This window comes from Escherichia sp. MOD1-EC6842 (assembly GCF_002965705.1).
Taxonomy (GTDB): Bacteria; Pseudomonadota; Gammaproteobacteria; order Enterobacterales; family Enterobacteriaceae; genus Escherichia; species Escherichia ruysiae.
In genome coordinates this window covers 229,562-287,232 of the sequence record NZ_PTRF01000004.1, presented here as the reverse complement: position 1 = coordinate 287,232, position 57,671 = coordinate 229,562, and the positions used below count along the sequence as shown (strand labels likewise).

Annotated in this window: 60 protein-coding genes and 1 other annotated feature (2 of these 61 running past the window's edge); of the genes, 27 read left to right on the top strand and 33 right to left on the bottom strand. The window is 47.3% G+C overall.

The features are described 5' to 3' along the window. The 17 genes in view from pduC to pduV are tightly spaced (at most 23 nt apart) and all read left to right on the top strand, a layout consistent with a single transcriptional unit that may run on beyond the window. A protein-coding gene (pduC, locus tag A7Z29_RS07210; RefSeq protein WP_001256909.1) for a propanediol dehydratase large subunit PduC crosses the window boundary here: on the top strand, positions 1-1,028 show its 3' portion. It extends 637 nt beyond the left edge of the window; 1,028 of the gene's 1,665 nt are visible here — the last part of the coding sequence; its start codon lies beyond the left edge, outside the window; the stop codon is at positions 1,026-1,028. Between the two features lie 9 nt (positions 1,029-1,037). Continuing rightward, positions 1,038-1,694 (top strand): propanediol/glycerol family dehydratase medium subunit, encoded by a 657-nt coding sequence (locus A7Z29_RS07205; RefSeq protein ID WP_000405044.1) that lies wholly within the window; start codon positions 1,038-1,040, stop codon positions 1,692-1,694. Positions 1,695-1,708: 14 nt separating this feature from the next. Beyond that, positions 1,709-2,227: a propanediol dehydratase small subunit PduE gene (gene pduE / locus A7Z29_RS07200; RefSeq protein WP_001090588.1), complete on the top strand. Its 519-nt coding sequence runs from the start codon at positions 1,709-1,711 to the stop codon at positions 2,225-2,227. Between the two features lie 9 nt (positions 2,228-2,236). After that, positions 2,237-4,069, top strand: a complete 1,833-nt coding sequence (locus A7Z29_RS07195) for a diol dehydratase reactivase subunit alpha (protein ID WP_105290015.1) — start codon at positions 2,237-2,239, stop codon at positions 4,067-4,069. Beyond that, entirely contained in the window at positions 4,059-4,409 is a 351-nt protein-coding gene (locus A7Z29_RS07190) for a glycerol dehydratase reactivase beta/small subunit family protein (RefSeq protein WP_105290014.1), read from the top strand. The genes A7Z29_RS07195 and A7Z29_RS07190 overlap by 11 nt, the downstream gene beginning before the upstream one ends. 19 nt (positions 4,410-4,428) lie before the next feature. Continuing rightward, positions 4,429-4,704, top strand: coding sequence for a propanediol utilization microcompartment protein PduJ (pduJ, locus tag A7Z29_RS07185; protein ID WP_001057752.1), 276 nt, complete (start codon positions 4,429-4,431; stop codon positions 4,702-4,704). Positions 4,705-4,727: 23 nt separating this feature from the next. After that, positions 4,728-5,150, top strand: a complete 423-nt coding sequence (locus A7Z29_RS07180) for a BMC domain-containing protein (protein WP_105290013.1) — start codon at positions 4,728-4,730, stop codon at positions 5,148-5,150. A 2-nt stretch (positions 5,151-5,152) separates the two neighbouring features. After that, the gene (locus A7Z29_RS07175) at positions 5,153-5,785 is read left to right on the top strand and encodes a phosphate propanoyltransferase (protein ID WP_000361049.1); all 633 of its coding nucleotides are present in this window, start codon (positions 5,153-5,155) and stop codon (positions 5,783-5,785) included. Next, complete coding sequence (pduM, locus tag A7Z29_RS07170; protein WP_001017044.1) at positions 5,782-6,273, top strand: microcompartment protein PduM; 492 nt, start codon at positions 5,782-5,784, stop codon at positions 6,271-6,273. The genes A7Z29_RS07175 and pduM overlap by 4 nt, the downstream gene beginning before the upstream one ends. Positions 6,274-6,276: 3 nt before the next feature. Beyond that, the gene (locus A7Z29_RS07165; RefSeq protein ID WP_105290012.1) at positions 6,277-6,552 is read left to right on the top strand and encodes a EutN/CcmL family microcompartment protein; all 276 of its coding nucleotides are present in this window, start codon (positions 6,277-6,279) and stop codon (positions 6,550-6,552) included. Positions 6,553-6,563: 11 nt separating this feature from the next. Next, on the top strand, positions 6,564-7,571 hold the full coding sequence (gene pduO, locus A7Z29_RS07160) for a two-domain cob(I)yrinic acid a,c-diamide adenosyltransferase PduO (RefSeq protein ID WP_001029520.1): 1,008 nt from the start codon (positions 6,564-6,566) through the stop codon (positions 7,569-7,571). Continuing rightward, positions 7,568-8,953 (top strand): CoA-acylating propionaldehyde dehydrogenase PduP, encoded by a 1,386-nt coding sequence (gene pduP / locus A7Z29_RS07155; protein ID WP_105290011.1) that lies wholly within the window; start codon positions 7,568-7,570, stop codon positions 8,951-8,953. Before pduO ends, pduP begins: the two co-directional genes overlap by 4 nt. 10 nt (positions 8,954-8,963) lie before the next feature. Further along, positions 8,964-10,076: a 1-propanol dehydrogenase PduQ gene (locus A7Z29_RS07150; RefSeq protein ID WP_105290010.1), complete on the top strand. Its 1,113-nt coding sequence runs from the start codon at positions 8,964-8,966 to the stop codon at positions 10,074-10,076. Continuing rightward, the gene (locus A7Z29_RS07145) at positions 10,073-11,416 is read left to right on the top strand and encodes a 4Fe-4S dicluster domain-containing protein (protein WP_105290009.1); all 1,344 of its coding nucleotides are present in this window, start codon (positions 10,073-10,075) and stop codon (positions 11,414-11,416) included. The genes A7Z29_RS07150 and A7Z29_RS07145 overlap by 4 nt, the downstream gene beginning before the upstream one ends. A 2-nt stretch (positions 11,417-11,418) precedes the next feature. After that, positions 11,419-11,973: a propanediol utilization microcompartment protein PduT gene (gene pduT / locus A7Z29_RS07140; RefSeq protein WP_000030732.1), complete on the top strand. Its 555-nt coding sequence runs from the start codon at positions 11,419-11,421 to the stop codon at positions 11,971-11,973. After that, complete coding sequence (gene pduU / locus A7Z29_RS07135; RefSeq protein WP_123058400.1) at positions 11,973-12,323, top strand: propanediol utilization microcompartment protein PduU; 351 nt, start codon at positions 11,973-11,975, stop codon at positions 12,321-12,323. Before pduT ends, pduU begins: the two co-directional genes overlap by 1 nt. Before the next feature lie 4 nt (positions 12,324-12,327). Further along, the gene (pduV, locus tag A7Z29_RS07130; RefSeq protein WP_001189427.1) at positions 12,328-12,771 is read left to right on the top strand and encodes a EutP/PduV family microcompartment system protein; all 444 of its coding nucleotides are present in this window, start codon (positions 12,328-12,330) and stop codon (positions 12,769-12,771) included. Between the two features lie 101 nt (positions 12,772-12,872). Here the strand turns inward: pduV and A7Z29_RS07125 are convergent, their stop codons facing one another. The 4 genes from A7Z29_RS07125 to dacD form a co-directional block, all read right to left on the bottom strand. Then, positions 12,873-13,202, bottom strand: coding sequence for a DUF496 family protein (locus A7Z29_RS07125; RefSeq protein ID WP_000450409.1), 330 nt, complete (start codon positions 13,200-13,202; stop codon positions 12,873-12,875). 171 nt (positions 13,203-13,373) lie between these two features. Next, positions 13,374-14,432, bottom strand: a complete 1,059-nt coding sequence (locus A7Z29_RS07120) for an FUSC family protein (protein ID WP_001200875.1) — start codon at positions 14,430-14,432, stop codon at positions 13,374-13,376. 207 nt (positions 14,433-14,639) lie between these two features. After that, on the bottom strand, positions 14,640-15,113 hold the full coding sequence (gene sbmC / locus A7Z29_RS07115; protein ID WP_001105402.1) for a DNA gyrase inhibitor SbmC: 474 nt from the start codon (positions 15,111-15,113) through the stop codon (positions 14,640-14,642). A gap of 119 nt (positions 15,114-15,232) precedes the next feature. Then, positions 15,233-16,399 (bottom strand): serine-type D-Ala-D-Ala carboxypeptidase DacD, encoded by a 1,167-nt coding sequence (gene dacD, locus A7Z29_RS07110; protein ID WP_010347049.1) that lies wholly within the window; start codon positions 16,397-16,399, stop codon positions 15,233-15,235. 209 nt (positions 16,400-16,608) lie between these two features. On the opposite strand from dacD, the gene sbcB reads away from it, so the two are divergent. Then, positions 16,609-18,036, top strand: coding sequence for an exodeoxyribonuclease I (gene sbcB / locus A7Z29_RS07105; RefSeq protein ID WP_000980575.1), 1,428 nt, complete (start codon positions 16,609-16,611; stop codon positions 18,034-18,036). Between the two features lie 73 nt (positions 18,037-18,109). Here the strand turns inward: sbcB and plaP are convergent, their stop codons facing one another. The 4 genes from plaP to A7Z29_RS07085 all read right to left on the bottom strand — a co-directional run bounded on the left by plaP (position 18,110) and on the right by A7Z29_RS07085 (position 21,534). After that, positions 18,110-19,468 carry a putrescine/proton symporter PlaP gene (plaP, locus tag A7Z29_RS07100; protein WP_000019197.1) on the bottom strand — a complete coding sequence of 453 codons (1,359 nt, stop codon included), beginning with the start codon at positions 19,466-19,468 and terminating at the stop codon, positions 18,110-18,112. Next, the gene (gene yoeI, locus A7Z29_RS07095) at positions 19,458-19,520 is read right to left on the bottom strand and encodes a membrane protein YoeI (protein ID WP_105279388.1); all 63 of its coding nucleotides are present in this window, start codon (positions 19,518-19,520) and stop codon (positions 19,458-19,460) included. Before yoeI ends, plaP begins: the two co-directional genes overlap by 11 nt. Positions 19,521-19,734: 214 nt before the next feature. After that, complete coding sequence (locus A7Z29_RS07090; protein WP_000803376.1) at positions 19,735-20,664, bottom strand: LysR substrate-binding domain-containing protein; 930 nt, start codon at positions 20,662-20,664, stop codon at positions 19,735-19,737. 45 nt (positions 20,665-20,709) lie between these two features. Further along, positions 20,710-21,534: an SDR family oxidoreductase gene (locus tag A7Z29_RS07085; RefSeq protein ID WP_000754742.1), complete on the bottom strand. Its 825-nt coding sequence runs from the start codon at positions 21,532-21,534 to the stop codon at positions 20,710-20,712. A 426-nt stretch (positions 21,535-21,960) separates the two neighbouring features. On the opposite strand from A7Z29_RS07085, the gene hisL reads away from it, so the two are divergent. From hisL to hisIE, 9 genes are all read left to right on the top strand, one after another. Further along, positions 21,961-22,011, top strand: a complete 51-nt coding sequence (hisL, locus tag A7Z29_RS07080; protein WP_001364200.1) for a his operon leader peptide — start codon at positions 21,961-21,963, stop codon at positions 22,009-22,011. Further along, positions 21,987-22,110: a sequence feature (His leader region), on the top strand. It overlaps the preceding gene by 25 nt. 46 nt (positions 22,111-22,156) lie before the next feature. Further along, positions 22,157-23,056: an ATP phosphoribosyltransferase gene (gene hisG / locus A7Z29_RS07070; protein WP_000131781.1), complete on the top strand. Its 900-nt coding sequence runs from the start codon at positions 22,157-22,159 to the stop codon at positions 23,054-23,056. Positions 23,057-23,061: 5 nt separating this feature from the next. Beyond that, positions 23,062-24,366 carry a histidinol dehydrogenase gene (gene hisD, locus A7Z29_RS07065; protein ID WP_000009583.1) on the top strand — a complete coding sequence of 435 codons (1,305 nt, stop codon included), beginning with the start codon at positions 23,062-23,064 and terminating at the stop codon, positions 24,364-24,366. After that, positions 24,363-25,433, top strand: coding sequence for a histidinol-phosphate transaminase (gene hisC / locus A7Z29_RS07060; RefSeq protein WP_000108974.1), 1,071 nt, complete (start codon positions 24,363-24,365; stop codon positions 25,431-25,433). The genes hisD and hisC overlap by 4 nt, the downstream gene beginning before the upstream one ends. Continuing rightward, positions 25,433-26,500 carry a bifunctional histidinol-phosphatase/imidazoleglycerol-phosphate dehydratase HisB gene (gene hisB, locus A7Z29_RS07055; protein WP_000080099.1) on the top strand — a complete coding sequence of 356 codons (1,068 nt, stop codon included), beginning with the start codon at positions 25,433-25,435 and terminating at the stop codon, positions 26,498-26,500. The genes hisC and hisB overlap by 1 nt, the downstream gene beginning before the upstream one ends. Then, the gene (gene hisH / locus A7Z29_RS07050) at positions 26,500-27,090 is read left to right on the top strand and encodes an imidazole glycerol phosphate synthase subunit HisH (RefSeq protein ID WP_001103560.1); all 591 of its coding nucleotides are present in this window, start codon (positions 26,500-26,502) and stop codon (positions 27,088-27,090) included. Before hisB ends, hisH begins: the two co-directional genes overlap by 1 nt. Beyond that, the gene (hisA, locus tag A7Z29_RS07045) at positions 27,090-27,827 is read left to right on the top strand and encodes a 1-(5-phosphoribosyl)-5-[(5-phosphoribosylamino)methylideneamino]imidazole-4-carboxamide isomerase (RefSeq protein WP_105290007.1); all 738 of its coding nucleotides are present in this window, start codon (positions 27,090-27,092) and stop codon (positions 27,825-27,827) included. The genes hisH and hisA overlap by 1 nt, the downstream gene beginning before the upstream one ends. Beyond that, positions 27,809-28,585, top strand: coding sequence for an imidazole glycerol phosphate synthase subunit HisF (gene hisF / locus A7Z29_RS07040; RefSeq protein ID WP_000880156.1), 777 nt, complete (start codon positions 27,809-27,811; stop codon positions 28,583-28,585). Before hisA ends, hisF begins: the two co-directional genes overlap by 19 nt. Next, positions 28,579-29,190 (top strand): bifunctional phosphoribosyl-AMP cyclohydrolase/phosphoribosyl-ATP diphosphatase HisIE, encoded by a 612-nt coding sequence (gene hisIE / locus A7Z29_RS07035; protein WP_105290006.1) that lies wholly within the window; start codon positions 28,579-28,581, stop codon positions 29,188-29,190. The genes hisF and hisIE overlap by 7 nt, the downstream gene beginning before the upstream one ends. Positions 29,191-29,286: 96 nt before the next feature. On the opposite strand, the gene wzzB is transcribed toward hisIE, so the two are convergent. The 25 genes from wzzB to cpsG all read right to left on the bottom strand — a co-directional run. Further along, entirely contained in the window at positions 29,287-30,264 is a 978-nt protein-coding gene (wzzB, locus tag A7Z29_RS07025; RefSeq protein ID WP_001261963.1) for an LPS O-antigen chain length determinant protein WzzB, read from the bottom strand. A 145-nt stretch (positions 30,265-30,409) separates the two neighbouring features. Next, positions 30,410-31,576: a UDP-glucose 6-dehydrogenase gene (gene ugd, locus A7Z29_RS07020; protein ID WP_105290005.1), complete on the bottom strand. Its 1,167-nt coding sequence runs from the start codon at positions 31,574-31,576 to the stop codon at positions 30,410-30,412. A 245-nt stretch (positions 31,577-31,821) separates the two neighbouring features. After that, positions 31,822-33,228: an NADP-dependent phosphogluconate dehydrogenase gene (gene gndA / locus A7Z29_RS07015; protein ID WP_085460843.1), complete on the bottom strand. Its 1,407-nt coding sequence runs from the start codon at positions 33,226-33,228 to the stop codon at positions 31,822-31,824. 187 nt (positions 33,229-33,415) lie between these two features. Further along, a complete protein-coding gene (locus tag A7Z29_RS07010) occupies positions 33,416-34,840 on the bottom strand; it encodes a phosphomannomutase (RefSeq protein ID WP_000930628.1) in 1,425 nt (474 codons plus the stop codon). 5 nt (positions 34,841-34,845) lie between these two features. Continuing rightward, positions 34,846-35,592 carry a glycosyltransferase family 2 protein gene (locus A7Z29_RS07005; protein ID WP_001222850.1) on the bottom strand — a complete coding sequence of 249 codons (747 nt, stop codon included), beginning with the start codon at positions 35,590-35,592 and terminating at the stop codon, positions 34,846-34,848. Beyond that, a complete protein-coding gene (locus tag A7Z29_RS07000; RefSeq protein WP_105290004.1) occupies positions 35,592-36,998 on the bottom strand; it encodes a mannose-1-phosphate guanylyltransferase/mannose-6-phosphate isomerase in 1,407 nt (468 codons plus the stop codon). Before A7Z29_RS07000 ends, A7Z29_RS07005 begins: the two co-directional genes overlap by 1 nt. A 5-nt stretch (positions 36,999-37,003) precedes the next feature. Continuing rightward, positions 37,004-37,465 (bottom strand): GDP-mannose mannosyl hydrolase, encoded by a 462-nt coding sequence (locus tag A7Z29_RS06995; RefSeq protein WP_105290003.1) that lies wholly within the window; start codon positions 37,463-37,465, stop codon positions 37,004-37,006. A gap of 2 nt (positions 37,466-37,467) precedes the next feature. Next, the gene (fcl, locus tag A7Z29_RS06990) at positions 37,468-38,433 is read right to left on the bottom strand and encodes a GDP-L-fucose synthase (protein WP_105290002.1); all 966 of its coding nucleotides are present in this window, start codon (positions 38,431-38,433) and stop codon (positions 37,468-37,470) included. A gap of 3 nt (positions 38,434-38,436) precedes the next feature. Next, positions 38,437-39,561: a GDP-mannose 4,6-dehydratase gene (gene gmd / locus A7Z29_RS06985; RefSeq protein ID WP_024165189.1), complete on the bottom strand. Its 1,125-nt coding sequence runs from the start codon at positions 39,559-39,561 to the stop codon at positions 38,437-38,439. Between the two features lie 18 nt (positions 39,562-39,579). Beyond that, complete coding sequence (locus A7Z29_RS06980; RefSeq protein ID WP_105290001.1) at positions 39,580-40,605, bottom strand: glycosyltransferase family 4 protein; 1,026 nt, start codon at positions 40,603-40,605, stop codon at positions 39,580-39,582. Beyond that, positions 40,605-41,861, bottom strand: coding sequence for an O-antigen polymerase (locus A7Z29_RS06975; protein ID WP_000234807.1), 1,257 nt, complete (start codon positions 41,859-41,861; stop codon positions 40,605-40,607). Before A7Z29_RS06975 ends, A7Z29_RS06980 begins: the two co-directional genes overlap by 1 nt. Positions 41,862-41,869: 8 nt before the next feature. Further along, positions 41,870-42,679: a glycosyltransferase family 2 protein gene (locus A7Z29_RS06970; protein WP_105290029.1), complete on the bottom strand. Its 810-nt coding sequence runs from the start codon at positions 42,677-42,679 to the stop codon at positions 41,870-41,872. A gap of 6 nt (positions 42,680-42,685) precedes the next feature. Beyond that, positions 42,686-43,396: a hypothetical protein gene (locus tag A7Z29_RS06965; RefSeq protein WP_105290000.1), complete on the bottom strand. Its 711-nt coding sequence runs from the start codon at positions 43,394-43,396 to the stop codon at positions 42,686-42,688. Beyond that, a complete protein-coding gene (locus tag A7Z29_RS06960; protein ID WP_000023341.1) occupies positions 43,393-44,637 on the bottom strand; it encodes a flippase in 1,245 nt (414 codons plus the stop codon). The genes A7Z29_RS06965 and A7Z29_RS06960 overlap by 4 nt, the downstream gene beginning before the upstream one ends. 15 nt (positions 44,638-44,652) lie before the next feature. Then, the gene (rfbC, locus tag A7Z29_RS06955) at positions 44,653-45,195 is read right to left on the bottom strand and encodes a dTDP-4-dehydrorhamnose 3,5-epimerase (RefSeq protein ID WP_105289999.1); all 543 of its coding nucleotides are present in this window, start codon (positions 45,193-45,195) and stop codon (positions 44,653-44,655) included. 4 nt (positions 45,196-45,199) lie between these two features. Then, entirely contained in the window at positions 45,200-46,078 is an 879-nt protein-coding gene (gene rfbA, locus A7Z29_RS06950) for a glucose-1-phosphate thymidylyltransferase RfbA (RefSeq protein WP_105289998.1), read from the bottom strand. Between the two features lie 59 nt (positions 46,079-46,137). Then, positions 46,138-47,037 carry a dTDP-4-dehydrorhamnose reductase gene (gene rfbD, locus A7Z29_RS06945; protein ID WP_085460855.1) on the bottom strand — a complete coding sequence of 300 codons (900 nt, stop codon included), beginning with the start codon at positions 47,035-47,037 and terminating at the stop codon, positions 46,138-46,140. Continuing rightward, entirely contained in the window at positions 47,037-48,122 is a 1,086-nt protein-coding gene (gene rfbB, locus A7Z29_RS06940) for a dTDP-glucose 4,6-dehydratase (protein ID WP_105289997.1), read from the bottom strand. The genes rfbD and rfbB overlap by 1 nt, the downstream gene beginning before the upstream one ends. Positions 48,123-48,494: 372 nt before the next feature. Further along, on the bottom strand, positions 48,495-49,388 hold the full coding sequence (galF, locus tag A7Z29_RS06935) for a UTP--glucose-1-phosphate uridylyltransferase GalF (protein ID WP_105289996.1): 894 nt from the start codon (positions 49,386-49,388) through the stop codon (positions 48,495-48,497). Positions 49,389-49,562: 174 nt separating this feature from the next. After that, a complete protein-coding gene (gene wcaM / locus A7Z29_RS06930) occupies positions 49,563-50,957 on the bottom strand; it encodes a colanic acid biosynthesis protein WcaM (protein WP_000008753.1) in 1,395 nt (464 codons plus the stop codon). Between the two features lie 10 nt (positions 50,958-50,967). Next, the gene (gene wcaL / locus A7Z29_RS06925) at positions 50,968-52,188 is read right to left on the bottom strand and encodes a colanic acid biosynthesis glycosyltransferase WcaL (protein WP_105289995.1); all 1,221 of its coding nucleotides are present in this window, start codon (positions 52,186-52,188) and stop codon (positions 50,968-50,970) included. Further along, entirely contained in the window at positions 52,185-53,465 is a 1,281-nt protein-coding gene (gene wcaK, locus A7Z29_RS06920; RefSeq protein WP_105289994.1) for a colanic acid biosynthesis pyruvyl transferase WcaK, read from the bottom strand. The genes wcaL and wcaK overlap by 4 nt, the downstream gene beginning before the upstream one ends. A 178-nt stretch (positions 53,466-53,643) precedes the next feature. Further along, on the bottom strand, positions 53,644-55,122 hold the full coding sequence (gene wzxC / locus A7Z29_RS06915; protein ID WP_105289993.1) for a colanic acid undecaprenyl disphosphate flippase WzxC: 1,479 nt from the start codon (positions 55,120-55,122) through the stop codon (positions 53,644-53,646). A 1-nt stretch (position 55,123) separates the two neighbouring features. Continuing rightward, positions 55,124-56,518 (bottom strand): undecaprenyl-phosphate glucose phosphotransferase, encoded by a 1,395-nt coding sequence (gene wcaJ / locus A7Z29_RS06910; protein ID WP_032225619.1) that lies wholly within the window; start codon positions 56,516-56,518, stop codon positions 55,124-55,126. 127 nt (positions 56,519-56,645) lie between these two features. Continuing rightward, positions 56,646-57,671 carry the 3' portion of a colanic acid biosynthesis phosphomannomutase CpsG gene (gene cpsG, locus A7Z29_RS06905; RefSeq protein WP_105289992.1) on the bottom strand. Its footprint extends 345 nt past the window's final position, so the window shows 1,026 of its 1,371 coding nt (coding positions 346-1,371); its start codon lies off the right edge, out of view; its stop codon occupies positions 56,646-56,648.

Sequence of the window (57,671 nt, the reverse complement as noted above, 5' to 3'; positions counted from 1 at the left end):
TGTTAGGCCATACCTGCTACGCCGAAACGATTTCTGTCTACGGCACGGAACCTGTTTTCACCGACGGCGACGATACACCGTGGTCAAAAGGATTTCTCGCGTCATCTTATGCTTCTCGCGGCTTAAAAATGCGCTTTACTTCCGGCTCCGGCTCTGAAGTGCAGATGGGCTATGCGGAAGGTAAATCAATGCTTTACCTTGAGGCTCGTTGCATTTACATCACCAAAGCCGCAGGTGTTCAGGGTCTACAGAATGGTTCCGTAAGCTGCATCGGCGTTCCATCGGCAGTGCCGTCAGGCATCCGCGCAGTGCTGGCGGAAAACTTAATTTGTTCATCACTGGATCTGGAATGCGCCTCCAGTAATGACCAGACCTTTACCCACTCAGATATGCGCCGTACCGCACGTTTTCTGATGCAGTTTCTGCCAGGCACCGACTTTATCTCTTCCGGTTTTTCCGCTGTGCCGAACTACGACAACATGTTTGCTGGTTCAAACGAAGATGCCGAAGACTTCGATGATTACAACGTCATTCAACGTGACCTCAAGGTTGATGGTGGCCTGCGACCAGTGCGCGAAGAAGATGTTATCGCTATCCGCAATAAAGCCGCACGCGCTTTACAGGCTGTTTTTGCCGGTATGGGATTACCCCCTATCACCGATGAAGAGGTCGAAGCGGCAACCTATGCCCACGGTTCGAAAGATATGCCAGAGCGCAACATCGTGGAAGACATCAAGTTCGCCCAGGAAATTATCAATAAAAACCGTAACAGCCTGGAAGTGGTGAAAGCCCTAGCGCAAGCCGGTTTTACCGATGTCGCCCAGGACATGCTCAACATGCAAAAAGCAAAACTGACCGGCGACTATCTCCATACCTCCGCCATTATCGTCGATGACGGACAAGTGCGCTCTGCGGTCAATGACGTCAATGATTACGCCGGACCGGCTACAGGTTATCGCCTGCAAGGGGAACGCTGGGAAGAGATCAAAAATATTCCCGGTGCACTTGATCCCAACGATATTGACTAAGGGTGAGAAATGGAAATTAACGAAAAATTACTACGTCAGATAATCGAAGACGTGCTGGCAGAAATGCAAACCAGCGATAAGTCCGTTTCATTTCGCGCACCGGTCTCTTCCGCACCGGATAGCGAAAGTTTTCTGACCGAAATTGGCGAAGCCCAACAAGGCACTCAGCAAGATGAAGTTATTATCGCTGTAGGCCCGGCGTTTGGCCTGGCGCAAACCGTCAATATCATCGGTATTCCGCATAAAAACATATTGCGCGAAGTGATTGCCGGTATCGAAGAAGAAGGTGTTAAAGCCCGTGTGATTCGCTGCTTTAAATCGTCTGATGTTGCCTTCGTGGCGGTTGAAGGCGATCGTCTCAGCGGTTCCGGCATTGCTATTGGTATTCAGTCAAAAGGCACCACAGTTATCCACCAGCAGGGGCTTCCCCCTTTGTCTAACCTGGAACTTTTCCCGCAAGCACCTTTGCTGACGCTGGAAACTTATCGCCAGATTGGCAAAAACGCCGCGCGTTATGCGAAGCGCGAGTCTCCACAACCTGTTCCGACCCTCAACGATCAAATGGCGCGGCCGAAATACCAGGCCAAGTCCGCCATCTTACATATCAAAGAGACTAAGTACGTGGTCACTGGCAAAAAACCGCAAGAACTGCGCGTGACGTTTTAACAAAGGAAACCTTCATGAATACCGATGCAATTGAGTCGATGGTCAGGGACGTGTTGAACCGAATGAACAGTCTCCAGGATACAGCTCCTGTCTCTGCGCCATCCCACTCATCAACACTGAACGCCAAAGTGAGTGATTACCCGCTGGCAAATAAACATCCAGAATGGGTCAAAACGGCGACGAATAAAACGCTCGACGATTTCACTCTGGAAAATGTACTCAGCGATAAAGTCACCGCCCAGGACATGCGCATAACCCCGGAAACGTTGCGCATTCAGGCCGCGATTGCCAGAGATGCTGGACGCGATCGCCTGGCGATGAATTTTGAACGCGCCGCCGAGCTTACCTCAGTGCCGGATGATCGCATCCTCGAAATCTACAATGCGTTACGCCCTTATCGTTCGACTAAGCAAGAACTCATTGCCATTGCCGACGATCTTGAGCGTTGTTATCAGGCCAGAATTTGTGCCGCTTTTGTCCGTGAAGCTGCGGAACTCTATGTCGAGCGTAAAAAACTGAAAGGCGACGATTAAGGGCGAACTATGCGATATATAGCAGGCATTGATATCGGCAACTCATCCACAGAGGTTGCGCTGGCAACGCTCAGTGCGTCTGGCGAATTGTCGTTCGTGAGCAGCGCCCTGGCAGAAACCACCGGAATCAAAGGTACGTTGCGTAACGTACATGGCATTCAGGAGGCACTCGCGCAGGCAACGAAAAAAGCCGGCATCAATGTCAGTGATATTTCGCTTATTCGTATCAACGAAGCAACCCCGGTCATTGGCGATGTGGCGATGGAAACCATTACGGAAACCATTATCACTGAATCAACCATGATCGGTCACAACCCGAAAACTCCAGGCGGAGTGGGGCTGGGTGTAGGACTCACCATCACTCCGCAAGAGTTGTTAACACGCCCGGCGGACACACCGTACATTCTGGTCGTGTCATCGGCTTTTGATTTTGCCGATATCGCAACCATGATAAATGCCTCCGTGCGTGCCGGATATCAGCTGACAGGCGTTATTCTGCAACGCGACGATGGCGTGCTGGTCAGTAACCGACTGGAAACCCCTTTACCCATTGTTGATGAAGTCCTCTACATCGATCGTATTCCGCTCGGCATGTTAGCTGCTATTGAAGTCGCTGTTCCCGGGAAAGTTATCGAAACCCTTTCTAACCCATATGGGATTGCCACCGTTTTCGCCCTCAATGCTGAAGAGACTAAAAATATCGTTCCTGTCGCACGGGCGCTAATCGGCAACCGTTCAGCTGTGGTCGTGAAAACGCCTTCTGGCGACGTTAAAGCCCGTTCGATACCCGCCGGAAATATCGAGTTTCTTTCTGCCGGGCGCACAACTCGGGTTGATGTTGCCGCTGGTGCCGATGCAATAATGAAAGCAGTCGGTGAATGCCCAAAACTGGAAAATGTGACGGGCGAACCGGGCACCAACATCGGCGGGATGCTGGAAAATGTTCGCCAGACCATGGCGGAGCTGACCAATAAACCCAGCAACGAAATTTTTATTCAGGATTTATTGGCGATAGATACCTCAGTTCCCGTCAGCGTTACCGGTGGTCTGGCAGGCGAATTTTCACTGGAACAGGCTGTTGGTATAGCGTCAATGGTGAAATCCGACCGTCTGCAAATGGCGATGATCGCCAGTGAAATTAAGCAAAAACTGCATGTTGATGTTCAGGTCGGAGGCGCAGAAGCAGAGGCAGCCATTCAGGGAGCGTTAACTACCCCAGGAACTACACATCCCCTGGCAATTCTGGACTTAGGCGCAGGTTCTACCGATGCCTCCATCATCAATCAAAAAGGGGAAATGATTGCCACTCACCTTGCGGGAGCGGGCGACATGGTGACGATGATTATTGCCAGAGAACTGGGCTTAAATGATCGCTATCTGGCAGAAGAGATCAAAAAACACCCACTGGCAAAAGTAGAAAGCCTGTTCCACTTACGCCATGAAGACGGCAGCGTTCAGTTCTTCCCTACCCCACTATCCCCTCAGGTATTTGCCCGCGTTTGTGTGGTGAAACCCGACGAACTGGTGCCCATTCCCGGTGATATAACGCTGGAAAAAGTGCGAACCATTCGTCGCAGTGCAAAAGAGCGGGTCTTCGTAACGAACGCCCTGCGCGCACTACGTCAGGTGAGTCCTGGTGGAAATATTCGCAATATTCCGTTCGTCGTTCTGGTGGGCGGCTCTTCACTGGATTTCGAAGTCCCGCAGTTAGTCACCGATGCGTTGGCACATTATCGACTGGTCGCAGGGCGCGGGAATATCCGTGGTAGAGAAGGCCCGCGCAATGCGGTGGCTACCGGGCTACTCATCTCCTGGCACAAGGCGTCGGTTCATGGAAAGTAAAGAGCGAGCACCAACCATTGTCGTCACTGAAATCGGTGACTGTATCAATAAATGGAATGAGGTTCTTCTTGGCATTGAAGAGGAAGGTATTCCCTTTCGCATTCAACACATTCCATCAGGTGAAATCATCGATAGCGCCTGGCAGGCTGCTCGTCAGTCTCCCCTGTTGGTTGGCATAGCCTGTGACCAGGAAAAACTGATTGTGCATTACAAAAACTTACCGGCATCAGCGCCACTGTTTACGCTGATGCATCAACAAGATAACCATGCCCGGCGCAGCACCGGCAATAACGCAGCCCGGCTGGTCAAAGGGATTCCCTTCAAGGAATACCACTCATAATCCACAGGAGAAACACCGTATGAATAACGCACTGGGACTGGTTGAAACAAAAGGGTTAGTCGGCGCGATTGAAGCCGCAGACGCCATGGTTAAATCCGCCAACGTACAACTGGTCGGCTATGAAAAGATTGGTTCAGGTCTGATCACAGTGATGGTGCGCGGCGATGTTGGCGCAGTAAAAGCCGCCGTTGACGCGGGGAGCGCCGCCGCAAGCGCCGTTGGCGAAGTGAAATCCTGCCATGTCATCCCACGGCCGCACAGCGATGTTGAGGCCATTTTACCAAAATCTGCATAACCCAATTCGCTAAGGAGCACAGCGTGAAGCAATCACTGGGATTACTTGAAGTCAGTGGTCTGGCACTCGCCATCAGTTGCGCGGATGTTATGGCAAAAGCCGCGTCCATCACGCTGGTTGGTCTTGAGAAGACCAATGGCTCAGGCTGGACGCTCATTAAAATCACCGGTGACGTCGCCTCGGTTAATGCAGCGATCGAGACGGGTGCCAGCTTCGCCGGGCAGCGAAATGGCCTTGTCGCGCACAAAGCAATTGCCCGTCCAGGAGAGGGAATACTGTCCCGCACAACAGAAGCATTGAATGTAAGGGTTGAAGCAAGCGAAATACCAGCAGCCACAGTCACCCCGGAGAGTATCAGTTGTAATTTGTGTCTTGATCCGGCGTGTCAACGGCAAAAAGGTGAGCCACGTTCACTTTGCCTCCACTCCGATAAGCGAGAGGAGTAACAATGGACAAACAAACCTTGCAAGAAACAGTGAGCCAGGTTCTGGATGAGATGCGCGAGCGCCCTATCCCTCTGGGCGTCTCCAGTCGTCATATTCACCTTTCGACTGCGGATTATGTGCGCCTTTTTCCTGAACAACCGATCAGCGAGAAAAAACCGTTATTGCAACCAGGTCAATTCGCTGCTGAACAAGTTGTTACGCTGGTGGGACCAAAAGGCAAATTGCACAACGTTCGCTTGTTGGGACCGCTACGCAACGCAAGCCAGGTGGAAATTTCCCGGACAGATGCCAGAACGTTGGGGATCACCGCTCCGCTACGCATGTCAGGCGATCTCAGCGGCACACCTGGGATTCGGCTGATAAGTCCGTTTGCCGAACTGGAAATCGCTTCTGGCGTAATTGTCGCGCAACGGCATATCCATATGTCTCCGCTTGATGCCCTGATTTATGGCGTTACGCATGGCGATAAAGTGGCGGTCGCCATTGAAGGTGATGAGCGACGACTGATATTCGATAACGTGGCTGTTCGCGTCTCACCGGATATGCGTCTTGAAATGCATATTGATACCGACGAAGCCAACGCTGCAGGCGCTGATAATCCTGACGTTTTTGCCATGCTGGTGGCGCTGCCATGAATCATGTGCTGATGCAACGCATTGTTGACGAAGTGATTTTTCGCCTGAAACAACGTGCGGAAAAAACACTCACGCTGACCGTTTCGCAACTGCGAGAAGCCAGCGTTCACAAGATAGTTCATCAGTATGCATCGTTACAAATTCGATACGTCGATCTGCCGTTGTTGCGACAGCTTGCAGAGAACGATACGTCAGGCGGAGCAGTAACCCACCTTCACGAGGCGTTAGCATGGGGAATGCACCTTCAATTATCGTTGCAGCGTCATTTACTGAACGCCATTGAATTGAAGACTCTCGCCCGTCTACCGCTAAGCTGGTGCGACGAACAAGGACAACCAATCCACCTTCATCGTGGTCGACTTTTAAGTTATGCCGACGTAGCACCGTTATGCGCGGGGATACTGGTACTACAGCGGAAATGTTGTGTGACCGCACTTGCGCGTGAAGCGGCAATTACCCGAAACATTCAGTTAATCAGGCAGGAGTAACCCATGCATCTGGCTCGAGTCACCGGCGCGGTGGTATCCACGCAAAAATCACCTTCTCTGATCGGGAAAAAACTGCTGTTGGTTCGCCGGGTCAGTGCCGACGGCGAATTGCCTCTCACACCGTTAACCGGCGACGAAGTTGCCGTTGATTCAGTCGGCGCAGGCGTTGGTGAACTGGTACTCCTCAGCAGCGGCTCCAGCGCCAGACATGTTTTTTCCGGCTCCAACGAAGCCATTGATCTGGCAGTGGTCGGCATTGTCGATACGCTTTCACGCTAAGGACTTTAACGATGGCGATTTATACCCGAACAGGTGATTCAGGAAGTACGTCTCTATTTACCGGACAGCGTGTCAGTAAAACTCATCGACGTGTCGAAGCCTATGGCACGCTGGATGAGCTAAACGCAACACTCAGTCTGTGTTATTGCGCCACCTCCATCGAAAGCCATCGCATCTTACTGGAAGCTATTCAGCAACAAATATTTTGGTTTAGCGCCGAGCTCGCCAGTGAAAGCGAACAGCCGTCAGCGCAGCAGCGTTACATCGGAACAGAAGAAATTGCCGCGCTGGAAAAAGCGATCGACAGCGCAATGAACGCTGTCCCTCCAGTTCACAGCTTCATACTGCCTGGTCGTTGTGAAGCCGCGAGCCGTATGCATGTCGCCCGCACGGTAGCCCGGCGGGCTGAAAGACGTCTGGTTGAACTGACAACGGAAGCCACCGTCCGCCATGTTTTGTTGCACTATATCAACCGACTTTCCGATTGCTTGTATGCCCTCGCCCGCGTGGAAGACAACGTTGTTCATCAAAACCTGATGATTCGGGAAATCACAAAACGTTATCACGAAGCCAATCACACTCCAGCATTGAAGGAACGCACGATGCCGCTCACTTTTCAGGATCTTCACCAGCTCATTCGTAGTGCGGCAATACGCGCGGATGAACTACATATTCCCGTTGTCATCAGCATTGTTGATGCCAACGGGACAGAAAGTGTTACCTGGCGGATGCCCGATGCACTACTGGTCAGCAGTGAGCTGGCACCGAAAAAAGCCTGGACCGCCGTGGCGATGAAAACGGCAACACACAAACTTGCTGACGCCGTACAACCCGGAGCGCCACTTTACGGGCTCGAAAGCCATATGCAAGGCAAAGTCGTCACTTTTGGTGGTGGTTTTCCTCTCTGGCGAGACGGGATATTGCTTGGGGGACTTGGCATCAGCGGTGGTAGCGTTGAACAAGATATGGATATTGCACAAGCCGCAATGGCAGCAATTAATGCAGGAGCAAACCAATGAATCCGACTGAATTAGAAATGATTATCCGCAATATCCTGCGCGAAAAACTGATGCCCAGTGCCTTACAAATACAAAGAAATGGTATTTTCCAGACTGTCGAGGAGGCCGTCTGCGCTGCACACCAGGCCTTTTTGCGCTTTCAACAGTGTTCGCTTAAAACCCGCAGCGCCATTATCAGCGCCATTCGCGAAGAATTAACGCCCCGCCTTACCGAACTGGCAGAAGAAAGCGCCAGCGAAACGGGGATGGGAAATAAAGAAGATAAGTATCTAAAAAACAAAGCGGCACTTGATAACACACCAGGAATTGAAGATTTAACCACCACGGCACTAACCGGTGATGGTGGCATGGTTTTATTTGAATACTCTCCGTTTGGTGTTATTGGCTCGGTCACGCCGAGTACCAATCCTACGGAAACCGTCATTAATAACAGCATCAGCATGTTGGCAGCAGGCAATAGCATCTACTTCAGTCCTCATCCGGGAGCCAAAAACGTATCGCTGAAACTCATTGCCATAATCGAAGACATCGCGTTTCGCTGTAGTGGCATTCATAACCTGATCGTTACCGTAACTGAACCGACCTTTACAGCCACCGAACAGATGATGGCGCACCCTAAAATCAGCGTTCTGGCGATTACCGGCGGTCCGGGTATCGTCGCGATGGGAATGAAAAGTGGTAAGAAAGTGATTGGTGCCGGTGCGGGTAACCCGCCGTGTATCGTCGATGAAACGGCGGATATTGTGAAAGCCGCCGAAGACATCATCAACGGCGCTTCTTTCGATTACAACCTGCCATGTATCGCTGAAAAAAGCCTGATTGTCGTAGCGTCAGTGGTAGAGTATTTAATTCAACAGATGCAAAGTTTTGGCGCATTTCTTCTTAACCATCAGCAAACTGAAAAATTGCGCGCCGTTTGTCTGCCCGACGGCGTCGCCAACAAAAAACTGGTCGGAAAAAGCCCATGCCATCTTCTGGAAGCGGCTGGAATTCCTCTACCGCAGAAAACGCCACGATTACTGATTGCCGTTGTTGACGCCGATGATAACTGGGTTACCTGTGAACAACTGATGCCGATGCTACCCATTGTAAAAGTCAACGATTTTGACAGCGCCCTCACCCTGGCGCTGAAAGTCGAAGACGGTTTGCACCACACGGCAATTATGCACTCGCAGAACGTCTCACGACTCAACCTTGCTGCGCGCGTTATGCAAACCTCAATCTTTGTCAAAAACGGCCCCTCCTGGGCGGGTATTGGCGTCGGCGGCGAAGGCTTTACGACCTTCACCATTGCTACACCGACTGGCGAAGGGACAACGTCAGCACGGACTTTTGCCCGCTCACGACGCTGCGTGTTAACCAGTGGCTTTTCCATTCGCTAGAGAAACGGAAATGAATACTTTTTCATTGCAGACGCGTTTATACAGCGGTTTGGGAAGTCTCAAAGTCCTTAGCCGTTTCACCAATAAGCACATCTGGATTATTTGCGACGCCTTCCTGGCTGGTTCGCCATTGATTGACACGTTGTGTCAGTCGTTGCCTGATAGCAACCGCATCAGTATTTTTAGCGAAATAACGCCCGATCCAACGATCCAGACTGTGGTAAAAGGCATTGCACAAATGCAGACTTTACGCCCGGATGTGGTTATCGGTTTTGGCGGAGGCTCTGCACTGGACGCCGCAAAAGCGATTGTCTGGTTTAGTCGCCAGTGTGCTATTGAGATTGAAACCTGCGTTGCTATTCCCACCACCAGCGGCACCGGTTCGGAAGTGACCAGCGCCTGTGTCATCAGCGATCCCGATAAAGGGATTAAATATCCTCTTTTCGATAATGCGCTTTATCCGGATATAGCGGTTCTCGATCCCTCGCTGGTCGTCAGTGTGCCAGCCGCGATAACTGCCAATACCGGAATGGATGTTTTAACCCATGCCCTTGAATCTTATGTTTCTCCCCATGCCAGTGACTTCACGGATGCACTGGCCGAAAAAGCCGTGCAAATTGTTTTTCACTACCTGCCCACAGCAGTGAATAAAGGCGATTGTCTTGCTACTCGCGGTAAAATGCATAATGCCTCTACGCTGGCAGGAATGGCCTTTAGTCAGGCTGGGCTTGGGTTAAATCATGCAATTGCCCATCAACTCGGCGGGCAGTTTCATCTGCCACACGGCCTGGCGAATGCGCTCCTGCTTACGACGGTTATTCGTTTTAATGCTGGCGATCCGCGTGCTGCCAAACGCTATGCCCGGCTGGCGAAAACGTGCCATTTATGCCCTGACGATGCCAATGACACCGCAAGCCTGAATGCACTCATTCAACATATTGAACAGCTAAAAAAAACCTGTTCAATGCCGACTCTCGCCAATGCACTGAAAGATAAAAAAGCAGAATGGTCATCACGTATTCCAGATATGGTTCGGGCTGCGCTGGCGGATGCCACACTGCGTACCAATCCACGAGCGGCTGATGCCATCGCTATAGCAGAAATGCTTGAGGAGTTGGTATGAACGGCGAGTTAATGTCCTTTGACGAACAGACGATCCGCGAGCGAGTACAGGCAGCAGGCGTCGTGGGTGCTGGTGGCGCAGGCTTTCCAACACATATTAAGCTACAGGCGCGGGTTGACACTTTCCTGGTGAATGCGGCGGAATGCGAACCAATGTTGAAAGTAGATCAACAATTAATGGCACAACAAGCCAGCCGCCTGCTTCGTGGTGTTCACTATGCGATGAAAGCCACCGGAGCCAGGAGCGGAATTATCGCGCTGAAAGAGAAGTATCAACCAGCAATAAACGCACTCACATCATTGCTTCCGCCGGATATCCGCCTGCATATTTTGCCCGACGTTTACCCCGCAGGAGACGAAGTGCTAACCATCTGGATGGCAACAGGTCGCCGCGTTCCTCCCGCTGCGTTACCCGTTAGTGTCGGTGTGGTGGTCAATAATGTGCAAACCGTACTGAATATTGCCAGAGCCGTTGAACAACAGTATCCGGTGACGCGACGCACGCTTACTGTTAATGGTGCAGTGGCTAAACCAATCACAGTGACCGTTCCCATCGGGATGTCTTTACGCGAAGTACTGGCGCTGGCGGGCGGCGCAACAGTGGATAATCCTGGTTTTATCAATGGCGGTCCGATGATGGGTAGTTTGATCACATCGCTCGACACGCCAATCAGCAAAACCACTGGCGGCTTGCTGGTTTTACCCAATTCTCATTCAATCATCCAACGTCAAATGCAGGATGACCGTAGCGTACTTGCCGTCGCGAAAACCGTTTGTGAGCAATGCCGCTTATGTACCGATCTCTGCCCGCGTCATTTAATTGGTCACGAACTGTCGCCACATTTGTTAGTACGTGCGGTTAACTATCAACAGCTCGCTACGCCACAACTGTTACTGACAGCTCTCACCTGTTCGGAGTGCAACGTCTGCGCCAGCGTCGCCTGTCCGGTAGGTATTTCGCCGATGCGCATAAACCGCCTGCTTAAGCAGGAATTACGCGCCAAAAATCTCCGCTACGAAGGTGCCTTAAATCCTGAGGATGTCATGGCAAATTATCGGCTGATCCCAGTAAAACGGCTGGTAACCAGACTGGGATTAACCCCGTGGTATCAGGATGCGCCATTGTCTGAACAGGTGCCTCAGCCCGAAAAAGTGACTCTATTGTTACGCCAGCATATCGGTGCCAGCGCAATTGCGTGTGTACAAAAAGGCGATCGTGTCGTTCGTGGACAATGTGTAGGCCAAATTCCACACGGCACATTAGGTGCTCCCATTCATGCCAGTATTAATGGCACGGTCAGCGATGTGACAGAAAACGCTATTACGGTTGTGAGAGGTTAACCATGTCGAAAGCGGTAGGTATTTTAGAACTTAGCAGTATCGCAAAAGGGATGGAAACCGGCGATGCCATGCTGAAAAGCGCCAATGTTGAGTTACTGGTCAGCAAAACGCTATGTCCCGGGAAATTTCTGCTGATGCTCGGTGGCGATGTCGGTGCGGTGCAACAGGCCATCAGCAGCGGCGCATCCCTTGCAGGTGAAATGCTGGTCGACAGCCTGATCCTCCCTAATATTCATCCCAGCATTCTGCCCGCAATCAGCGGACTGAACCATGTTGAACAGCGTCAGGCTATCGGTGTGGTCGAAACCTGGAGTGTGGCAGCCTGCATTGACGCAGCCGATTGCGCAGTTAAAGCTGCGAATGTCACTCTCGTTCGAGTGCATATGGCCTTCGGTATTGGCGGTAAATGCTACATGGTGGTTGCTGGCGATATTTCAGATGTTAATAATGCGGTCTCTGTCGCCAGCGAGCGCGCGGGGGAAAAAGGATTGCTGGTCTATCGCTCGGTAATTGCCCGTCCGCATGAAGCCTTGTGGCGTCAGATGGTGGAGGGATAATGACAACTCAGCACGCTACTGAACGGATGATTCAGGAATATGTCCCCGGTAAACAGGTTACGCTGGCGCATGTCATTGCTAACCCAGGGAAGGAGCTGCTTAAGAAATTAGGTTTACCAGATACCGTTTCCGCCATTGGCATTCTGACGATTACCCCCAGCGAAGCGTCTATTATCGCGTGCGATATCGCCACAAAGTCGGGAGCTGTAGAAATTGGTTTTCTTGATCGTTTTACTGGTGCCGTAGTACTGACTGGCGATGTTTCAGCTATCGAATATGCACTTAATCAGGTTACCCGCACGCTGGGTGAAATGATGCACTTTGCCGCCTGCCCCATTACACGGACCTGACGTTATGCAACGTATGATGCTCATCGGCCCCAGTCAGTGCGGAAAAACATCACTCACGCAATGTCTGCGCGGAGAAGATCTTCAGTATCAGAAAACGCAGGCCATTGTCTGGTCACCAGCCACCATTGACACACCAGGCGAATACCTCGAAAACCGTAGTCTTTACAGCGCACTGCTGGTCAGTGCCTGCGAAGCGGACATTATCGCGCTTGTGCTTAATGCGGACGCACCGTGGTCACCTTTTTCGCCAGGCTTTACCTCGTCAATGAATCGCCCGGTCATTGGAGTAGTAACCAAAGCAGATTTAGCCAGCATGGAACAAATATCTTTGGTGAAATGCTGGTTACGGGAAGCTGGAGCGCGCAACGTGTTAGTGACCAGTGCGGTTAATAACATCGGAGTTGCAGAGCTTTTTGCCTTGCTGCATACAGAAGAAGGCTGTCGCTAATTTTGATAGGTTATCAGATGGGAATGATGACTTGTGATACACAGAAAAGAGTCAATGAATAATGAGGGTTGCCGGGCAACCCTCATCGAATAAAGCAGAAATTACTTCGCTTCGCCGTTTTTCATTTCGCCCATAGCTTTCAGCTTTTTGGAGATATCGCGGCGTTCTTTGGAGAGCTCGGCGTTTTTGATGATGTAATCATCAACGCGATCTTCATAGTCACCTTTCATGCTGGCAATGATGCCCTGGATTGCTTCTACGCTCATCCCAGGCTTAATGTAATCGCTCAGGTTGTCCAGCAGCAGGACACGCTTCTGGTTGTCACGGATCTTTTTCTCAACGTCCTGGATTTCACGTTGCAGTTTGTTCTTACGGCGGAACAGACGAACAAATTCCAGTACGTCCTGGAATGAAGGCTTGGTAGTTTCCATTTTTATACCCCTGATAATGTGAGAGTCGGATTCGTTTAAGCAACCGCTATTCGTTAGGGCCAACATTACTCATAGCTGCCGCAGATGACAATGCTTTTATCCCTTTTCATTATCATACCCTTTATCCTTGCTGAATCGAAGCAGCTGCAAGATGATTCTGAAGTTCAGGAATTATTTGCGCAAGGCCCGGCAAATCAGATTCGATAGCAACTCAAGCTGATGTGCCGTTTCCATGTTCAGCCACACATAACCATAAATCGGCGTTTCTACGACCTTCAGGTCATGGTGGCTATCGAGCAACTGACGCAACTCTTCCACAGCATCGTTCAATTTTTCCGTATTGGCAAAAACCGGCTGCGGATTACCTTCATACAGCGCATGAACAAGGCTCAGCACTATTTGCTGCATCATGTGCTGTGTATCACGCAGTTTTTGCGCGTTCAATAACACGAAATGACTGGGACGCGTGGCCCAGTAGGCATTGATTTGCAGCTCCAGCATACAAACCAGATTACGATTAATAGTCTGGATACCTTCATATATCGATTTTGGAATGCGGGTTTCTTTGCTGGCTGGTGCAATCAGCCCTCGCATTTTCACGGCATCGGTCAGGAGTTTTTGCAGATGACTTTCCAGTCGTGGGCGTTCAAGTAAGTTCGGTGAGAATGCAGATTGATAGACCCGATTATACTCGGTCAGACTTTTCGCCAGTTGAATGCGCCAGTGGATGAACGCACGTTGCGGCCAGATACCGGTAAACAACATTGCCAGTAAAGAGCCGAGGATCACATCGCCACTTCGCCATAATGCCGTATCAATTTCACCTGTTGGGGAACCAACAACAATTGCCAGCGTCACACCAATCAATAAACCTTGATACGGTTTCTTGCCGAGTGCCAGCCAGCCACAAAGAAACATGGCAGCCGCGCACCAGACTAACATCAGCGGTAAAGAGATTAACTCCAGTCGCAGAGCAATAAGACCTAAAATCGAGCCAAACACCGTACCGCCAATACGTTCAAACGCACGAGGGACAACGTTACCCCAGAACGAAATTGGCCCCATGATCACCACCATAGTGACCAACGGCCAGGTGCTTTCCGGAATAGTAAACAGGCGAATGATGAGAAAGGTGAGCAAGAACGCCAGCGCAACACGAGTACCATGAACAATGCGGTAATGACGGTAGACTCGAATTTCGAACGGGCTTAAGGACTTATCGGCACGCACGCGGGCACTCCGTGAAAGAGGGAAAAAACGATCATAATTCAATCTGACAAACCAGGTGCAATAACGCTACGTAACAAATCTGTCCGGCAAACCGGGAATAGCGGACGTTCCCGGTTTGGTTGTCAGAAAACTAAAGACGGATCTTACTCTTTTACATAACGAAAAACAGCGTGGCAATCAGGTTAACCTCTGACCCGACGTCATTTATCAGCGCCGTTTTGGCTGCACCGCGACATACATTTCGATATCCCAATAACCATCTTGCGCGCCATTGTTCAGATAAACCTCAAAACAGGGTTTTGGTAACATTTCGTAAGCACTGTCCTGCAAGAGGCTGTTAAAGAACTGATACCAGGGTTTCGCAAAATCATCCCCCTCTACGCGGGCTACCGCCACCGCATACTGACCACCCGAAATTTCTGTCAGGATGACGCCCTCACTGTTTTCGGGAAGTGTGAAACTATCTGCCACCGAAACTACGGTGTCACAACGTAACTTTTCGGCAGGTGTTTCATCTGGATTATCGTAATAGACCGCCACCCACTCCTTCGGAACAATATTTTTGTTATCAACCCACATCATCAACTGCTCAAAACCTTGCTTTACCGTTTGTTCCCACGGGCCAACGAGATGGAAACCTGCAACGGTACGTTTATCTTCCTGTTTAATCTCGTAGTTCATGACGCCTCCACTTATACTGGTTTTATATACAGCATGATTTGTAATATAAAAACCACAAGGAATGAGTGTTGATTATGCGAGCAGACTCGCACTCCTGCCAGTCTGCGGCGTAAGAAAGGTCAGGCTTTATGCTCGAAATAATCACTCAGCCGGGAAAACATACCGCCTTTTCCGACAGATTCCAGGGTGACCAGCGGCCAGTGCGCCACCGGTTTATCGCGGTCATAAAGTTCAATTTCCCCAACCCGCTTATGGGCGCTAATTGGCGCGGTCAGTTCTTTACCATCAAGGGTGTATTTTGCTTTGATATTAGGAATCTCCGCTTTTGGCAGCACCATCCAGAACTCTTGTTCCGTTCCCAGAGCGATGTTTTCTTTATCGCCATACCAGATTCGTTCTGTGCCAACCTTTTTCCCCCGGTGTAAAATTTGCACCGTAGTAAAGTTCTGTTGCCCCCAACGCAACAGTTTCCTGGCTTCTTCTTCGCGACCTTTTGCGCTGTCAGCCCCCATCACCACCGCAATGAGACGACGCTGACCATCCACCGCCGACGCAATGAGATTAAACCCGGCACCAGAAGTATGCCCGGTTTTCAGGCCGTCAACATTCATGGTCTTATCCCACAATAATCCGTTACGGTTTTGCTGGGTGATACCGTTCCAGGTGAGGCTTTTTTCGCTGTACATATGATAAAACTCAGGCTCGCCGTGGATGATAGCGCGAGAAAGGACGGCTAAATCATAGGCCGAACTGTGCTGACCGGGTGCATCCAGACCATGCACTGTTTCAAAATGCGTATCCTGAAGATGTAACTTCTCAGCATAATTGTTCATCATGTCGACAAACTGCCGTTGCCCACCGGCAATATAATCAGCCAGTGCAACACAAGCGTCATTGCCAGAGTCCACAATTAAACCACGGCTTAAATCACGTACCGATACGCGATCGCCCTCTTTCAAAAACATCAGTGAAGAACCGACGAATACCGGATTATCTTTCGCCCATGCATCGCGCCCCACCGTAACAATATCGTCTGGCGTAATACGATGGCTATCGATTGCACGATCAACGACATAGCCAGTCATCAGCTTAGTCAGGCTGGCAGGATTGCGTTGTTGATGCTCATTACCCGCCGTGAGGATCTGACCGGTTGTGTAATCCATCAAGACCCATGATCCCGCATGAATTTGTGGAGGCTGGGGTGAAAAGGGAATATTTTCCGCCGCAAAACCAGACGATAAATTAAAAACGAACAAAGAAGCAGCAATAATAAGACGGCGTTTCAACAGCAAATCCTCAGGAGTTTCAAATAGCAGTTCTTTTTACGGAAATCCTGATGAACTGGCTGGAATAAAGTGCAAGAAAATGTGACATTTATCTCATTTTTAACCTGACATTATCAGTTGCTACTCCCTGTCAAATTGTCGCTCTAAAGCTGATTAGCACGGTGATATTTGATACTCTGACATACAGCAGAAATAACGGATTTAACCTAATGATGAATGACGGTAAGCAACAATCTACCTTTTTGTTTCACGATTATGAAACCTTTGGCACGCACCCTGCGTTAGATCGCCCTGCGCAGTTCGCTGCCATTCGCACCGATAGCGAATTCAATATCATCGGCGAACCAGAGGTTTTTTATTGCAAGCCTGCAGATGATTATTTACCCCAACCAGGAGCAGTTTTAATCACGGGTATTACCCCGCAGGAAGCGCGGGCGAAAGGAGAAAACGAAGCTGCGTTTGCCGCTCGCATTCATTCGCTTTTTACCGTACCGAAGACCTGTATTCTGGGCTACAACAATGTACGTTTCGATGACGAAGTCACACGCAACATTTTTTATCGTAATTTCTACGATCCCTATGCCTGGAGTTGGCAGCATGATAACTCTCGCTGGGATCTGCTGGACGTCATGCGCGCCTGTTATGCGCTGCGTCCGGAGGGAATCAATTGGCCTGAAAATGATGACGGTCTACCGAGTTTTCGCCTTGAACATTTAACCAAAGCGAATGGTATTGAACATAGCAATGCCCACGATGCGATGGCCGATGTGTACGCCACTATTGCGATGGCGAAACTGGTGAAAACGCGTCAGCCACGCCTGTTTGATTATCTCTACAGCCATCGCAACAAGCACAAATTGATGGCGTTGATTGATGTGCCACAGATGAAACCCCTGGTTCACGTTTCCGGTATGTTTGGTGCATGGCGCGGCAATACCAGTTGGGTTGCGCCGCTGGCATGGCATCCTGAAAATCGCAATGCCGTGATTATGGTGGATTTAGCTGGAGATATTTCGCCATTACTGGAACTGGATAGCGACACGCTGCGCGAGCGCCTGTATACCGCGAAAGCCGATCTGGGCGATAACGCCGCCGTTCCGGTTAAGCTGGTGCATATTAATAAATGTCCGGTATTAGCACAGGCGAATACGCTTCGCCCGGAAGATGCCGATCGGCTGGGCATTAATCGCCAGCATTGTCTCGATAACCTGAAAATTCTGCGTGAAAATCCGCAAGTGCGTGAAAAAGTGGTGGCGATATTCGCTGAAGCCGAACCATTTACGCCTTCAGATAACGTGGATGCCCAACTTTATAACGGCTTTTTCAGCGACGCCGATCGCGCGGCAATGAAAATTGTACTGGAAACCGAGCCGCGTAATTTACCGGCACTGGATATCACCTTTGTCGATAAACGCATTGAGAAGCTGTTGTTCAATTATCGTGCGCGTAACTTCCCAGGAACGCTGGACTACGCCGAACAGCAACGCTGGCTGGAGCACCGTCGTCAGGTCTTCACGCCAGAGTTTTTGCAAGATTATGCTGATGAATTGCAAATGCTGGCACAACAATATGCCGATGATAAAGAGAAAGTGGCGCTGTTAAAGGCGCTTTGGCAGTACGCTGAAGAGATCGTCTGAAAAGAAAAAACCGGAGCGATAAACTCCGGTTTTTAGTGACTTACCGAATGGTTACATCATCCGGCTTGTAATATTATGCAACGTCTTCGTATTGCGGAACCGGATTGCGGAAGCTCTTCGTCACGCAAGCCAGATAAATCAGACCGATTGCCGCCCAGATCAGACCCAGAACCATTGAGCTTTCTTCCAGGTTAACCCACAGCGCACCTACAGTCAGAGCACCACACATCGGCAGGAACAGATACTGGAAGTGATCTTTCAGCGTTTTGTTACGCTTCTCACGGATCCAGAACTGCGAAATGACCGACAGGTTAACGAAGGTAAATGCTACCAGCGCACCAAAGTTAATCAGCGCCGTTGCCATCACCAGGTCAAAGTTGATTGCCAGCAGAGCAATCGCGCCAACCAGGATAATGTTCATTGCCGGGGTACGCCATTTCGGGTGTACATAACCGAAGAAGCTTTTCGGGAACACGCCGTCACGACCCATTACGTACATCAGACGCGCTACGCCTGCGTGCGCCGCCATACCGGACGCCAGTACGGTAATGGTGGAGAAGATCAGCGCGCCAACCTGGAACGCTTTACCCGCAACGTACAGCATGATTTCAGGCTGTGACGCATCCGGATCTTTAAAGCGAGAGATATCCGGGAAGTACAGCTGCAGGAAGTAAGTTGCAAAGATGAAGATCATGCCGCCGATCAGCGCGGTCAGGAAAATCGCACGCGGGATCACGCGCTCTGCATCTTTGGTTTCTTCCGACAGGTTGCTGATGCCGTCAAAGCCGGTAAAGGAGAAGCACAGGATTGTCGCCCCGGTAATCATCGGGATAACATGCGCATCGCCAGACCAGAACGGACGGGTGCTCGCCAGCGTACCAGCGCCTTCACCTTCAAATACGCCGTAAACTACCATGCCCAAAATTACCGCGATCAGCACAACCTGCAACACTACGATTACCGTGTTGAAGTTCGCCACGGATTTCAGACTACGCAGGTTAAAGGCGGTCATAAAGGCCACCAACGCCACCACAAACATCCACGATGGGATGGAAGGCACCAGAGCTTCAAAATAGATTTTCGCCAGCAGGATGTTGATCATCGGCGCGAACAAATAGTCGAGCAGAGAAGACCAACCCACCATAAAGCCAACGGTCGGGCTAATGGATTTCTGGGCGTAAGTGTATGCAGAGCCAGCAGAAGGATAGCGGCGAACCAGCTTCCCGTAGCTCAAAGCCGTAAACAGGATCGCAATTAATGCGAACGCATAGGCTGTCGGCACATGACCATCCGTGAGGCCTGAAACGATACCAAAAGTATCAAACAGCGTCATCGGCTGCATATAGGCAAGACCCATCATTACAACCGGAACTAACGTAAGCGTTTTACGCAATTCCACGCGAGAGGTGTTTGGAGTAACGTTATGCGACATGGTCATTCTCCTTTACGGTGAAAACCGTCGCGTAAGCAAAAAATTGCCCCATTTTTTTGGATTCCTCAGCGACAACAACTGTCGATTTTTAGTAAATATCTATCCGGTACGAAGCCCGGCCTCTTGGTATGAATGATTGGTTTGAAGCAAAAAATAACCGACGCGGATAAAACGTCGGTTTTTAGTCATTTTTTGACAGCGGCGCATTGTGCCTAAATGGGGGGTAAATGACAAGAGAATGAGAGGCTTGTCATAAAATTTTTTATTTAAATGGCTGATTTTCCGTCATCAGATTTTGCATAAACTCCAGCAATCGCACTATTTGCTAAAATCTCATCCCGCCACCATGCGCTGGCAAGCCCTGCGGTCTGTTCGTTCCAGCCAATCCAGACCGGTTCAAAAAGAGTTTGGGCGACCACTTTCTTCTCAATTAACGCGCCACTATCGAGAAAACGTTGCGCCAGATAGCGGGGTAAATAGCCACAACCAAGACCGCTTATTTGTAGCTCCAGTTTGGTTTTAAAATCGAATACGGTTATGGCTTCTTGTTCATCGAGAAGTTGCGAGGCCGTAGAAGCGCCTGCCTGCGCAGTATCACCCACCACAATCGCCCGATACCGCTTAATGATACGACGGTTTAACGGTTCTTCTTCCTGGGCTAGCGGATGATGAGGCGCTACCGCAAAAACTTGTTCCAGATCGCCCAACCGCGAGAAACCAAACTCACTGGAAGACGGTGGCTCATGCATCGCGCCAACAATAATATCCGCTCGCCCCTGAGTCAGGGCATCCCAGGAACCACCGAGTACACCATTGACAAACTTCAGGCGCGTCACGCTATGATGTTGATAAAAGGCTTCAATGAGTGGCGCAAGCAGGGAAAAAGGAAACGTATCATCTACCCCAATCACCAACTCGTTTTCCCAGCCTTCATGAAGTTTGATAGCCTGCTTTTCCAGTTCTCGCACGGTATGGAGAACTTCCCGCCCTTTCTCTAATAACATTTTTCCGGTACGGGTGAATTTAGCGCGGTGACCGCTGCGATCGAGTAATTGAATATTAAGGTCGCTTTCCAGCTTATGAACGGTATAACTCAGAGCGGACGGCGTCTTGTAGAGTTTGGCCGACGCCGCCGCAAAACTGCCTTCTTTTTCTAAGGCATCGAGGATCATCAACACATCCAGCAGTGGTTTCATACACGCCCCCTTGCAGTGTATGCGGCGTCCTGCTGTCGTGATCGTTTACTCCAGCGGCATTACCAGCGGATCGGGATACTGGTATTCAAATCCCAGTTCATTGCAAATCCGACTGCCATCAATAATTTTACCCTTACCGCTGTCCAGACTGTTTCTGAACTGCGGGGGTTCCAGCCCCAGTAAACGAGCCATCTGTGGGTAGAAAACATTGCGCGCAGGGTGAGCTGGCGCACATATATTATAGATGTGTCCGCCTTTAGGTGCCTGTAACAACAGGGTGATAGCGCCAATAACATCTTCCTGGTGGACTAAATTAACACCGTGTTCACCGTCAGGCGCGGTTTTTCCGGCAAAGAAGCGTCCGGGATGGCGCCCTGGTCCGACCAGCCCCGCAAGACGCAGAATATCGACCGAAGTACCGGGTAAATTGTGCAGCCAGTCTTCGAGTTCTTCTAATACTCGTCCACTGTTGGTCACCGGATTACGCGGGGTAGTTTCTTTCACAGTGCCTTGTGCATCGCCATAGACAGACGTTGAGCTGGTAAAAATAATGCGAGGAATACGATGAGCCAGCGCGCTATCCACCAGCTCTTGCACAGCTTGTAAATAGAACTCATCGCCGGGGCCACTGCGACGTGCAGGAAGCGTAATGACCAGCGCATCGGCATCCATCAGGGCATCCAGATCGTCAGAATCACAAACTAACTCAGGCTCCATGCGAAGCAGATAGCTATCAATCCCGCTCATTCGGGCCGCTTCGACGCCATCTTGTGTGGTTTTACTCCCGGTGACCTGCCAGCCTCGCGCTGAAAGTGACATCGCCAGCGGCATACCTAACCACCCTAACCCGACAATTGCGACCTTTTTCATCCGTTTTCTCCTGATACACCTTAGATCTATAAGGCTACGCTAGCGTATCAAAACTGACAATTCATTCTATGAATGAAATCGAAACTGTTAGCAAATATACAATTGCCTGATGCGCTCCGCTTATCAGTCCTACAAAAACATCAATATATTGAATTTAGGCAACATTTGTAGACCAGATAAGGCATTCACGCCGCATCCGGCAGGAACAAAGCCCACTTTAGTTACAGAACACAATGTTCTTGAGGGTTTTAAAGACATATTTTCACGATTACTTTTTTAACGTAGCCACTCCTGGCCCCCTCCTTTCCCCGCTCATTCATTAAGCAAATCCATCGCCATAAAATATATAAAAAAGCCCTTGCTTTCTAACGTGAAAGTGGTTTAGGTTAAAAGGCATCAGTTGAATAAACATTCACAGAGAATTTTATGACACGCGTTCAATTTAAACACCACCATCATCACCATCATCCTGACTAGTCTTTCAGGCGATGTGTGCTGGAAGACATTCAGATCTTCCAGTGGTGCATGAACGCATGAGAAAGCCCCCGGAAGATCGCCTTCCGGGGGCTTTTTTATTGCGTGGTTGATACCGATTCAGACAGGTTTAAAGAGGAAGAAGAAAATGACAGACAACACTCGTTTACGCATAGCTATGCAGAAATCCGGCCGTTTAAGTGATGACTCGCGCGAATTACTGGCGCGCTGTGGCATTAAAATTAATCTTCACACCCAGCGCCTGATCGCAATGGCTGAAAACATGCCGATTGATATTCTGCGCGTGCGTGACGACGACATTCCCGGTCTGGTAATGGACGGCGTAGTAGACCTTGGGATTATCGGCGAAAACGTGCTGGAAGAAGAACTGCTTAACCGCCGCGCCCAGGGTGAAGATCCGCGCTACTTTACCCTGCGTCGTCTGGATTTCGGCGGCTGCCGCCTTTCGCTGGCAACGCCGGTTGATGAAGCCTGGGACGGCCCGCTCTCCTTAAACGGTAAACGTATTGCCACCTCTTATCCTCACCTGCTCAAACGTTATCTCGACCAGAAAGGTATCTCTTTTAAATCCTGCTTACTGAACGGTTCTGTCGAAGTCGCCCCGCGCGCCGGACTGGCGGATGCGATTTGCGATCTGGTTTCCACCGGTGCCACGCTGGAAGCCAACGGCCTGCGCGAAGTCGAAGTTATCTACCGCTCGAAAGCCTGCCTGATCCAGCGCGATGGCGAAATGGAAGAATCCAAACAGCAACTGATCGACAAACTGCTAACCCGTATTCAGGGCGTGATCCAGGCGCGCGAATCGAAATACATCATGATGCACGCACCGACCGAACGTCTGGATGACGTCATCGCCCTGCTACCTGGCGCAGAACGCCCGACTATTCTGCCGCTGGCGGGTGACCAACAGCGCGTAGCAATGCACATGGTTAGTAGCGAAACCCTGTTCTGGGAAACCATGGAAAAACTGAAGGAACTGGGCGCCAGCTCGATTCTGGTTCTGCCAATTGAGAAGATGATGGAGTAATAGCCATGAGCTTTAACACAATCATTGACTGGAATAGCTGTACTGCGGAGCAAAAACGCCAACTGTTAATGCGCCCGGCGATCTCCGCCTCTGAAAGCATCACCCGTACCGTCCGTGAAATTTTAGATAACGTGAAAACTCGCGGCGATGACGCCTTACGGGAATACAGCGCGAAGTTTGATAAAACCACGGTTACCGCGCTGAAAGTAACTACTGAGGAAATTGCCGCAGCCTGCGAACGCCTGAGCGACGACCTAAAACAGGCGATGGCTGTGGCAGTAAAGAATATTGAAACCTTCCACACTGCGCAAAAACTGCCTCCGGTAGATGTCGAAACTCAACCAGGCGTGCGTTGCCAGCAGGTCACGCGCCCGGTGGCTTCGGTTGGTTTGTATATTCCTGGCGGCTCCGCCCCGCTTTTCTCAACCGTATTAATGCTGGCGACTCCGGCGCGTATTGCGGGTTGCAATAAAGTCGTGCTGTGCTCACCGCCGCCGATTGCCGATGAGATCCTCTACGCAGCGCAGCTGTGCGGCGTACAAGAAGTGTTTAACGTCGGTGGCGCGCAGGCCATTGCCGCACTGGCGTTTGGTACTGAATCCGTGCCAAAAGTGGACAAAATCTTCGGGCCGGGTAACGCCTTTGTCACCGAAGCAAAACGTCAGGTTAGCCAGCGTCTGGACGGTGCGGCGATCGATATGCCCGCAGGCCCGTCGGAAGTGCTGGTCATTGCCGACAGCGGCGCAACACCGGATTTTGTCGCTTCTGATTTACTCTCCCAGGCAGAACACGGCCCGGATTCACAGGTGATTTTGCTGACGCCCGATGCTGATATGGCGCGTCGCGTTGCCGAAGCCGTCGAACGCCAGTTGGCAGAACTGCCGCGTGCCGAAACCGCACGTCAGGCACTGAGCGCCAGTCGCCTGATCGTGACCAACGATTTAGCGCAGTGCATAGAGATCTCCAACCAGTACGGCCCGGAGCACCTGATCATTCAGACCCGCAACGCCCGTGAACTGGTCGATAGCATCACCAGTGCCGGTTCGGTATTTCTTGGTGACTGGTCACCGGAATCGGCGGGCGACTACGCCTCCGGCACCAATCACGTGCTGCCGACTTACGGTTATACCGCCACCTGTTCCAGCCTCGGCCTGGCGGATTTCCAGAAGCGCATGACCGTGCAAGAACTGTCAAAAGAAGGGTTTTCCGCGCTAGCTTCGACCATTGAAACGCTGGCCGCCGCCGAGCGCCTGACCGCCCACAAAAATGCCGTTACTTTGCGTGTTAACGCCCTTAAGGAGCAAGCATGAGCACCGTGACTATTACCGATTTAGCGCGTGAAAACGTTCGCAACCTGACGCCGTATCAGTCGGCGCGTCGTCTGGGTGGTAACGGCGATGTCTGGCTGAACGCCAACGAATATCCCACAGCCGTCGAGTTTCAGCTAACACAGCAAACGCTCAACCGCTACCCGGAATGTCAGCCGAAAGCGGTCATTGAAAATTATGCGCAGTATGCAGGCGTGAAACCGGAGCAGGTGCTGGTCAGCCGTGGCGCGGACGAAGGTATTGAACTGCTGATTCGCGCTTTTTGCGAACCAGGCAAAGACGCCATCCTCTACTGCCCGCCAACGTACGGCATGTACAGCGTTAGCGCCGAAACCATTGGCGTCGAGTGCCGCACGGTGCCGACGCTGGAAAACTGGCAACTGGACTTGCAGGGGATTTCCGACAAGCTGGACGGCGTGAAAGTGGTCTACGTTTGCAGCCCCAACAACCCAACCGGGCAACTGATCAACCCGCAGGATTTTCGCACGTTGCTGGAGTTAACGCGCGGTAAAGCCATTGTGGTCGCCGATGAAGCTTATATTGAATTTTGCCCACAGGCATCGTTGGCTGGCTGGTTGGCGGAATATCCGCACCTGGCTATTTTGCGCACCCTTTCGAAAGCCTTCGCTCTGGCGGGTCTTCGTTGCGGGTTTACGCTGGCAAACGAAGAAGTCATCAACCTGTTAATGAAAGTGATCGCCCCCTACCCGCTCTCGACGCCGGTTGCCGACATTGCCGCACAGGCGTTAAGCCAGAAGGGAATCATCGCCATGCGCGAACGGGTGGCGCAAATTATTGCAGAACGCGAATACCTGATTGCCGCGCTAAAAGAAATTCCCTGCGTGGAGCAGGTTTTCGACTCCGAAACCAACTACATTCTGGCGCGCTTTAAAGCCTCCAGCGCGGTGTTTAAATCTTTGTGGGATCAGGGCATTATCTTACGTGATCAGAATAAACAACCCTCTTTAAGCGGCTGCCTGCGAATTACCGTCGGAACCCGTGAAGAAAGCCAGCGCGTCATTGACGCCTTACGTGCGGAGCAAGTTTGATGAGTCAGAAGTATCTTTTTATCGATCGCGATGGAACCCTGATTAGCGAGCCGCCGAGTGATTTTCAGGTGGACCGTTTTGACAAACTCGCCTTTGAACCAGGCGTGATCCCGGAACTGCTGAAGCTGCAAAAAGCGGGCTATAAACTGGTGATGATTACCAACCAGGATGGTCTGGGGACGCAAAGTTTCCCGCAGGCGGATTTCGATGGCCCGCACAACCTGATGATGCAGATCTTCACCTCACAAGGCGTTCAGTTTGATGAAGTGCTGATTTGTCCACACCTGCCCGCAGATGAGTGCGACTGCCGTAAACCGAAAGTAAAACTGGTGGAGCGTTACCTGGCTGAACAAGCAATGGATCGTGCCAACAGTTATGTGATTGGCGATCGCGCGACCGATATTCAACTCGCAGAAAACATGGGCATTAATGGTTTACGCTACAACCGCGAAACCCTGAACTGGCCGATGATTGGCGAGCAACTCACCAAACGTGATCGTTACGCTCACGTGGTACGCAACACCAAAGAGACGCAGATTGACGTTCAGGTGTGGCTGGATCGCGAAGGCGGCAGCAAAATTAACACCGGCGTTGGCTTCTTTGATCACATGCTGGATCAGATCGCCACCCACGGCGGCTTCCGTATGGAAATCAACGTCAAAGGCGACCTCTATATTGACGATCACCACACCGTCGAAGATACCGGCCTGGCGCTGGGCGAAGCGTTAAAAATCGCCCTCGGCGACAAACGCGGTATTTGCCGCTTCGGTTTTGTGCTGCCGATGGACGAATGCCTTGCCCGCTGCGCGCTGGATATCTCTGGTCGCCCACACCTGGAATATAAAGCCGAATTTACCTACCAGCGCGTGGGCGATCTCAGCACTGAAATGATCGAGCACTTCTTCCGTTCGCTCTCTTACACCATGGGCGTGACCCTGCACCTGAAAACCAAAGGTAAAAACGATCATCACCGTGTAGAGAGCTTGTTCAAAGCCTTTGGTCGCACCCTGCGCCAGGCCATCCGCGTGGAAGGCGACACCTTACCCTCGTCGAAAGGAGTGTTGTAATGAACGTGGTGATCCTTGATACCGGCTGCGCCAACCTGAACTCGGTGAAGTCTGCTATTGCGCGTCACGGCTATGAACCGAAAGTCAGCCGTGATCCGGACGTAGTGTTGCTGGCCGATAAACTGTTTTTACCCGGCGTCGGCACAGCACAAGCGGCGATGGATCAGGTGCGTGAGCGTGAACTGTTTGATCTCATCAAAGCCTGTACTCAACCGGTGCTGGGCATCTGCTTAGGGATGCAACTGCTGGGACGACGCAGCGAAGAGAGCAACGGCGTCGATTTGCTGGGCATCATCGACGAGGATGTGCCGAAAATGACCGACTTTGGTCTGCCGCTGCCGCATATGGGCTGGAATCGCGTTTACCCGCAGGCAGGCAACCGTCTGTTTCAGGGAATTGAAGACGGCGCTTACTTTTACTTTGTTCACAGCTACGCGATGCCGGTCAATCCGTGGACCATCGCCCAGTGTAATTACGGCGAACCGTTCACCGCTGCGGTGCAAAAAGATAACTTCTACGGCGTGCAGTTTCACCCGGAGCGTTCTGGTGCCGCTGGCGCTAAGTTGCTGAAAAACTTCCTGGAGATGTAATGATTATTCCGGCATTAGATTTAATCGACGGCACCGTGGTACGTCTCCATCAGGGCGATTACGGCAAACAACGCGATTACGGTAACGACCCGCTGCCACGCTTACAGGATTACGCCGCGCAGGGTGCCGAAGTGTTGCATCTGGTGGATCTGACCGGGGCAAAAGATCCGGCTAAACGCCAAATCCCCCTGATTAAAACGCTGGTCGCGGGCGTTAACGTTCCGGTGCAGGTTGGCGGCGGCGTGCGTAGCGAAGAAGACGTGGCAGCATTACTGGACGCAGGCGTTGCCCGCGTGGTCGTCGGCTCCACTGCGGTAAAATCACCTGACGTGGTGAAAGGCTGGTTTGAACGCTTCGGTGCCGATGCGCTGGTGCTGGCGCTGGATGTACGCATTGACGAGCAAGGCAACAAACAGGTGGCAGTGAGCGGCTGGCAAGAAAACTCGGGCGTTTCACTGGAACAACTGGTGGAAACCTATCTGCCCATCGGCCTGAAACATGTGCTGTGTACCGATATTTCACGCGACGGTACGCTGGCAGGTTCTAACGTCTCTTTATATGAAGAAGTGTGCGCCAGATATCCGCAAGTGGCATTTCAGTCTTCCGGCGGCATTGGTGACATTGATGATGTCGCTGCCCTGCGTGGTACTGGTGTGCGCGGCGTAATAGTTGGTCGGGCATTACTGGAAGGTAAATTTACCGTGAAGGAGGCCATCGCATGTTGGCAAAACGCATAATTCCGTGTCTCGACGTTCGTGATGGTCAGGTGGTGAAAGGCGTACAGTTTCGCAACCATGAAATCATTGGCGATATTGTACCGCTGGCAAAACGCTACGCCGAAGAAGGCGCTGACGAACTGGTGTTCTATGATATCACCGCTTCCAGCGATGGACGGGTGGTAGATAAAAGCTGGGTATCTCGCGTGGCGGAAGTGATCGATATTCCCTTCTGCGTGGCGGGTGGGATTAAGTCTCTGGATGACGCCGCGAAAATTCTTTCTTTTGGCGCTGATAAAATCTCCATCAACTCCCCTGCGCTGGCGGACCCGACATTAATTACTCGTCTGGCAGATCGTTTTGGCGTGCAGTGTATTGTGGTCGGCATTGACACCTGGTACGACGCCGAAACCGGTAAATATCATGTGAATCAATATACCGGCGATGAAAGCCGCACCCGCGTTACCCAGTGGGAAACGCTCGACTGGGTACAGGAAGTGCAAAAACGCGGTGCCGGAGAAATCGTTCTTAATATGATGAATCAGGATGGCGTGCGTAACGGTTACGATCTCGAGCAGCTGAAAAAAGTGCGTGAAGTTTGCCACGTCCCGCTGATTGCCTCCGGTGGCGCGGGCACTATGGAACACTTCCTCGAAGCCTTCCGCGATGCCGACGTTGACGGCGCGCTGGCTGCTTCCGTATTCCACAAACAAATAATCAATATTGGTGAATTAAAAGCGTACCTGGCAACACAGGGCGTGGAGATCAGGATATGTTAACAGAACAACAACGTCGCGAACTTGACTGGGAAAAAACCGACGGGATGATGCCGGTAATTGTGCAACACGCGGTATCCGGCGAAGTGTTAATGCTGGGCTACATGAACCCGGAAGCTCTGGATAAAACCATAGAAAGCGGCAAAGTTACCTTCTTCTCGCGCACTAAACAGCGACTGTGGACCAAAGGCGAAACGTCAGGCAATTTCCTCAACGTAGTGAGCATTGCGCCGGACTGCGACAACGACACACTACTGGTGCTGGCGAATCCCATCGGCCCAACCTGCCACAAAGGCACCAACAGCTGCTTCGGCGACACCACTCACCAGTGGCTGTTCCTGTATCAACTGGAACAACTGCTCGCCGAGCGCAAATCTGCCGACCCGGAAACCTCCTACACCGCCAAACTGTATGCCAGCGGCACCAAGCGTATCGCACAGAAAGTGGGTGAAGAAGGTGTGGAAACCGCACTGGCAGCAACGGTACATGACCGCTTTGAGCTGACCAACGAGGCATCGGATTTGATGTATCACCTGCTGGTGCTGTTGCAGGATCAGGATCTGGATTTAACGACGGTGATTGAGAACTTACGCAAGCGGCATCAGTGAGTTGCAGGCTGACTGGATGTGATGTTGTTGTCACATCGGCAACAAAAAACGGGCACGGTGTCACCACCCTGCCCGTATTCTTTAAAGCTAAAAAGATTATTTCGCGTTGTAATTACGCAGCGCGTTACGCCCCAGCACAATCCCCGCTCCAACCATACCGCCCAGCAGCACAGCCAGAATCAGTGTGATGGCCTTTTTCGGGCTATCGCGACGTACTGGCAGTGTGGGTTTCATAACGTAACGGTAGGCATTTATATTAAGATCATCAACCTTCAGGCTTTCGATATCCAAAAGGTTTTGACGAGTCTGGTAGTAGCCAGGAGAGAAAACCAGCGGACGGGTCGCTTCATGCTTGATCATCGACTCCAGTGCATCACTACCCAGAAGGAACAACGTATCCTGCGTTACGTCTTCGGTCTGTTGAATCTGTGGCTTTGCCAACTGTGCCTGATTCGCATATTGCAACGCTTCCTGAATCTGGCGGATACGCAGATCTTTTTGCTCCTGCGCCACCACTTCCTGCGTTTTCAATGAGTCTTTCAGGGTTTTCATACCCAAGGCAATATTATCTTTCAGGTCCTTTTCCAGCTCTTCATTCACCTGGTCATCAACCTGTTGAATATATTCAGCCAGCTTCTTCTGTGCGTCCGCCGCAGTTTGCCCGACATAAGAAACAGCTAACGGCAACGGCTGGTTTTTAACAGAAGGTTCAATGGTTAGTTTTTCTGGTTCTTCCTGATTATCCAGCGTTTCGGCTAATGCAGAGAAGGCAGAACTGAAGCGACCAATTAACGCCTCCTGTAAATCCGACACTTTCGGTGCAGCCGGACCATAGATAACATTCATGGCATTGTTATAGCCAGCAATTTGCCCCACATCTGGCTGAGTAACAATGGCTGTCGACGTCCATTTCTCTTTCGCGACCGCCAGATATCCGATAGCCAGAGCGATTGCCACAATAACAGTGATGAAGATGGTCACCTTCCCACGCCACAACTGCATCAGTAAATCAATTAAATCAATCTGTTCCGGGTCATGGTTATGCCCAGGAATATTATTATTTTCAACTCTCATCATTACCCTAACAGACGGAAAATTTCAGGTCGCCATAGTTTAGCGATAATTTGCATGAATGCTATAGGAGTAACAATAAAAATACTGAATTAATCCACAAACATTAAATGACGTGCGTACAGAAAACCATCATGATAACAATAGGTTAGTCACTACCGAAAAGATCACGGGTATAGACCTTATTTGCTACATCCTTAAGCTCTTCAGACATACGATTAGAAATGATGACATCAGCCTGTTGCTTAAACGTTGTGAGGTCACGTTCCAGTCGCGAGTTGAAGAACGATTCTTCCTTCATCACTGGTTCATAAATGATAACTTCAACACCCTTAGCTTTGATCCGCTTCATAATCCCCTGAATGGACGAAGCGCGGAAGTTATCCGAACCACTCTTCATAATCAGACGATATATTCCAACTACTTTAGGTTTGTGCGACAAGATAGCATCAGCGATGAAGTCTTTCCGGGTACGATTAGCCTCAACGATGGCGGAGATAATATTATTGGGAACAGACTGATAGTTTGCCAACAGCTGCTTAGTATCTTTCGGTAGACAGTAGCCACCGTAACCAAATGATGGATTGTTGTAGTGGTTGCCGATGCGCGGATCAAGACAAACGCCTTCAATAATTTGACGGGTGTTCAATCCTAAACTTTCTGCATAACTATCCAGTTCGTTAAAGTACGCCACACGCATCGCGAGATAGGTATTAGCAAAAAGTTTAATTGCTTCAGCTTCTGTTGAATCAGTAAACAGGGTCGGAATATTTTGTTTGATTGCCCCTTCTTGTAATAACGCGGCAAAACGCTCTGCACGTTCAGAACGTTCGCCGATCACGATACGAGAAGGATGAAGATTATCGTAAAGGGCTTTACCTTCGCGAAGGAATTCGGGGGAGAAAATAATATTTTCGGTGTGGTATTTCTTATGCATAGCGGCGGTAAAACCTACCGGAACCGTGGATTTGATAACCATTACCGCCTGGGGATTTATCTCTGTTACATCTTTAATTACTGATTCTACGCTGGATGTATTGAAATAATTAGTTTTAGGATCATAGTCAGTCGGAGTTGCGATAATCACATAATCTGTATTCTGGTAGGCTTCATTTTTATCTAAAGTGGCATTAAAGCATATTTTATCTGATTGCAAATACTGCTGAATCTCCTTGTCAACAATAGGAGATATCCTATCATTCAACATTGCGACGCGTGCTGGTAAAATATCTAATGCTACAACCTCATGATTTTGTGCGATTAAAAGCCCATTTGAAAGGCCTACATAACCAGTACCGGAAATGGTGATTTTCATTTCATGCTCTCAGAATTAACTTAACTATGAATCATGATGTTTTTAGCATCCTGATAAGAGTTAAAAGTTTTAACGCTACGATGATGACTGGTCAACGCAACGAAAAACAATTCAGATTTTCTTTATAAGAATAGCTAATATTTATTAAGTTAATATTAAGCAATGAAATTTAGTCTATAAGATTTATGGCAAAAAAAAGCCCAGCGATAAATGCCGGGCCTTAGTTTATTACTGATTAAATCAGATTAATCCAACCATTCGGTGTGGAATACCCCTTCTTTATCAATGCGTTTATAAGTATGCGCACCAAAATAGTCACGCTGTGCCTGGATCAGGTTCGCAGGCAGTACTGCGGCACGGTAGCTGTCGTAATAGGCAACCGCAGCGGCGAAGGTCGGAACCGGGATACCGTTCTGTACCGCATAGGCTACTACATCACGCAGAGCTTGCTGATAATCGTCGGCGATTTTCTTGAAGTACGGTGCTAACAGCAAGTTAGCGATCTTCGGATTTTCAGCGTAAGCATCAGTGATTTTCTGCAGGAACTGAGCGCGGATGATACAGCCAGCACGGAAGATCTTCGCGATTTCACCATAGTTCAGATCCCAGTTGTACTCTTCAGACGCGGCACGTAGCTGTGAGAAGCCCTGAGCGTAAGAAACAATCTTACCCAGATAAAGCGCACGACGAACTTTCTCAATGAATTCAGCTTTGTCGCCTGCAGGTTGTGCTTGCGGACCGGACAGTACTTTAGACGCCGCAACACGCTGCTCTTTGAGAGAAGAGATGTAACGTGCAAACACTGATTCAGTGATCAGTGACAGAGGCTCACCGAGATCCAGTGCGCTCTGGCTGGTCCACTTACCAGTACCTTTGTTAGCTGCCTCATCCAGAATCACATCGACCAGGTAGTTACCGTCTTCATCTTTTTTAGTGAAGATATCTTTAGTGATGTCGATCAGGTAGCTGCTCAGCTCACCGTTATTCCACTCGGTGAAAGTCTGAGCCAGTTCTTCGTTGGAAAGGTTCAGGCCACCTTTAAGCAGAGAATAGGCTTCCGCAATCAGCTGCATATCGCCGTATTCAATACCGTTGTGAACCATTTTTACGTAGTGACCTGCACCATCGGCACCAATATAGGTAACACACGGTTCGCCATCTTCAGCTACAGCAGCAATTTTGGTGAGGATTGGCGCAACCAGTTCATAGGCTTCTTTCTGACCACCAGGCATGATGGAAGGCCCTTTCAGCGCACCCTCTTCACCGCCGGAAACACCAGTACCGATGAAATTAAAACCTTCTGCGGAAAGCTCACGGTTGCGACGAATGGTGTCCTGGAAGAAAGTATTACCACCATCAATGATGATGTCGCCTTTATCGAGGTATGGTTTCAGGGAATCAATAGCAGCATCCGTGCCTGCACCTGCTTTCACCATTAACAGGATGCGACGAGGCGTTTCAAGAGATTCAACAAACTCTTTCACCGTATAGTAAGGAACCAGTTTTTTGCCTGGATTTTCAGCAATCACTTCTTCCGTCTTCTCACGGGAACGGTTGAAAATAGAGACGGTATAACCACGGCTTTCGATGTTGAGCGCAAGGTTGCGCCCCATCACTGCCATACCGACGACGCCAATCTGTTGCTTTGACATTGTTTACTCCTGTCAGGGGTGGTCACCGCGGGGTTGCGCGGCTTGAAATATGAAACAGATGTTAACTCAAGTTACATATATGTGTGTAGTGCTGTATATCATAGTCATCCCAACAAACTGTTTATATCTGTTGGTTGTTAAGTGTTGAGCATACCCTCGTTTGCATACATTGTTACATAAGATTATGTCAGTTACGTAAAAGAACAATATTACTTAATACTGTATTGACATATGTTTTCGCCTGACTCTCATCATTAGCTTCAGTATAGCAACGAAGCTCAGGCGCATTACCTGATGGGCGAAGATGAATAACAGCACCGTTTGAAAGTGTAAATCTTGCACCATCTGTTTCATCAATATCAATGCAAGTCAGTGTTGAAAATCCCAACTTATTTAAAAAAGCATCGGGCGCTGAAATCGCATCATTAATTATTTTTTTGCTTTCAACGCTTGGGAAATCTTTTACACGATCGGACCAAGTAAAACGCTGAGGAAGACTTTCAACTAATGTTGATATTTTACCTTTACTGGCTGTCGTTAATAACATTAATACAGGTAATATCGCGTCGCGGGTTGGTAACGCCTTTAACGTTTTTCCATTAATCAACAGGTCTGATGCCAGAAGAAAACCACCATTGGCCTCAAAACCAGCAATAGCGTCGTATCGATTCTTAAGTTCTTCAAACGCAGCAATAACATACGGGGAACCGATTTTTGTACGTTGAATACATGTGAATTTGTTTGATAGCTCAACTGCGGTATTACAACTGACTGGAATCGCTAATGCCTGAATTTTTAAAGCATCAGCAGTTAGAAGTCCCAGGATATCACCTCTTAACCACTCACCTTTTTCATCTGCTACAAGCGGTCGGTCACCATCTCCATCGGTGGAGAAGATAGCGTCCAGCTTAAATTTCTCCGACCATTCACGCGCTCTTACTCGATCTTCCTCACTAACTGCCTCTGTATCAATGGGAACAAATTCATCACTTCTGCCCAAAGATACAACTTCAGCACCTAATTGACTAAATAATGGGGCATATAAATCCCTACCGGCACTAGAGTGTTCGTAAATACCGATTTTTTTGCCTTTTAGAATATTTTCATCAAATAATGACACATATCGTGCTATGTATGAATTAGCACCTTGAGAACTAGTTTCCAAATGAGGTAATGCAGTTACAGGAGAAAACGTATATTGACTATTTGCTATCGCAACTTCATCTTCTTTTGTAATTTCCCCATCTGGTCGATAGAATTTCAATCCATTGCGATCAAATGGGATATGACTTCCGGTAACCATAATGCATGGTATGCCTTTCTGCATCGAATAATATGCCAACGCTGGTGTAGGAATGACACCATGATATTCAACGTTGAACCCATGTTGTTTTATTGCATATGCGCATGCCTGTGCAATTTTATAACTACTGGGACGGTTATCGATTGCTAAGGCTACCGTATTAAAGTTAGATTTATTTTGTACAACTGAAAGGAAAGCATGGGTGAACGCAGCGCATACATCATGGGTAAAATCAACGACTAAACCGCGCGCACCACTAGTGCCGAAAGCAATGTTGCTTTGATCAATAACTTTATTAGCATTTAACATGATGATTACTTTTTAATAAATTGAGGGAGTTTTGAAAGGTTTTTATACGCTAAGGCTAATGGCCAGATAATACCATTATTCCTCATAACACGAATATCTTCCATTGACTTATTAACCATTGAAGATATTGAGCGATTGCTAATTCCGCCAACACGCATCTTCACTAATACTTTAGGTAAATAAGCTACCGAAACTCGTTGTTTTAGAATATAACGCAATAATGAGTCATAATCAGCAGAAATCCGATAATCTAATGAAAAATCACCAAATTTATTATAACATTCACGTTTCATATAAAATGATGGATGAGGTGGCATCCAACCTAATTTCATTCTCACACGGCTAAACGTGCCACTTTTCCATAATCTAATACGTTTAGCCGTATCATTCTGAGAAACGTATTCCAGATCACCATAAACAGCATCACACCCCGAATTTTCAAATGTTTTTGCTATATCTGCAATAACATCATCATAAGCAAGTAAGTCATCAGAATGTAAAAATCCAATAACATCACCAGTAGCTACCTGAATACCTTTATTCAGCGCATCGTAAATACCTTTATCTGGCTCGCAAATGATTTTTGAAACTCTTGTACAATTACTTTTAATTAGCTCAATTGTATTATCGTTAGAGGCCCCATCTATAATTATATACTCTATATCTGGATGCGTTTGTTTTTCCAGAGAGAGCAATGTATCAAGCAGAGTTTTTTCACTATTATAGGTTGCTGTAATAATAGAAATCCTCATTAGTATCCAACCCCTGATGAAGAAACTCTTATAACATCATCCTCTTCCAGGTAGACACCGGATCTAACTTCAATTATTTCAAGTGGGATCTTGCCAGGATTTTCAATTGAATGTGGAACGCCAACAGGAATATATGTTGATTCATTTTCTGAAACAAGATAGGTCTTATCCTCAAGATGAACCTTAGCTGTCCCCGATACAACCACCCAATGTTCAGTACGATGATAATGGATCTGTTTAGCCGTAATGTGTCCAGGTAATACAATCACATGCTTTACCTGGAATCGTTCCCCTTCAGCAATAGTATCATGACTACCCCAAGGACGAAAAATTTCCCGATGCTGTAAATATTCTGTTCGATTATTCTTTTTAAGCTGTGCAACTATATTCTTAACTTGCTGAACTTTGTCTTTATGTGCAACCAATACAGCATCTTTCGTTTCAACGACAACCAAATCCTTTATGCCCACTGCACCAATAAGTCTATGCTGCGAATAAAGATAACTATCTGTAGCATCTTCGACCAGTACGTCACCACGAATGGCATTACCGCTTTGATCTTTTGAGCTTATTTCCCATAACGCAGACCATGACCCAACATCACTCCATTGCGCATTTAACGGAACGACGACAGCTTCAGATGTTTTTTCCATAACGGCATAATCAATTGACTCTTCAGGGCAGCAAGAAAAAGAAGAGTTATCCAAGCGGATAAAATCTAAATCTTGTGTCGAGGAAGCTAAGGATTGTTGGCAACTCTCTAAAATATCTGGGCGGAATTTTTTCAGTTCATCAATAAATACAGATGCTCTGAACATAAACATTCCACTATTCCAAAGATAGCCACCATCTGACAAATACCGCTGAGCTAATTCTAGCCCTGGCTTTTCAACAAAAGCTGCAACTTTATAACCTTGCCCACCAAGTGAATCACCTGACTTAATATAACCATATCCTGTCTCTGGAGCAGTTGGAACTATGCCAAAGGTAACCAACTTACCTTGCGTCGCGAAATCCTTAGCAGCCAAAACTGCTGCAATAAAACTTTCTTCATTCTGAATTTCATGGTCAGCTGCAAGAACCAAGAGTATAGGATCCTCTCCAGCTACCGTTGCCTGAAGTGCCGCAAGCGCAACGGCAGGTGCAGTGTTCCGTCCAACAGGCTCAAGCAAAATTCCACTATGCTTTAAACCTACTTTACGCAATTGTTCAGCAACGATAAAACGATGTGATTCATTACAAATAATCAAAGCAGGAGTGTGTTCAACCTTTTCAAGCCGTCGCAAAGTCTCTTGCAACATAGTTAACCGGCTATTTAAGGACAGGAACTGTTTCGGATAAAGTGTACGTGAGAGAGGCCATAATCTGGTCCCAGAACCACCGGCCATGACAACGGGAAGTAGCATATTTATTACCTTGGAATAAAATAATTTTTGGTATACTGATGAACAATAGTGCTATGAAGTAAGGCTTCTACATCAAACCACTTGTAGGAATTATGCTGGGCCGTTGGTAGTCGAATTTGCTGAGGATTAAATTGGGTTTCGTATCCATGCACTATGTAGTGAGTAGAAAAATCGGTCCCAGAAACATTATCATTATAGAAATGTTCATACACCCCAAGAAAATTCGCCTGTTCAAGAGTGATTTGGTAGCCTAATTCTTCAAATGTTATCCTTTTAAAAGCTATCTCGAATGACTCATCCTTAAAAATTCGCCCACCAGGTACAAACCAATAATTTTTCGCAGGGCGATTAAGGCGCTGCCCAAGCAGCACCTCACCTTTATCATTTCTAATTATGAGATCAATCGAGATTAGAGGAGTATGCTCAACTATTGTTTTAAATAACTCAAATTCTAATCTCTTAGTCACAATTAGCCTCGGAAAGTATTTTTATTTTCGAGAAACCATTGATATGTCAATGATAAACCTTCATATAAATTATAGCGATATTCCCAACCTAAATTTTTTAAGCGAGTAACGTCCATTAATTTACGTGGTGTACCATCTGGTTTTGTAGCATCAAAAACAATTTTCCCTTGATAACCAACTACAGAGGCCATTGTTTCAGCCATTTCACGTATAGAACAATCAACACCTGTGCCTACATTAATATGGGATAACATTGGCTGTGTATGTTCTTGATAAATTTTGTCTTCAAGCTCCATAACATAAACCGAAGCTGCAGCCATATCATCAACATATAAAAATTCACGCATTGGAGTTCCCGTTCCCCAGACAATAACTTCTGGTGCACCGCTTTCTTTTGCCTCATGGAATCGACGCATGAGGGCAGGAATAACATGCGAATTTTCAGGATGAAAATTATCATTAATACCATACAAATTAGTTGGCATTATGCTCCGATAATCACGCCCATATTGCCGATTGTAAGATTCACATAATTTTATTCCCGCAATTTTTGCGATGGCATACGGCTCATTTGTTGGTTCAAGTATGCCTGTTAAAAGCGCAGATTCTTTCATTGGTTGATCTGCGAACTTAGGATATATACAGCTAGAACCTAAGAATAGTAATTTTTGAATTCCAACTTTATGAGCTGAATGAATAATATTACTCTCTATCATGAGATTCTGATAGATGAATTCTGCCGGAAAAGTATTGTTAGCATAGATCCCACCGACTTTTGCTGCGGCAAGATAAACTTGATCAATACACTCCTCTTCAAAAAAATGTTTAACATCTTTCTGAATCGTCAAATCGAGTTCTTTATGTGTTTTAACAATTAATTCAATATCATTACGTACTGATAATTGTCTACAGATTGCAGAACCCACCATACCTTGATGTCCTGCGACATAAACTCTTTTCTTTATCATGTATTAACGCTCCAGAGAAACCGAAACATCATAGCCATGGCTTTTAAGAAGCGCATGTTGTTTTGCTTTTAACAAATCGCTAGCAACCATTTCCGCGCACATCTCTTCAACTGTAATCTCTGGCTCCCATCCTAATATATTTTTTGCTTTTGCAGGATCACCTAAGAGGGTTTCAACTTCAGCAGGACGGAAATAACGAGGATCAACCCGAACTATAACATCCCCAACATTTACACCAATAGCACAATCGGAAATTTTATTTACTACTGTAGCTATCTCATCCACACCTTCACCAGAGAATTCAAGTTCGAGACCGACTTCTTTAGCTGCCATACGGACAAATTCACGCACAGAAATCTGTTTACCTGTGGCAATGACGAAATCCTCTGGATGATCTTGCTGAAGCATCATCCATTGCATGCGAACATAATCTTTAGCATGTCCCCAGTCACGCAACGAATCTAGATTACCCAAATATAGGCATTGCTCGATCCCCTGTGAAATATTAGCTATTGCACGAGTAATCTTACGAGTGACAAATGTTTCTCCACGGCGTGGCGATTCATGGTTAAAAAGAATTCCATTACACGCATATATGCCATAAGACTCACGGTAGTTAACTGTTATCCAATAAGCATACATTTTCGCTACAGCGTATGGCGAACGCGGATAGAATGGAGTAGTTTCACGTTGAGGAATCTCTTGAACTAAACCAAAAAGTTCTGAAGTAGATGCTTGATAGAAACGTGTTTTTTTCTCCAACCCACAGATTCGTATTGCTTCCAATAATCGTAACGTCCCTATTGCATCTACATCTGCTGTATATTCTGGTGACTCAAATGACACAGCTACATGAGATTGTGCACCAAGGTTATAAATTTCATCTGGTTGAATCTCCTGAATTAAACGGATCAGATTTGAAGTATCGGTTAAATCTCCATAATGTAATATAAAATTAGGCTCATCTACGAATCGGGATTGATAAATATGATCAATTCTATCAGTGTTAAATGACGATGCTCGCCGTTTTATACCATGTACTTCATAACCTTTTTCAATGAGAAATTCGGCAAGATATGAACCATCTTGCCCAGTTACGCCAGTGATAAATGCAACTTTTTTCTTCATTTTAATCATCTTATATTCCTAAATATTTAATTCGTTATAAACATTAATTGTTTCGTTAACACATTTTGACCATGAAAATTTTCGCGCCTGAAGTAAACCTCTTTCGACCATATCATTTCTTTTTAAATTAACTAATTCTAAAGCTTCTTTTAAAGTGAACTCATTAATATCATCAATATAAATAGGCGCATCTCCCCCTACTTCTGGCAATGAAGATGTATTCGCACAAATAACTGGACATCCGGCCTGCATAGCTTCTATGACAGGTATTCCAAAGCCCTCATAACTGGAGGGATAAACAAGAGCATATGCAGTATTATATTGTATATTTAAATCTTCATTACTCAAAAAAGAAAAATGTTCATATCTATTTTTCAAATATTTCTCAAGGAGTTCTTTTTCATATTTTTTAAGTGCTCCTCCACCTACTATCGTAAGCTTTAAGTCATGTAACTTTCCCACAGCTTTAACTGCAAGAACAAAATTTTTATAACCTTCTCTAGCACCGACAAATAAGACTGAGTTATTGACTCTTATATCCAATAGGTTGGATAGATGTTTATATGATGAAGATACACCATTATAAATCACTCTAATTTTGTCTTCACTAATTGGGCAGTACTTGAGTAAATCCCTGGCTGTGTTGTTTGAAATACAAATTACGATATCACTATTTTTGATAGCATGATATTTTTGAAGTGTATGAATGAATTTTGACATTCCTCCTCTATATTTTTCATATGTGAAATCATGAACAGTTGTAACATTTTTTACATTTAAATAAGGATTTTTATGTACTCGATAATAACTTGAGTGAAAAACGCCACCTTTAACATCAGAAACATTTTTATATCTTTCTAAAACTCTTGGTGTACGATATTGTAACTTTAAGTTATTTGTATCGAACTCAAACTCTTTATTTTTATACAACAAAATTTCAGCCTGGTAGTTTGACTTCGCCATTCCCTGGATCAACTCATTAAAATATACACTTATTCCACCAAATGATTGGAGGTTATAAATAATTCCATCAATAGTTACCATTATCGCCCCCGTAAGGTAATACGTTCGATTAGAACGAACAATATCATAAAGAAGATTAGTAACAACACATATGCAGGCCCAGTAAAATACGTGCCAAATGAAGGTGAAATAAGAATTAAAGAAAGTAGCAGATACGAAGCAGAGTTTGTCATTACGTTTTTATTGAAAACTTTGAGTTTAGCAAAAATATAGCCATAAAATATATTCATAGGTGTCAGGAATGTTAAAATTACCAACCCTACATATCCATAATCAACAAAATTATCCATCCCCTTTGAAAAGGCTGGAGTATGACCAGATTCCGCAGCACCTGGATAATATATTTCATTTACATGAAGGAAGCCATACACAAATGGTTTCTCTGGAAACAAACTTCTCGGTATATAAGACCAAAATTGACTGAAATAAACTGTACCATTAAATAATTTAACTACGCCTTTATCAAGATCCTGAAGCAAATAAATACTATTTTGATATTGATCAAAATAAGACAACACGACATCAACATTCATATTACCAATAGCTAAAAACAAATTATAAAGAATGGCACATGCTGCCAGAGGCGTAACTAAAATGAGTCCAAATTTTAAAAACTTAGATTGATTGAGGCTTAACACTGCAAGATAAAAAATCGCGAATGAAAGAATAAAAGTTTTTGAGCCTAGAAAAAACACCAAGACACAATATAATATAGCACATATAAATAATTTCATTTCTGAGCGTAAAGCTAACGCTCTAGTAAAATAAGATGCTGAAAGCGTACTTAAAGAAAAAGCATATAAAAATCCATTACCTTCTCGATAGTTTTGATAACCGTCCCTTGGATTCATTAACCATCCGGAAATACCTATTTCTGACTTTGAAGAAAGAAGAACAAATAAAGCGACAAATAGAATTAATGTAATGTTGGATATTCTTTTTAATTTACCTTTTGAAATCACATGGTTGAAGGAAATTTCACTTTTTTTAAATACTGTATTGAACACCAAATAAAAGAAAATTATAGACAAAATACCAGTAAAAGAATAGATATTATATATAAATAAAGCTTCATTATAATATTCATTTAAAGCAAAATCCGCACCATAAAAAAGAGGAGCTAAGATATTTTCTAATAAAAAAACCGGAAATAAAATAATCGCATAAATTGTAAATGGATTGGCAATTTTAAGCCTTAGTGTTTTCGTAGCTAATAAAGAAAAAGAGAAATATAATACTATAGCTATTGTAATATTTAAACAATAAATTATGACCACACCCCCCCCTATCTTAGACCGAATAATTTGCGCTTAATTGATTTTGTTTTCTGATATAATATTTGTGGAACAATTTTTTTAAATAAATCCTGCAAGATATTATAAAAAATAAATTTCACCTTGTATGATAGAGGCATGGAAATTTTATTTTTAGCAAGAATATATGCGATTTCCTCCTTAACCAACTCTTTATTAGACTCATTTGAACTTATACCTGAAGCATCCATAATTGATACGGGAAAATTAACATAATGTATTTTATCCGGATCAATTGTTCGTATCAAAAAATCACTATCAGCCGCTATTTTTAATTTTGTATCAAAGCAATTAACATTATCTTTAAAAAGACTTGAGTGCTGAAAAGTCCCCTGATGAGGAGGGAGCGCGGGTCGACCACATTCCCATTTTTTCTTTATTTCCCCATAAATCCCAACTATGTTATCTTTTTCACCAAAATACACATCACCATATATAGTTGTTGCATTCTCATTTTCACGCATAGCATTGATTATTTTTATAAGCGTATTATTTTCATAAAAGGTATCGCCGGCACCCATAAAAATAACCCAATCGCCCGTTATGTGAGGTAGAGCTTTATTCCAAGCGTCGTATATACCTTGATCAGACTCGCATAAAAAATAATCGATGATGTCGGTATATTTTTGTATATGCTTTAGTGTTGACTTATTAGAGTTACCATCAATTACAATCCATTGGATATTATCATAAGTTTGATTTTTAATAGATTCCGCTGTCTTGCAAAAATCATATCCACAATTGTACGTTGATGTTATTATAGTGATCCTTAAGCTATTCATCTCCACTCACTTATTTTTCATAGCAATATATTTCAACCTTAATTCTTTAATCAAGCTCTTAACTTTACTATCAGTACAATACTCGATATTAAATGTGCCAGAAAAACCTCTTATTTTTGGTATTATTGTTCCAATAACTCCTGTTAATTTATTTTTTTCAATCTGTTCAAAAAAAACATGTTCTAAATAAATCCCATCAAGGTCTCGAACATTTTTATAAGAATCAGCAAAGAAGTCATGATATAATTTTTTATTTACCACATAAAACCTTGTGTCAATCATATTCTCCTTCAAAAAAGGCACTGGAATAAAAAAAGCCTTTCCATTGAACGCTTTTATGCATTGCCTATAATTATCAACATATAGTTTTGAGGTGATTTTTGCGAAATGTTCTGCCCCAGATAAATAGTGGCTATTCATTAATGCATATTCAACTATCTCACCTTCTCCGTAACCTTTGCCATAAGATTTAACACTCTCCACATCGTTTTTAAAATGTAATATTTCGATTGAATCCTTATTAATTATTTCTTTATCATTATAGATATCTTTAGTTAGATCATAATCACTACCATCACATATTACGAGTGAATCTGCATTTTTTGACAACTCCCTTATCGCCTTCAATGTAAGTGATAATCTTGCATTTTCATCAGAAAGATTTGTAAGCGGAGCATTAGGTGATATACAAGAAGTCACTAATACCGGGATTTTCATTTTTTCTTTTCCAGCCTCAACGAAATAAGCATTAAAATAAAATAATCGACGGTAACTCTTGCGCTCCAAGCATAAGCAACACCGGCAACAGAAAAATACATAATCGAGAAATATAAAACTAGCAAGTATGGAATACATTCAATAAGATGAATGACCCCCGTAATTTTTGCATATCCTTTCGATTGGATTTGAGCAAACGGAACCTGAGCAAAAGAATTGAATACAAAACCTATCAATAATATTTGAAATATATAAGGACTCTCTGTGCTATATTGTTTCCCAAGCCATAAAGTTATGATATCACCAGCTTTAAAAGAAAATATAATAGCTATAATTATGCTACTTACACCAATTAATAGTGTAGCCTCTTTTATTATTTTTTTTCTCTCACCTTTTGTATTATTCTTACATAGTGCAGGAAAAATTGTCCTTGCGATTGTTGTTGGCAATATAAGTAACTTTGATATCGCATCTGCAGGGGCAATATATAACGATGCTTTAGCAGGACCAACTGCATTTGACAATATAAACCGGTCAATATTTGTAAGCAATGGGTTAATTATACTACTAATACTTGCCCATCCGCCAAAACTTAATAGTGCTTTTGTCTTATTTAAACTAAGATCCATTGTGACTTTGTTATTTCTAAAAACAAATAACACACTTAAAAGAGCTCCAGTTATTCTCGCAATGACCAGCCCCCAAGTAGCATTAAGCAAACTAATATTTTCATGAATAAGAATAATAGGTAGTATTGCAGTTAAAATACCTGTGATTGTTTTTTGTATATTTAATAATTTGAATTTTTCATATCCCTCTAATATCCCCCAACAAACCAAATTCAGAAGGTAGAACGGTAGACAATAAGATAAAACACCTATAGCGTATGCTACATTCTCAGTTTGTTCAGGTCCACTAATTAAGGATGCTATTTTATGATCACTGTAATAGAAAATAACGGAAACAACAATCCCAATAAATATAGTTAAAAATACTGATGTTGTGATTACTTGACTAGTTGCTTTTATATCATTTTTATTTAATGATATCTCGCGCACAACTGCTCGCGAAAGCCCAAGGTCAAATATGCTAGCGTATCCTACTATTGTAAAAAACATTAAAAAAAAGCCAAAGTCTGTTATTCCCAAAGCCCTTGCCAAATAACCCATCGCAGGTATTGACAATAAAGTTGGGATTGCATATCCAGCCAAATTTATTAAACTATTTATTTTAATGCTCATTATTAATGTCTTTTATTAATAATCAATTTTTATAAATGGAGTACCCAAACAATCCTTTGGTGACAAAAGAGGTTCGTTATCTAATTGCCAATCTATGTTTAATACAACATCATTCCACATAATACATCTCTCATGATTTTTTGAGTAAAAATTATTTGTTTTATACAATATTTCTGTTCCTTCTTCTTTTGAATAAAACCCATGAGCAAACCCCTCAGGGATCCACAACTGGCGCTTATTCTCAGCAGATAAATTCACACCAACCCACTTGCCAAACGTAGGTGACGATTTGCGAATATCAACCGCAACATCAAAAACTTCACCGACAACACAGCGTACCAGTTTTCCTTGGGCATAAGGTTCAAGCTGGTAATGAAGCCCGCGTAATACGCCTTTGCTGGATTTAGAATGGTTATCCTGAACAAATTCAACCTTCCGTCCTACAGCTTCTTCAAATACTTTCTGGTTAAAACTCTCAAAAAAGAAACCACGCTCATCACCAAATACTTTTGGTTCAAAAATTAGCACATCAGGAATTTCTGTTTTAATTACGTTCATTTTATTAATAACCCTTAATCATTTTTAGCAGATACTGACCATAAGCATTTTTCTTTAGCGGCTCGGCCAATATCTTCACCTGCTCTGCATCAATAAATCCTTTACGATAAGCAATTTCTTCCGGGCAAGAAACTTTCAACCCTTGACGCTCTTCAATCGTTGCAATGAAGTTACTTGCTTCAATAAGGCTTTGATGCGTCCCTGTATCCAGCCACGCATAGCCACGCCCCATCATAGCAACAGACAAACGTCCTTGTTCCATATAAACGCGGTTAATATCGGTAATTTCCAGTTCACCACGCGCAGATGGTTTAAGGTTTTTCGCCATTTCTACAACGTCATTGTCATAGAAATAAAGTCCGGTTACAGCATAATTGCTTTTTGGCTCTAATGGTTTTTCTTCAAGACTAATTGCCGTACCGTTATTATCAAACTCCACGACACCATAACGTTCAGGATCATTAACGTGATAAGCAAATACCGTTGCACCGCTTTCTTTGTTAACAGCAGCTTCCATTAATTTCGGTAAGTCGTGTCCATAGAAGATATTATCGCCAAGCACGAGTGCACAATCATCACCACCAATAAAGTCTTCACCAATGATAAACGCTTGCGCCAGGCCATCCGGACTCGGTTGTACTTTATATTGTAGATTAAGCCCCCACTGGCTCCCGTCCCCCAACAATTGTTGGAAACGCGGCGTATCCTGTGGCGTACTGATAATAAGAATATCGCGAATACCCGCCAACATAAGTGTTGAAAGCGGATAATAAATCATCGGTTTATCATAAATCGGCAGCAGTTGTTTACTTACTGCCATCGTCACAGGATAAAGACGAGTGCCGGAACCACCAGCCAGAATAATACCTTTACGCGTTTTCATTTCACCATTCCTTTTAATTCATCCCGCTCTGGCATCATGATGCGAGATGCAAAAATTTGTTAAATTGCCGTAGTCGTAAATAATTCGTTGAGCATACGTTTCACGCCCACCTGCCAGTCAGGCAAGACAAGCGCAAAGTTCTGCTGAAACTTTTCTGTATTGAGGCGAGAGTTATGGGGACGACGGGCTGGTGTGGGATAGGCCGTTGTTGGCACGGCGTTGAGTTTGTTAAGAGCAAGGCTGATCCCTGCTTTGCGCGCTTCTTCAAATACCAGAGCGGCGTAATCGTGCCAGGTTGTTGTACCGCCAGCAACCAGATGGTACAAACCAGCAACTTCTGGTTTGTTTACTGCTACGCGAATGGCATGAGCGGTGCAATCAGCCAGTAATTCAGCACCCGTTGGTGCGCCGAATTGATCGTTTATTACAGCCAACTCTTCGCGTTCTTTTGCCAGACGCAACATCGTTTTGGCAAAGTTATTTCCTTTACCAGCGTATACCCAGCTGGTACGGAAAATAAGATGCTTTGCGCAATGTTCTTGTAACGCTTTTTCCCCAGCTAGCTTGGTTTCACCGTAGACATTTAGCGGTGCTGTTGCATCCGTTTCCAGCCATGGCGTGTCACCGTTGCCTGGGAAAACATAATCAGTGGAGTAGTGTATAACCCAGGCTCCGACTTCATTAGCTGCTTTTGCAATCGCTTCGACGCTTGTCGCGTTAAGTAATTGTGCGAAATCCGGTTCTGATTCCGCTTTGTCTACTGCAGTGTGAGCAGCCGCATTAACAATAACATCAGGGCGAATTTTTTTGACAGTTTCAGCCACACCTTCGGGGTTGCTGAAATCGCCACAATAATCAGTGGAGTGAACATCAAGAGCAATCAGATTACCCAGCGGTGCCAGAGCACGTTGCAGTTCCCAACCCACCTGCCCTGTTTTGCCGAAAAGCAGGATATTCATTACTGGCGGCCCTCATAGTTTTGTTCAATCCACGACTGATAAGCACCGCTTTTCACATTCTCAACCCAATTTGTATTAGCCAGATACCATTCCACCGTTTTACGAATACCGCTCTCAAACGTTTCTTGCGGTTTCCAGCCCAATTCGCGGCTAATTTTATCGGCATCAATTGCATAACGGCGATCATGCCCTGGGCGATCGGCAACATAAGTAATTTGCTCACGATAAGATTTCTCTTTCGGTACAATCTCATCCAGCAAATCACAAATTGTGAGCACTACATCGATGTTTTTCTTTTCGTTGTGTCCACCAATGTTATACGTTTCACCCGCTTTACCTTCGGTTACGACGGTATATAACGCACGAGCATGATCCTCTACATACAACCAGTCGCGAATTTGATCCCCATTGCCATAAATAGGTAATGCCTTACCTTCCAGAGCATTCAGAATAACCAATGGAATAAGTTTTTCCGGGAAATGATAAGGACCATAATTGTTAGAGCAATTAGTCACAATGGTCGGTAAACCATAAGTCCGCTTCCATGCGCGTACCAAATGATCGCTGGAAGCTTTAGAAGCAGAATACGGGCTACTTGGCGCGTAGGCTGTCGTTTCCGTAAATAGCGGTAACGCTTCGTTATTATTTACTTCATCCGGATGGGGTAAATCACCATACACTTCATCAGTAGAAATATGATGAAAGCGGAAACTTTTTTTCTTTTCATCATTCAGAGCAGACCAGTAATTGCGCGCTGCTTCTAAAAGAACATAAGTACCCACAATATTGGTTTCAATAAATGCCGCAGGGCCAGTTATTGAACGGTCAACGTGGCTCTCTGCCGCCAGGTGCATCACCGCGTCTGGCTGGTGCTGTGCGAAAATACGCGCCATAGCTACGGCATCGCAGATATCTGCATGCTCAAATGAATAACGTTCAGAATCAGAAACTTCAGCGAGCGATTCCAGGTTTCCGGCGTAAGTCAATTTATCGACATTAACAACACTGTCCTGCGTATTATTTATAATGTGACGAACTACAGCAGAGCCAATAAACCCTGCGCCACCAGTTACAAGTATCTTCACTTTTTTATTCCATATAGCTATAGAGCATGCTGTGAAATAGACTGCTCCAGAATTGATTAATAGAGGCATTAGTGCACGCTACCGCCCCTGGCTTAACAGCTACCAGAGCACTGCGTGCATGACTACGATATGACGAACCTAACTCGCTCGTGCCAAATCCAAAAAATTCAAACGCTAATTGTCTTACCAAACAGCCATAGAAACAAGGAAAATCCTGGAAAAGTTTGACGCGAAGCTGCTTGCTAACTCATTGTTATTATTGGAATTCATAAAAAAACAACGGCAGGAAAATTCAATGCGCAAAACTTATGCTATGAATCTTCACTGCCGTTTTTAATTTCTTACTGACCGACACTTCCTGTCAGATTTTCGTTATTCGCTTAACAACTTCTCAATACCTTTGCGGAACTTCGCCCCTTCTTTCAGGTTGCGCAGCCCATATTTTACAAACGCCTGCATATAGCCCATTTTCTTACCACAATCGTAACTGTCACCAGTCATCAGCATTGCGTCAACGGACTGTTTTTTCGCCAGTTCAGCAATGGCATCTGTTAGCTGAATACGTCCCCATGCACCAGGCTGAGTGCGCTCTAGTTCAGGCCAAATATCGGCAGAAAGCACATAACGACCTACGGCCATAATGTCTGAGTCCAGCGTCTGCGGCTGATCGGGTTTTTCGATAAATTCAACGATGCGGCTGACTTTACCTTCGCGATCCAGCGGCTCTTTAGTCTGGATGACGGAGTATTCAGAGAGGTCACCCGGCATACGTTTTGCCAATACCTGGCTGCGGCCAGTTTCATTGAAGCGCGCAATCATTGCTGCAAGGTTGTAACGCAACGGATCGGCGCTGGCATCATCAATAACCACATCGGGTAGTACGACGACAAATGGATCATCACCAATAGCCGGCCGGGCACACAAAATGGAGTGGCCTAAACCTAATGGTTCGCCCTGACGCACGTTCATGATGGTCACACCCGGTGGGCAGATGGACTGCACTTCTGCCAGCAGCTGTCGCTTCACGCGCAGCTCAAGGAGAGATTCTAATTCATAAGAGGTGTCGAAGTGGTTTTCGACCGCGTTTTTAGACGCATGAGTTACCAGGAGGATTTCTTTGATTCCTGCAGCCACAATCTCGTCAACAATGTACTGAATCATTGGCTTATCGACGATGGGTAGCATCTCTTTAGGAATCGCCTTAGTGGCAGGCAACATATGCATCCCAAGACCCGCTACAGGAATAACTGCTTTTAAATTCGTCATTATTTCATCCACCTGTAAAATGGTTGCTGAATTATAGCTTGTTCGATTTTTTTCGCCAGCATCAATTACCCTGAATTGATTACTGATTTCCTTCCGATGTTACGCCGCTTTGTCCAGGATTGCAGTAGCGTTATTCTTAAGTATGGTGCCATTTTTCCAGGAATGGTCGCAAATCTATCGTTCCCGTTTCGGTAGCCTGAAGTTTATCTTTTCCACATTAACGATATGGTGATTAATCCTGTCGATATCGACAGAGCTTTGTCCTTTTTCATTCACCACATGAACATTTACCAGTGACAGTAGCGTCTCGTTCTTTGCCATAAATGTCCCACGGACATCCTTACGCAAGTCAAAGTTCATGGTCAATGCCGGGCCAACCGAAGATTCTTGCATCACATTGATATTACGCATAAAAAGGTGCTGCGGTTTGTTGTGTAGCTCCAGAGAAGCACGTTTCATCTCAATATTGGTCAGTGCAACAAAGGAGACAGCGTTACCTGCTGAAATTTGTATCCCGCGCAATTTCCTGGCAAGGTCAGTATTATCAAGGTGAATATTATTCAGTCTGAAGTTTTGCGGTATGGAGAGATACCTGCCTTTAATGACGCCGTAGCCGATTAACATCCCGGCACTATTAACCATTTCTATATTGTCAATAACAAAGTTATCACATCCATATATCGCTACAGTGGCGTTATCAATACCGGCTTTCTTGCTGAAATCAGGCGTAATATTGCGCGCTTTGATATTACGGATAATGAAATGTTTACCATTTTCAACATGAATCAGCTGTCGACAATCCGATCCTGTAATATTCGCCACGACAAAGTTTTTCACCGCCTGGTCTTCTGGATAGTTATTATCGTAGGTACTTCCCGCAAGGCCTATGCCGATGCCCCAGTTGATTTTGCCATTAGTACAGTTGATACGTTCTATTACGTGGTCGGAAATTAAAATATCGCGGTCGTTGATTGCCACGTTCCATTCGATGGCGTCGCCCTGTAAGTCGCTGAACTTACAATTGGTGATGTTGGCACCGATAATCTGGTTATGAAATCCCTGGCGTAAGATGGCGTAATTAGCATGGCTCACGGTCAGGTTATCGATGGTCAGGTTGCGCATAACCCGTTTATTTTTGCCGCCGATATAAATCTGCGTTACCGGGCCAAATCCGCTCATCGCCAGCCCTTTGATGGTGCAGTCAGAGCCACGCACATCCAGTGTGATGTTATGCATACTGCCGCCCTCCTCCCCTGTCACCTGGCTGCCGTCCTGTAAGACAAATCGCCCTCTGCCGTTGCCGCGCAGGCTACCGAGAATGTGTAAGGTTTTGCCAGGAGGGATGAAGATGCCGGTGTTGATGTTGTCGCAAACAAATCCGGCAGGCACGATGACCGTTTGCCCTTCGCTAAAGGCTTGTTTAAATGAGGCGATCCAGTCGTGTGGATTGTAGTCGTTGATATTTACGCTTTGTCGGGCGGGAAGTGCACGGGCGAAAGGGGTATGGAGGCAGGCAAGCGCGGAGCTTGCCGTCAGGAAGGTGCGTCGGGAGATTGTTTTAAATGACATGCGTTCTCCTCTATAAAGCTTGCAGCAAGCTGGCTAACTCTCGATTGATCACCTGCTGGTTAAAATCATTTTCGACTTTTTCGCGAGCACGTTTGACAACCGGAGCCAGTTCGTCGGTATCCAGTTGGCTAAACGCCGCCAGCCGTTGCGCCAGTGCGCGAGCATCGTTCTCAGGCACCAGCCAACCCGATTTATCGGCCTCCACCAGTTCCGGAATGCCGCTATGCAGAGTAGAAACGACCGGAATGCCGACCGCCATCGCTTCCATCAATGCCACGGGTATCCCTTCCATATCGCCATCCGCGCCCGTGACTGAAGGCAGCAGAAAGACATCCGCGTCGTCGAGCATCGCCTTAACTTCGTGGCTCGGTTTAAAGCCTGGCATCTCCACCACATCTTCCAGTTGATACTGTTCGATGAGCGTGCGTAAACGCCGCTCCCACGGGCCGATGCCGAGAATGCGATAGCGAAATGCCACGCCCTGCTCTTTGAGCTGACGGCAGGCTTCGATCGCCACATGCAGGCCTTTTTTCTCGGTTAAACGAGCAACGGAAATAATCTCTAGCGGTGTTCCTGGCATTTTAACCGGACGAGGGCTAAAGCGATTCATGTCCACCCCCATGCGCGATACAGCGATTTTTTCCGTCGGGCAGCCCATCTTTTGCAATCTCCCTGCCCACAGATCGCTTATTGGCAACATCAGGTCGCCACGGCGAAACAGTTGTTGATATTCGGGAGTGTAATGATTGAGCACTTCCCGACTGGAGATATCAATACCATGGAAAATGGTAGCGATTTTGCCGCGAATGACACCCAGTTCGCGTAATTTTGCTGCGGTTACCCCCGCAGGGCCAAAATGAGCGATGAACACATCGGCATGAAACGGTGTTGCGACCTGGCCGCAAATGGCAGACAAAATCAGGTTCCGCGACTCGGCACCATAGCGTTTGAGGTTAAGCGCCTGCCAGGTATTTTTACGATGAATGCCGCGTAAGGTCTGGCTGGCACGGTGGCGCAGTTTCGCTACTTTGCCTTGTGGTTCGTCCTGCAACCAGCGGGTTCTGGCGGCAAGGTTATATTTCGTCCATGCCGCGTGGGTATTCTGGGTGTCACCTTTTTGTAGCGCGACAATCTCCACCTCAAAGCCCATATCAATAAACGCGGTAATTTGGTTGAGGACGAAGGTTTCCGACGACAGCGGAAATTTCAGTAAAAAGAAGCCGACCTTCATTTCACCTCCCCGATGCGTTCCAGCACTGACTGCACCATCTGCATTCCCGTCTGACGTTCGCGACTGACGGCTTCGTTAAGTCGTGCGTTCAGCGCCGGAAGCTGGCCTAAGGTATCCGCAACCATCGCTTGCAGGCTGCCGTCTAATAAATGACGGATATCAATTGCCATCTCTGGCAGTCCCAACTGCTGCATAATCCCGGCGGATTTATGTTCGTAGTTGATGGCAATTGCCGGAGTGGCAAAGTTCATCGAGATAATGGCAGAGTGCAGGCGCGTACCGACGGTGAGTTCACAGGCTCCCAGAATTTTGCCCATTTCCAGATCGTTAAGTTCATCCATCACTACGTGGTAACGGGCAGGATCGCTGATGTACTGGCGCAGATTGAGCGCCACCATACGGTCGTCTTTGTTATAGCTATCGATGCCCGTGCAGGTGGAGAGCGCAATCACCTGATAGCCTTCGTCGAGAATGCGATTGACCACCCCGGCAAAGGCTTTTTCATACGCTTGTTGAGTGGTGCCGAGACGTTTGTCGAACGGTGCCAGTTCGCGCAGGGTAATTGCCACCGCTTTCTGTTGTGCGGCAACGTCCAGCCAGTGTTGGACGGCATAGCTGGCGGTGAAATCTTCGGTGTGGTGATCGACCAGCCACGCGGTATCAACGCCATGTTCCACTTTTACGGTAGTGATATTACTGCGTTTCATCAAATCAAGGCTGACCGATTCGCGCAGGATCAGCGCGTCGCAGTGACCAAAAACGTAGTTCGCCAGTTGGTTAAATTGCTCATTCTGGAAGGGGCCAACACTGTGACCAATCATAAACAGCGGCTTTTTCGCCATAAATGTGCAAAGCGCGTGCTCAAACTGCGGCACGCCATAGAGATCGACAAAAAACGATCCGCCGACCTGAATAATGGCGTCGTAACCTGACAGCAGGCGCACGAAGTCAGTGAATCCCTGGGCGATGGCGATATTACGCAACTTGCCAGTGTCGGTGACGCGTGAGAGCAATACCTGATGCTGGTAGCGGCGACGGAGGACTTTTTTAACGCGCCCGACAACGCCCGCTGCGCTGTTGTGTTGTTTCATTTGCAGGAACAGCGGATCGCCCATCACTGGGCGATTAAGCAGCCAGGAAGAACTGACCGGATAACGACTCATCACGTCCACTTCGGCGTGTGGATTGAGGATGTTGATGGCATCAAGTAAGCCGCGCAGGATGGCACTGTCGCCGCGATTGCCACAAGTATGGTTGCCAAGAATAAGTAATTTCATTTTTTCCTCATAAATTTGATGCCAGGTGAGGCTGTATTTGTTGTTTTCATTACTGCTTTTTGCCTGATGCGACGCTAACGCGTCTTATCAGGCCTACAAAACCGAGTTCCTGAACCGTAGGCCAGATAAGGCGTTCACGCCGCATCCGGCAACCATTGCCGGAACCGAAAACAACACTTCACCCCGCCCGTAAAAGCATTTTCATTTTTTCGCTGCGACAAAACTGACGCTTCACTTCCACCACCAGCGGATGGCGCGACAACACAATCATCACCACAAACGCCAGTACGCCTGCGGTAATTTGCACCGCCAGCAACGTCGCCAGCGCCAGTTGCCCTTTCAGCAGCACGCCCAGCGCATAACTAACCACCAGCGTCGGAAGCGAGAGATAAAACGGTAGCCACAAACTCAGGATGTACTGGCGATAGCTGGAACCGAGCACCGGTTTAATCATCACGAAGTAGCTCAGAATGGTGTTGATAATCTGCACCAGCAGGAAGCCGAGCGTGACGCCGATTGCGCCCGCCATCTGCCCACCAATGATGATTGCCGGAATAAACAGAAATGTTTTGAATACGTTGAATTTAAAGCTGATATCCACCCGCGCTTTCGCCATCAGCAGCGAGCCAATCGGGTTACCCACCGAACGCAGCAGCCCCACCACACACAGCAATTGCAGCACCGGAATAATGCTGTTCCACTTCTCGCCAAAGACCAGCGGCACAAAATTATTCGACACTACCATCAGCCCCAGCAGCGCCGGGAAGTTGATAATCCCCACCACCGACAGCAGCTTGTAGAAGTTCACACGCAGCTTTTCGGTATCGTCCTGAATTTTGGCAAACGCTGGAAACAGCACACGGGTGATGATCGGGTTCAGCTTCATCGGCGGCACAACGGCCACGTTATAGGCCAGGTTGTAGCCCCCCGCCACGCCCGCGCCGAGAATACGCGCCAGCACCAGCGTCGAAAGGTTAGTATTGAGATAGTTGATGATGCTGTCCGCCGTCAGCCAGGCACCAAAGCGTAAGTTCGGTGCCACCGACGCCAGCGAGAAATGCAGACCGGGACGATAAATTTTGCGACCAAAGTAGCCAAACAGCAGCGTTCTCACCGCACTATTGACCAGATAACCGAGGATCGCGGTCATCGCCAGCGGCCAGAAATGGGCGCTAACCACCGTAAAAGTAAAGCCCGCCAGCACCGCGCTAGTTTCGATCATGCCGATTTTGTTGAACTCCAGCTCCTTTTGCATCAACGCGCGGAACTGTTGCCCGTGGGGGATCACCACAAACGCCAGCGACAATGTTTTAATCAACGGTGCCAGATCCGGATTATTCAGCACGTCGCCGATGACATCACTCAACAAAAACACTGCCACGCACACCACGATCCCCAGCCCGACGTTCAACCAGTACAGCGTAGTGAGTTCAAGATGGCTGATTTCTTTTCGCTGAATAATCGAGTTAGCGATACCGAAGTCAGAAAGCGTATCTGCCAGCGCGATAATCACCAGCGACACGGTAAGCAGGCCGAACTGGTGGTTATCGATAATCCGCGCCAGCACGGTCATCTGTACCAGCCCGAGGCTAATGATGATCACCGTGGCAATCGCCGACCACTTCGCGCCGCTGATGGTTTTTTCACGTAAGCTCATATCAATATGCCGCTTTGTTAACGAAGCCTTTGAATACCGTCAGGAAAACGATTTTGATATCGAACCAGACGCTCCATTCGCGGATGTACTCAAGGTCGAACTCGACGCGTTTTTCCATTTTCTCCAGCGTGTCGGTTTCGCCGCGCCAGCCGTTGATCTGCGCCCAACCGGTAATGCCCGGTTTCACTTTATGGCGCAGCATGTAGCCTTCAATAAGCTGGCGATACTGCTCGTTATGCGCCACTGCGTGCGGACGTGGACCGACAATCGACATCCCGCCGGTCAGCACATTGATAAACTGCGGCAATTCATCCAGCGAGGTGCGGCGCAGAAAGTTCCCCACCCTGGTGACGCGCGGATCGTTCTGCGTCGCCTGGGTCACCACGTTGTCGTTCTCCATCACTTTCATGGAGCGAAACTTCCACACTTTGATCGGCTTGCCGTCCATGCCGTAGCGAGTCTGGCGGAAAATAACCGGCCCCGGTGAACTGAGTTTCACCGCCAGCGCAATGCAGCACAGCACCGGGGAGATCAGCAGCAAGATCAGCGTTGCCAGCACAATATCTTCCGCACGTTTGAGCAGGCGGTTAACCCCGGAAAGCGGCGTGTCATACAGCGGCACCACCGGTACGCCGTTCATCTCTTCGATACGGGAATGGAGAATGTTGAAGGTAAAAACATCGGGGATCAGCAGCACCGAACAGGTGGTGTCCGCCAGTTGATGAACCAGTTTTTTCACTCGCGCGCCGTCGCACATCTGCATCGCGATATAGACGTTATGAATCTTGCCCGCTTTCGCATCCTCGACCAGCTGTTGCAGGTTACCCGCCCAGTCGTTAGAAACGCCGCCCGGTTTCGGGTCGTGGTAAACGCCCACCACTTCAAACCCTAACCACGGCTGATTACGGAAACTCTCCATCAGCATTTGTCCGGCAGCTAAATCCCCCGCCACCGCGACCATCCGCTTGTTATAGCCATGATTACGCAACCAGCCCGCACCAATACGAATGCACGAACGGCAAACCACCAGTCCGATGCTGGTCAGCGTATACCACGCTAGCCAGATTTTCAGTTGCGTGTCGAAATCATTGTTGAACGCCACCAGTCCGGCGCTGAAAATCACGCTTAACGTCCAGTTTTGTAGCAACAGGGCAAATTCTGTCGCTGCCCGAACACCGCGCCATGAGCGATAAAAATCGGTGATGCCGCCCAGCATCTGGAATACCACCAGCGTAATCAGCGCCACCAACAGGTGCATGTAGAGGAATGACAGTCCGCTGACTTCGCAAACCAGCCATAGTCCGGCAAACATGATGGTGATATCTGAAAAGCGTTGCACCATAGAGATTAACGATGCATTGGTTTTCGCTCGCTCGCGCTTTTTTAGATTTGTCATCGTTGTTCCTGTTCTATTGTCGCCTCACCCCGGCCCTCTCCCCAAAGGGGCGAGGGGAGAAGAAAGTTCCGTGCTCTCTTCTCTCCGCAGGCAGTAGAGCGTCAGGGGGAGGGGGAAAGTAATGACATTACTCGTTCAGCAACGTCAGCAGAGTTCGCGTTCGCGCTTCCATCAGCGGCACATCACCGCGCGATTCCACATTCAACCGCACCACCGGTTCGGTGTTGGAGGAGCGCAGGTTGAAGCGCCAGTCGGCAAAGGTCATGCTGATGCCATCGGTGCGATCCACCGCCAGCGCCTCGCGGCTAAAATGCTGTTCGACGCGATTAATCGCCTCAACGGGTTGCGCCAGTTTGCTGTTGATTTCACCGCTTGCCGGGAATGCCGCCATCCGGTCGCGCACCAGTTCGCCCAGCGTTTTTCCTTTCAGACACACCAGTTCGGCGACCAGCAGCCACGGGATCATGCCGCTGTCACAGTAAGCGAAATCACGGAAGTAATGGTGCGCGCTCATTTCGCCGCCGTAGATGGCGTCTTCCTTGCGCATCCGTTCTTTAATAAAGGCGTGTCCGGTTTTCGACATTACCGGGGTGCCACCTGCGGCAGTCACCACATCAACGGTGTTCCAGGAGAGACGTGGATCGTGGATGATCTTCGCGCCGGGATTTTTTTCGAGGAATGCTTCTGCCAGCAGGCCGACAATGTAATAGCCCTCGATAAACTGCCCTTTTTCGTCAAACAGGAAACAGCGGTCAAAATCGCCATCAAAGGCAATGCCCATATCCGCGCCGTGTTTGATGACCGCATTGCGGGTGTCGTCGCGACATTCCGGCAGCAGCGGGTTAGGAATACCGTTGGGGAAATTGCCGTCCGGCGTGTTGTGCACTTTGATCAATTCCACAGGCGCACCGAGGGCTTTAAAGCGGGCTTCGATAGCGTCCACCACCGGACCCGCTGCGCCGTTCCCGGAGTTGATCACCAGCTTGAGCGGCGTGAGGTTTTTGACATTGATATAACCGAACAGGTGATCAACGTAAGCGTCACGCAGGGTAATTTGCTGATAGCGACCACGTTTTGTTTCATCAACGCGAGGAAAGTCGTTGGCTTCTGCCAGACGCTGGACGTCGCGCAGTCCGGTATCACCGCTGATCGG

What these genes read in the sequence shown, in the direction of transcription:
- wcaK (WP_105289994.1), bottom strand. Translation starts at nt 53,465, where the DNA reads ATGAAATTACTTATTCTTGGCAACCATACTTGTGGCAATCGCGGCGAC.
- A7Z29_RS07205 (WP_000405044.1), top strand. Translation starts at nt 1,038, where the DNA reads ATGGAAATTAACGAAAAATTACTACGTCAGATAATCGAAGACGTGCTG.
- hisIE (WP_105290006.1), top strand. Translation starts at nt 28,579, where the DNA reads ATGTTAACAGAACAACAACGTCGCGAACTTGACTGGGAAAAAACCGAC.
- rfbA (WP_105289998.1), bottom strand. Translation starts at nt 46,078, where the DNA reads ATGAAAACGCGTAAAGGTATTATTCTGGCTGGTGGTTCCGGCACTCGT.
- rfbD (WP_085460855.1), bottom strand. Translation starts at nt 47,037, where the DNA reads ATGAATATCCTGCTTTTCGGCAAAACAGGGCAGGTGGGTTGGGAACTG.
- pduT (WP_000030732.1), top strand. Translation starts at nt 11,419, where the DNA reads ATGTCGAAAGCGGTAGGTATTTTAGAACTTAGCAGTATCGCAAAAGGG.
- wzzB (WP_001261963.1), bottom strand. Translation starts at nt 30,264, where the DNA reads ATGAGAGTTGAAAATAATAATATTCCTGGGCATAACCATGACCCGGAA.
- plaP (WP_000019197.1), bottom strand. Translation starts at nt 19,468, where the DNA reads ATGTCGCATAACGTTACTCCAAACACCTCTCGCGTGGAATTGCGTAAA.
- A7Z29_RS07005 (WP_001222850.1), bottom strand. Translation starts at nt 35,592, where the DNA reads ATGAGGATTTCTATTATTACAGCAACCTATAATAGTGAAAAAACTCTG.
- A7Z29_RS07175 (WP_000361049.1), top strand. Translation starts at nt 5,153, where the DNA reads ATGGACAAACAAACCTTGCAAGAAACAGTGAGCCAGGTTCTGGATGAG.
- A7Z29_RS07125 (WP_000450409.1), bottom strand. Translation starts at nt 13,202, where the DNA reads ATGGAAACTACCAAGCCTTCATTCCAGGACGTACTGGAATTTGTTCGT.
- hisD (WP_000009583.1), top strand. Translation starts at nt 23,062, where the DNA reads ATGAGCTTTAACACAATCATTGACTGGAATAGCTGTACTGCGGAGCAA.
- hisF (WP_000880156.1), top strand. Translation starts at nt 27,809, where the DNA reads ATGTTGGCAAAACGCATAATTCCGTGTCTCGACGTTCGTGATGGTCAG.
- hisC (WP_000108974.1), top strand. Translation starts at nt 24,363, where the DNA reads ATGAGCACCGTGACTATTACCGATTTAGCGCGTGAAAACGTTCGCAAC.
- pduU (WP_123058400.1), top strand. Translation starts at nt 11,973, where the DNA reads ATGACAACTCAGCACGCTACTGAACGGATGATTCAGGAATATGTCCCC.
- A7Z29_RS07190 (WP_105290014.1), top strand. Translation starts at nt 4,059, where the DNA reads ATGGAAAGTAAAGAGCGAGCACCAACCATTGTCGTCACTGAAATCGGT.
- A7Z29_RS07150 (WP_105290010.1), top strand. Translation starts at nt 8,964, where the DNA reads ATGAATACTTTTTCATTGCAGACGCGTTTATACAGCGGTTTGGGAAGT.
- pduM (WP_001017044.1), top strand. Translation starts at nt 5,782, where the DNA reads ATGAATCATGTGCTGATGCAACGCATTGTTGACGAAGTGATTTTTCGC.
- pduO (WP_001029520.1), top strand. Translation starts at nt 6,564, where the DNA reads ATGGCGATTTATACCCGAACAGGTGATTCAGGAAGTACGTCTCTATTT.
- galF (WP_105289996.1), bottom strand. Translation starts at nt 49,388, where the DNA reads ATGACGAATTTAAAAGCAGTTATTCCTGTAGCGGGTCTTGGGATGCAT.
- sbmC (WP_001105402.1), bottom strand. Translation starts at nt 15,113, where the DNA reads ATGAACTACGAGATTAAACAGGAAGATAAACGTACCGTTGCAGGTTTC.
- pduV (WP_001189427.1), top strand. Translation starts at nt 12,328, where the DNA reads ATGCAACGTATGATGCTCATCGGCCCCAGTCAGTGCGGAAAAACATCA.
- gndA (WP_085460843.1), bottom strand. Translation starts at nt 33,228, where the DNA reads ATGTCAAAGCAACAGATTGGCGTCGTCGGTATGGCAGTGATGGGGCGC.
- A7Z29_RS07195 (WP_105290015.1), top strand. Translation starts at nt 2,237, where the DNA reads ATGCGATATATAGCAGGCATTGATATCGGCAACTCATCCACAGAGGTT.
- wzxC (WP_105289993.1), bottom strand. Translation starts at nt 55,122, where the DNA reads ATGAGCTTACGTGAAAAAACCATCAGCGGCGCGAAGTGGTCGGCGATT.
- wcaL (WP_105289995.1), bottom strand. Translation starts at nt 52,188, where the DNA reads ATGAAGGTCGGCTTCTTTTTACTGAAATTTCCGCTGTCGTCGGAAACC.
- hisG (WP_000131781.1), top strand. Translation starts at nt 22,157, where the DNA reads ATGACAGACAACACTCGTTTACGCATAGCTATGCAGAAATCCGGCCGT.
- wcaM (WP_000008753.1), bottom strand. Translation starts at nt 50,957, where the DNA reads ATGTCATTTAAAACAATCTCCCGACGCACCTTCCTGACGGCAAGCTCC.
- A7Z29_RS07000 (WP_105290004.1), bottom strand. Translation starts at nt 36,998, where the DNA reads ATGCTACTTCCCGTTGTCATGGCCGGTGGTTCTGGGACCAGATTATGG.
- A7Z29_RS06960 (WP_000023341.1), bottom strand. Translation starts at nt 44,637, where the DNA reads ATGAGCATTAAAATAAATAGTTTAATAAATTTGGCTGGATATGCAATC.
- ugd (WP_105290005.1), bottom strand. Translation starts at nt 31,576, where the DNA reads ATGAAAATCACCATTTCCGGTACTGGTTATGTAGGCCTTTCAAATGGG.
- A7Z29_RS06965 (WP_105290000.1), bottom strand. Translation starts at nt 43,396, where the DNA reads ATGAAAATCCCGGTATTAGTGACTTCTTGTATATCACCTAATGCTCCG.
- A7Z29_RS06980 (WP_105290001.1), bottom strand. Translation starts at nt 40,605, where the DNA reads ATGGTAACTATTGATGGAATTATTTATAACCTCCAATCATTTGGTGGA.
- hisH (WP_001103560.1), top strand. Translation starts at nt 26,500, where the DNA reads ATGAACGTGGTGATCCTTGATACCGGCTGCGCCAACCTGAACTCGGTG.
- hisA (WP_105290007.1), top strand. Translation starts at nt 27,090, where the DNA reads ATGATTATTCCGGCATTAGATTTAATCGACGGCACCGTGGTACGTCTC.
- fcl (WP_105290002.1), bottom strand. Translation starts at nt 38,433, where the DNA reads ATGATAAAGAAAAGAGTTTATGTCGCAGGACATCAAGGTATGGTGGGT.
- pduP (WP_105290011.1), top strand. Translation starts at nt 7,568, where the DNA reads ATGAATCCGACTGAATTAGAAATGATTATCCGCAATATCCTGCGCGAA.
- wcaJ (WP_032225619.1), bottom strand. Translation starts at nt 56,518, where the DNA reads ATGACAAATCTAAAAAAGCGCGAGCGAGCGAAAACCAATGCATCGTTA.
- A7Z29_RS07090 (WP_000803376.1), bottom strand. Translation starts at nt 20,664, where the DNA reads ATGAAACCACTGCTGGATGTGTTGATGATCCTCGATGCCTTAGAAAAA.
- A7Z29_RS07085 (WP_000754742.1), bottom strand. Translation starts at nt 21,534, where the DNA reads ATGAAAAAGGTCGCAATTGTCGGGTTAGGGTGGTTAGGTATGCCGCTG.
- A7Z29_RS07010 (WP_000930628.1), bottom strand. Translation starts at nt 34,840, where the DNA reads ATGTTAAATGCTAATAAAGTTATTGATCAAAGCAACATTGCTTTCGGC.
- pduJ (WP_001057752.1), top strand. Translation starts at nt 4,429, where the DNA reads ATGAATAACGCACTGGGACTGGTTGAAACAAAAGGGTTAGTCGGCGCG.
- A7Z29_RS06970 (WP_105290029.1), bottom strand. Translation starts at nt 42,679, where the DNA reads ATGAATAGCTTAAGGATCACTATAATAACATCAACGTACAATTGTGGA.
- gmd (WP_024165189.1), bottom strand. Translation starts at nt 39,561, where the DNA reads ATGAAGAAAAAAGTTGCATTTATCACTGGCGTAACTGGGCAAGATGGT.
- pduE (WP_001090588.1), top strand. Translation starts at nt 1,709, where the DNA reads ATGAATACCGATGCAATTGAGTCGATGGTCAGGGACGTGTTGAACCGA.
- sbcB (WP_000980575.1), top strand. Translation starts at nt 16,609, where the DNA reads ATGATGAATGACGGTAAGCAACAATCTACCTTTTTGTTTCACGATTAT.
- A7Z29_RS07165 (WP_105290012.1), top strand. Translation starts at nt 6,277, where the DNA reads ATGCATCTGGCTCGAGTCACCGGCGCGGTGGTATCCACGCAAAAATCA.
- hisB (WP_000080099.1), top strand. Translation starts at nt 25,433, where the DNA reads ATGAGTCAGAAGTATCTTTTTATCGATCGCGATGGAACCCTGATTAGC.
- rfbC (WP_105289999.1), bottom strand. Translation starts at nt 45,195, where the DNA reads ATGAACGTAATTAAAACAGAAATTCCTGATGTGCTAATTTTTGAACCA.
- A7Z29_RS07145 (WP_105290009.1), top strand. Translation starts at nt 10,073, where the DNA reads ATGAACGGCGAGTTAATGTCCTTTGACGAACAGACGATCCGCGAGCGA.